At 44.6% G+C, this 44,057-nt stretch carries 42 protein-coding genes, 1 riboswitch and 1 other annotated feature (1 of these 44 only partly in view); of the genes, 25 read left to right on the forward strand and 17 right to left on the reverse strand.

Annotated elements, in window-relative coordinates:
• Nucleotides 1-53: the end of an inosine/guanosine kinase gene (locus AB4209_RS05455; RefSeq protein WP_017060261.1), read on the forward strand. 1,252 nt of this gene lie to the left of the window's left edge; only the last 53 of its 1,305 coding nucleotides appear in the window; its start codon lies beyond the left edge, outside the window; its stop codon occupies nucleotides 51-53.
• Nucleotides 54-247: 194 nt separating this feature from the next.
• Here AB4209_RS05455 and AB4209_RS05460 read toward each other — a convergent pair whose 3' ends face one another.
• Nucleotides 248-658, reverse strand: coding sequence for an H-NS family nucleoid-associated regulatory protein (locus AB4209_RS05460; protein WP_017060262.1), 411 nt, complete (start codon nucleotides 656-658; stop codon nucleotides 248-250).
• A 364-nt stretch (nucleotides 659-1,022) separates the two neighbouring features.
• Nucleotides 1,023-1,200, forward strand: a riboswitch (Lysine riboswitch).
• A gap of 112 nt (nucleotides 1,201-1,312) precedes the next feature.
• On the opposite strand from AB4209_RS05460, the gene AB4209_RS05465 reads away from it, so the two are divergent.
• The 9 genes from AB4209_RS05465 to hisIE all read left to right on the forward strand — a co-directional run bounded on the left by AB4209_RS05465 (nucleotide 1,313) and on the right by hisIE (nucleotide 10,593).
• Complete coding sequence (locus AB4209_RS05465; protein WP_017060263.1) at nucleotides 1,313-2,905, forward strand: Na+/H+ antiporter NhaC family protein; 1,593 nt, start codon at nucleotides 1,313-1,315, stop codon at nucleotides 2,903-2,905.
• A gap of 190 nt (nucleotides 2,906-3,095) precedes the next feature.
• Nucleotides 3,096-3,231: a sequence feature (His leader region), on the forward strand.
• Between the two features lie 53 nt (nucleotides 3,232-3,284).
• Complete coding sequence (hisG, locus tag AB4209_RS05470; RefSeq protein ID WP_029223133.1) at nucleotides 3,285-4,181, forward strand: ATP phosphoribosyltransferase; 897 nt, start codon at nucleotides 3,285-3,287, stop codon at nucleotides 4,179-4,181.
• On the forward strand, nucleotides 4,181-5,500 hold the full coding sequence (hisD, locus tag AB4209_RS05475) for a histidinol dehydrogenase (RefSeq protein WP_102429165.1): 1,320 nt from the start codon (nucleotides 4,181-4,183) through the stop codon (nucleotides 5,498-5,500). Before hisG ends, hisD begins: the two co-directional genes overlap by 1 nt.
• Nucleotides 5,501-5,509: 9 nt before the next feature.
• Entirely contained in the window at nucleotides 5,510-6,550 is a 1,041-nt protein-coding gene (gene hisC, locus AB4209_RS05480; protein WP_017060266.1) for a histidinol-phosphate transaminase, read from the forward strand.
• 131 nt (nucleotides 6,551-6,681) lie between these two features.
• Nucleotides 6,682-7,770: a bifunctional histidinol-phosphatase/imidazoleglycerol-phosphate dehydratase HisB gene (gene hisB / locus AB4209_RS05485; RefSeq protein WP_017067390.1), complete on the forward strand. Its 1,089-nt coding sequence runs from the start codon at nucleotides 6,682-6,684 to the stop codon at nucleotides 7,768-7,770.
• A gap of 25 nt (nucleotides 7,771-7,795) precedes the next feature.
• Nucleotides 7,796-8,410, forward strand: coding sequence for an imidazole glycerol phosphate synthase subunit HisH (gene hisH, locus AB4209_RS05490; RefSeq protein WP_372055089.1), 615 nt, complete (start codon nucleotides 7,796-7,798; stop codon nucleotides 8,408-8,410).
• 43 nt (nucleotides 8,411-8,453) lie between these two features.
• Nucleotides 8,454-9,191 carry a 1-(5-phosphoribosyl)-5-[(5-phosphoribosylamino)methylideneamino]imidazole-4-carboxamide isomerase gene (hisA, locus tag AB4209_RS05495; protein ID WP_012604374.1) on the forward strand — a complete coding sequence of 246 codons (738 nt, stop codon included), beginning with the start codon at nucleotides 8,454-8,456 and terminating at the stop codon, nucleotides 9,189-9,191.
• Nucleotides 9,173-9,946, forward strand: coding sequence for an imidazole glycerol phosphate synthase subunit HisF (gene hisF / locus AB4209_RS05500; RefSeq protein ID WP_017060270.1), 774 nt, complete (start codon nucleotides 9,173-9,175; stop codon nucleotides 9,944-9,946). The genes hisA and hisF overlap by 19 nt, the downstream gene beginning before the upstream one ends.
• Nucleotides 9,943-10,593 (forward strand): bifunctional phosphoribosyl-AMP cyclohydrolase/phosphoribosyl-ATP diphosphatase HisIE, encoded by a 651-nt coding sequence (gene hisIE / locus AB4209_RS05505; protein WP_017060271.1) that lies wholly within the window; start codon nucleotides 9,943-9,945, stop codon nucleotides 10,591-10,593. Before hisF ends, hisIE begins: the two co-directional genes overlap by 4 nt.
• Before the next feature lie 241 nt (nucleotides 10,594-10,834).
• On the opposite strand, the gene AB4209_RS05510 is transcribed toward hisIE, so the two are convergent.
• The 4 genes from AB4209_RS05510 to AB4209_RS05525 all read right to left on the reverse strand — a co-directional run bounded on the left by AB4209_RS05510 (nucleotide 10,835) and on the right by AB4209_RS05525 (nucleotide 14,131).
• The gene (locus AB4209_RS05510) at nucleotides 10,835-11,347 is read right to left on the reverse strand and encodes a YchJ family protein (RefSeq protein WP_017060272.1); all 513 of its coding nucleotides are present in this window, start codon (nucleotides 11,345-11,347) and stop codon (nucleotides 10,835-10,837) included.
• A 136-nt stretch (nucleotides 11,348-11,483) separates the two neighbouring features.
• On the reverse strand, nucleotides 11,484-12,701 hold the full coding sequence (locus AB4209_RS05515) for an EAL and HDOD domain-containing protein (RefSeq protein ID WP_372055091.1): 1,218 nt from the start codon (nucleotides 12,699-12,701) through the stop codon (nucleotides 11,484-11,486).
• Nucleotides 12,702-12,824: 123 nt separating this feature from the next.
• Nucleotides 12,825-13,559 (reverse strand): UDP-2,3-diacylglucosamine diphosphatase, encoded by a 735-nt coding sequence (lpxH, locus tag AB4209_RS05520; protein ID WP_017060274.1) that lies wholly within the window; start codon nucleotides 13,557-13,559, stop codon nucleotides 12,825-12,827.
• A gap of 77 nt (nucleotides 13,560-13,636) precedes the next feature.
• On the reverse strand, nucleotides 13,637-14,131 hold the full coding sequence (locus tag AB4209_RS05525; protein ID WP_017060275.1) for a peptidylprolyl isomerase: 495 nt from the start codon (nucleotides 14,129-14,131) through the stop codon (nucleotides 13,637-13,639).
• 189 nt (nucleotides 14,132-14,320) lie between these two features.
• Here AB4209_RS05525 and cysS point away from each other — a divergent pair, with 189 nt between their 5' ends.
• Nucleotides 14,321-15,706 (forward strand): cysteine--tRNA ligase, encoded by a 1,386-nt coding sequence (gene cysS / locus AB4209_RS05530; RefSeq protein WP_017060276.1) that lies wholly within the window; start codon nucleotides 14,321-14,323, stop codon nucleotides 15,704-15,706.
• 98 nt (nucleotides 15,707-15,804) lie between these two features.
• Nucleotides 15,805-16,383, forward strand: a complete 579-nt coding sequence (locus tag AB4209_RS05535; protein ID WP_017060277.1) for a thymidine kinase — start codon at nucleotides 15,805-15,807, stop codon at nucleotides 16,381-16,383.
• 149 nt (nucleotides 16,384-16,532) lie between these two features.
• On the opposite strand, the gene AB4209_RS05540 is transcribed toward AB4209_RS05535, so the two are convergent.
• The 3 genes from AB4209_RS05540 to AB4209_RS05550 all read right to left on the reverse strand — a co-directional run bounded on the left by AB4209_RS05540 (nucleotide 16,533) and on the right by AB4209_RS05550 (nucleotide 18,390).
• Nucleotides 16,533-17,198 carry a YdcF family protein gene (locus AB4209_RS05540; protein WP_032545711.1) on the reverse strand — a complete coding sequence of 222 codons (666 nt, stop codon included), beginning with the start codon at nucleotides 17,196-17,198 and terminating at the stop codon, nucleotides 16,533-16,535.
• Nucleotides 17,191-18,045, reverse strand: coding sequence for an NAD(P)H-binding protein (locus AB4209_RS05545; protein WP_017060279.1), 855 nt, complete (start codon nucleotides 18,043-18,045; stop codon nucleotides 17,191-17,193). Before AB4209_RS05545 ends, AB4209_RS05540 begins: the two co-directional genes overlap by 8 nt.
• Before the next feature lie 114 nt (nucleotides 18,046-18,159).
• On the reverse strand, nucleotides 18,160-18,390 hold the full coding sequence (locus AB4209_RS05550) for a TIGR02647 family protein (RefSeq protein WP_017060280.1): 231 nt from the start codon (nucleotides 18,388-18,390) through the stop codon (nucleotides 18,160-18,162).
• Nucleotides 18,391-18,647: 257 nt separating this feature from the next.
• Between AB4209_RS05550 and AB4209_RS05555 the strand changes: the two genes are divergently transcribed.
• Entirely contained in the window at nucleotides 18,648-19,955 is a 1,308-nt protein-coding gene (locus AB4209_RS05555; protein ID WP_017065323.1) for an ATPase, read from the forward strand.
• 362 nt (nucleotides 19,956-20,317) lie between these two features.
• A complete protein-coding gene (focA, locus tag AB4209_RS05560) occupies nucleotides 20,318-21,160 on the forward strand; it encodes a formate transporter FocA (protein WP_017060282.1) in 843 nt (280 codons plus the stop codon).
• A 321-nt stretch (nucleotides 21,161-21,481) separates the two neighbouring features.
• Here focA and AB4209_RS05565 read toward each other — a convergent pair whose 3' ends face one another.
• A complete protein-coding gene (locus tag AB4209_RS05565) occupies nucleotides 21,482-22,276 on the reverse strand; it encodes an ABC transporter permease (RefSeq protein WP_372055093.1) in 795 nt (264 codons plus the stop codon).
• Nucleotides 22,277-22,713: 437 nt separating this feature from the next.
• On the opposite strand from AB4209_RS05565, the gene torE reads away from it, so the two are divergent.
• The 3 genes from torE to torA are packed head-to-tail and all read left to right on the forward strand — an operon-like array spanning nucleotide 22,714 to nucleotide 26,616.
• Entirely contained in the window at nucleotides 22,714-22,896 is a 183-nt protein-coding gene (gene torE, locus AB4209_RS05570) for a trimethylamine N-oxide reductase system protein TorE (RefSeq protein WP_017060298.1), read from the forward strand.
• A 51-nt stretch (nucleotides 22,897-22,947) separates the two neighbouring features.
• Nucleotides 22,948-24,129, forward strand: coding sequence for a pentaheme c-type cytochrome TorC (torC, locus tag AB4209_RS05575; protein ID WP_017060299.1), 1,182 nt, complete (start codon nucleotides 22,948-22,950; stop codon nucleotides 24,127-24,129).
• Nucleotides 24,130-24,153: 24 nt separating this feature from the next.
• Nucleotides 24,154-26,616: a trimethylamine-N-oxide reductase TorA gene (gene torA, locus AB4209_RS05580; protein WP_372055095.1), complete on the forward strand. Its 2,463-nt coding sequence runs from the start codon at nucleotides 24,154-24,156 to the stop codon at nucleotides 26,614-26,616.
• A 293-nt stretch (nucleotides 26,617-26,909) separates the two neighbouring features.
• On the opposite strand, the gene AB4209_RS05585 is transcribed toward torA, so the two are convergent.
• A complete protein-coding gene (locus tag AB4209_RS05585) occupies nucleotides 26,910-28,124 on the reverse strand; it encodes a putative manganese transporter (RefSeq protein ID WP_372055097.1) in 1,215 nt (404 codons plus the stop codon).
• Nucleotides 28,125-28,325: 201 nt separating this feature from the next.
• On the opposite strand from AB4209_RS05585, the gene AB4209_RS05590 reads away from it, so the two are divergent.
• Nucleotides 28,326-29,231 carry a manganese-dependent inorganic pyrophosphatase gene (locus tag AB4209_RS05590; RefSeq protein WP_017065328.1) on the forward strand — a complete coding sequence of 302 codons (906 nt, stop codon included), beginning with the start codon at nucleotides 28,326-28,328 and terminating at the stop codon, nucleotides 29,229-29,231.
• Nucleotides 29,232-29,380: 149 nt separating this feature from the next.
• The gene (locus AB4209_RS05595; protein ID WP_004734596.1) at nucleotides 29,381-29,770 is read left to right on the forward strand and encodes a DUF2750 domain-containing protein; all 390 of its coding nucleotides are present in this window, start codon (nucleotides 29,381-29,383) and stop codon (nucleotides 29,768-29,770) included.
• Nucleotides 29,771-29,868: 98 nt separating this feature from the next.
• Here the strand turns inward: AB4209_RS05595 and AB4209_RS05600 are convergent, their stop codons facing one another.
• From AB4209_RS05600 to pspF, 7 genes are all read right to left on the reverse strand, one after another.
• Nucleotides 29,869-30,648, reverse strand: coding sequence for a DUF2927 domain-containing protein (locus AB4209_RS05600; protein ID WP_029235328.1), 780 nt, complete (start codon nucleotides 30,646-30,648; stop codon nucleotides 29,869-29,871).
• A 36-nt stretch (nucleotides 30,649-30,684) separates the two neighbouring features.
• A complete protein-coding gene (locus AB4209_RS05605) occupies nucleotides 30,685-31,467 on the reverse strand; it encodes an ATP-binding cassette domain-containing protein (protein WP_017060304.1) in 783 nt (260 codons plus the stop codon).
• Nucleotides 31,464-32,465, reverse strand: coding sequence for an oligopeptide/dipeptide ABC transporter ATP-binding protein (locus tag AB4209_RS05610; protein WP_017060305.1), 1,002 nt, complete (start codon nucleotides 32,463-32,465; stop codon nucleotides 31,464-31,466). Before AB4209_RS05610 ends, AB4209_RS05605 begins: the two co-directional genes overlap by 4 nt.
• Nucleotides 32,465-33,352 carry a putrescine export ABC transporter permease SapC gene (sapC, locus tag AB4209_RS05615; protein ID WP_017065331.1) on the reverse strand — a complete coding sequence of 296 codons (888 nt, stop codon included), beginning with the start codon at nucleotides 33,350-33,352 and terminating at the stop codon, nucleotides 32,465-32,467. The genes AB4209_RS05610 and sapC overlap by 1 nt, the downstream gene beginning before the upstream one ends.
• Nucleotides 33,339-34,301, reverse strand: coding sequence for an ABC transporter permease subunit (locus tag AB4209_RS05620; protein WP_017060307.1), 963 nt, complete (start codon nucleotides 34,299-34,301; stop codon nucleotides 33,339-33,341). Before AB4209_RS05620 ends, sapC begins: the two co-directional genes overlap by 14 nt.
• Nucleotides 34,301-35,923: an ABC transporter substrate-binding protein SapA gene (gene sapA / locus AB4209_RS05625; RefSeq protein WP_017065332.1), complete on the reverse strand. Its 1,623-nt coding sequence runs from the start codon at nucleotides 35,921-35,923 to the stop codon at nucleotides 34,301-34,303. Before sapA ends, AB4209_RS05620 begins: the two co-directional genes overlap by 1 nt.
• 102 nt (nucleotides 35,924-36,025) lie before the next feature.
• Nucleotides 36,026-37,048 carry a phage shock protein operon transcriptional activator gene (pspF, locus tag AB4209_RS05630; RefSeq protein WP_017060309.1) on the reverse strand — a complete coding sequence of 341 codons (1,023 nt, stop codon included), beginning with the start codon at nucleotides 37,046-37,048 and terminating at the stop codon, nucleotides 36,026-36,028.
• Nucleotides 37,049-37,321: 273 nt separating this feature from the next.
• On the opposite strand from pspF, the gene pspA reads away from it, so the two are divergent.
• The 6 genes from pspA to AB4209_RS05660 all read left to right on the forward strand — a co-directional run bounded on the left by pspA (nucleotide 37,322) and on the right by AB4209_RS05660 (nucleotide 44,003).
• Nucleotides 37,322-37,993 carry a phage shock protein PspA gene (pspA, locus tag AB4209_RS05635; protein WP_010440091.1) on the forward strand — a complete coding sequence of 224 codons (672 nt, stop codon included), beginning with the start codon at nucleotides 37,322-37,324 and terminating at the stop codon, nucleotides 37,991-37,993.
• Nucleotides 37,994-38,007: 14 nt separating this feature from the next.
• On the forward strand, nucleotides 38,008-38,241 hold the full coding sequence (gene pspB, locus AB4209_RS05640) for an envelope stress response membrane protein PspB (protein ID WP_004734605.1): 234 nt from the start codon (nucleotides 38,008-38,010) through the stop codon (nucleotides 38,239-38,241).
• The gene (gene pspC / locus AB4209_RS05645) at nucleotides 38,234-38,620 is read left to right on the forward strand and encodes an envelope stress response membrane protein PspC (RefSeq protein WP_017065334.1); all 387 of its coding nucleotides are present in this window, start codon (nucleotides 38,234-38,236) and stop codon (nucleotides 38,618-38,620) included. The genes pspB and pspC overlap by 8 nt, the downstream gene beginning before the upstream one ends.
• Nucleotides 38,621-38,778: 158 nt before the next feature.
• Nucleotides 38,779-39,813 (forward strand): efflux RND transporter periplasmic adaptor subunit, encoded by a 1,035-nt coding sequence (locus AB4209_RS05650; RefSeq protein WP_029236444.1) that lies wholly within the window; start codon nucleotides 38,779-38,781, stop codon nucleotides 39,811-39,813.
• 1 nt (nucleotide 39,814) lies between these two features.
• Nucleotides 39,815-40,900, forward strand: a complete 1,086-nt coding sequence (locus AB4209_RS05655) for an efflux RND transporter periplasmic adaptor subunit (RefSeq protein WP_372055100.1) — start codon at nucleotides 39,815-39,817, stop codon at nucleotides 40,898-40,900.
• Nucleotides 40,893-44,003 carry an efflux RND transporter permease subunit gene (locus AB4209_RS05660; RefSeq protein WP_372055102.1) on the forward strand — a complete coding sequence of 1,037 codons (3,111 nt, stop codon included), beginning with the start codon at nucleotides 40,893-40,895 and terminating at the stop codon, nucleotides 44,001-44,003. The genes AB4209_RS05655 and AB4209_RS05660 overlap by 8 nt, the downstream gene beginning before the upstream one ends.
• The last annotated feature ends 54 nt before the right edge of the window (nucleotides 44,004-44,057 follow it).

A 44,057-nucleotide genomic window follows, 5' to 3' on the forward strand; every position in this document is an offset into this window, starting at 1 on the left:
GTGGCCTTCCTGAAAGAGAAGATAGCCTAGAAGAAGCGTACTGGGAAAGATAAGTTACTTTCTTTAATCAGTAGTACTATCAGTATCAGTTGGTTTCTAATACTGATAGTACAAATATAAAAAAGGCTCCGAAAGGAGCCTTTTTTGTTTCTGAATATATTGAAGTCGTAAATAATACTTTGGTCGACTTAAATATTAATTCTATCGCTTAGCGTGTAATTGATTACTCACTAAGTAAACTAAATGTTTAGATAGCAAACTCTTCTAGAGATTTACCAGCATCTAGCTGTTCTTGGATAGCTGAAGGCGTACGGCCTTGACCTGTCCAAGTCTTCTCGTCGCCGTTTGCGTCTACGTATTTGTATTTCGCTGGGCGAGGAGCGCGTTTAGCTTTTGTTGTTTTAGATTTTGCTTCACCAGAAAGTGCAGCAATAAGATCGGCAACATCAATTCCGTCTTTTGCAATTTGTTCAGCAATAGCAGAAAGCTTAGCTTCTTGCTCTGCTTTAGCAGCACGCTCTTCAGCTTCAGACTCTTGACGCTCTTGTACAACAATAGTCAGCTTGTCTAGCGCTTCTTCAAGTTGCTCAAGAGTTAATTCACGTGAGAACGCACGAAGGCTGCGGATATTTAATAGAGTTTTTGTTAATTCAGACATGATATTTTCCATCAAGGTAAACTAAATAATCTTCCTAATAATAAACAGAGCCTAGGAATAAAACAAATAGTATTTCTTCTATTACATATTTAAATATAAAAGTGAGATGAATAGTTGAAAATTCAGAGCAGTATTTCTATTGAATTTATAATAATTATTAAGAATATCTTAAAAAATGATATGTGACAGGTGGAGTAGTCAACTTATGTAGACTATTCTTCTATTGATTAGTTCATTAACAAAAAGCTATTTTTCTCGGAATGATATGTTGCATTGTTGCTCTTGATGAGTACAATTGCGGCTACCTGATGCGAGGTGTTGGTTAATTTGTTGTTAAACTCTGGTTTACACGGTTAATAATGTTATCGCACGTAGAGGTGCAATTATAAAAAGTAACTTCCGTTGGGGTGATGCCAATGAACGGGAATGAAAGGTGTAATTGCCGAAGTAAATTGTATATCTAAGCAATTTGCTGGGGTTGTGCTCAATAGGTACAACACTGCCATAGTCTTAATTTTAAACTATGGAGCGCTACTGTAGGGTTGGGTGAAGTGTTCACTTCCCTTTCGCTTAGTTCAACATGAGCTTGGTCAGCCGTATCAAGTTTGTCTGCAGTAGATCTCTAGCCAAATAAAAAACTGGTTTTTGAAGATCATGAATTTAATAGATTTTGCAACATCACCTTTATCTTTGCTTCCGCCCCTTGTGGCTTTGAGCCTTGCTATTGTTACCCGCCGTGTATTGGTTTCTTTGGGTGTCGGTATCATCATGGGTGCGATTCTACTTGCTGATTACTCAGTAGGTAACGCAGCTAGCTACGTGTTTACTAAAGCATCTGGTGTTTTCATCGAAGATGGTGGCATCAACACTTGGAACATGAGCATCATTGCATTCCTAATTATTCTTGGAATGACAACGGCATTATTAACACTGTCTGGCGGTACTCGCGCATTCGCGGAGTGGGCACAGTCTCGCGTTAAGAGTAAACGTGGTTCAAAACTACTTGCTGCTTTCTTAGGTGTATTCATCTTTGTTGATGACTACTTTAACAGCCTAGCGGTTGGTGCTATCTCTCGTCCTGTAACAGACCGCTTCTATGTATCTCGCGCTAAGCTTGCTTATATCCTAGATTCAACTGCGGCTCCTATGTGTGTGATCATGCCTGCTTCTAGCTGGGGTGCTTACATCATCACGATCATTGGTGGCATCTTAGTGACACACGGTGTGACAGAGTATTCTGCACTGGGTGCTTACGTTCGTCTTATCCCAATGAACTTCTACGCTGTATTCGCACTACTAATGGTGTTCGCAGTAGCATGGTTCGGTCTAGACGTTGGTAAGATGCGTGAGCATGAGATCGAAGCATCTCAAGGCCGTGGCTTTGAAGGTGACAACGATCAAAAGCAAGCTCACGATCTAAACGAAGAGTTAGATATCGAAGAGAGCGAAAACGGTTCAGTTTCTGATCTTGTTATGCCAATCGTATCGCTAATTGTAGCGACAGTGGCTGCAATGCTTTACACAGGCGGCCAAGCGCTGGCTGCTGATGGCCAAGCATTCAACCTTCTAGGCGCATTCGAAAACACGGATGTAGGTAAGTCTCTTGTTTACGGTGGTGTTATTGGCTTACTAGTAGCACTAGCGACAGTATTCAAGCAAAAGCTATCTATGACTGATATCGCAAGAACAATGTGGATCGGTGCTAGCTCTATGTTTGGCGCGATTCTGATTCTTGTGTTTGCATGGACTATCGGTTCTGTTATCGGCGACATGAAAACGGGTTCTTACCTATCGTCTCTAGTAACAGGCAGCATTGATTACCACTGGTTACCGGTTATGTTGTTCCTTCTAGCGGGCGTTATGGCGTTCTCTACAGGTACATCTTGGGGTACGTTCGGTATCATGCTACCAATCGCGGGTGATATGGCTGCAGCATCGGATATCGCACTGATTCTTCCAATGCTAAGTGCGGTTCTAGCGGGTGCAGTATTTGGTGACCACTGTTCTCCAATCTCAGATACGACGATTCTGTCTTCTACTGGTGCTCGTTGTAACCACATCGACCACGTCTCGACTCAGCTTCCATACGCGTTGTCTGTAGCGTTCGTATCGTGCATTGGTTTCATCACTCTAGGTATGACATCTTCAATTGGCATCGCATTTGGCGCAGCGTCTCTAACGTTTGTTGCTGTATGTTTTGCATTGGCTTACTTCTCTCGCTGCAAAATGGCGACGTGCAAAAGCTAAAATTGAAAGTTAATCAGTAAACTATCAGGGAGGCGTTTGCCTCCCTTTTTTGTGCCTGTTAATTTAATTTTAAGTTTCGTGAAAAAAGTTCGAATAAATGGTTGAAAAAGGATGTCAGCTTAGTTAGTGTGGAGACAAGACAGCAAACAACCTAAGAGCTGATAAGTATGCGTAAATTAGTAATGAACATTCATCACCATCATCACCCTATCTAGTCTTTCGGGGAGATTTACGTATACCCGGGAGCAAGATTACTCCCGGAGGTTAAGTCAAAAGAATTTAGATTTAAACCCTCGGGATGACAAAGTCCCCGAGGGTTTTTTAGTTTTAGCGCTTTTAAATAATCAATAAATTCAAATATTTGCACAGGGATACAGCAATGCAGACACAACGCCTAAGAATCGCAATTCAAAAGAAAGGTCGCTTAAGTAAAGAGTGCCAAGATCTACTTAAAAAATGTGGTGTTAAATTTAACATCATGGGTGAGCGCTTAGTTGTTCATTCACTAAATATGCCAATCGACTTGTTATTAGTTCGTGATGACGACATCCCAGGTCTTATCATGGATGGTGTGGTTGACCTTGGTTTCATCGGTGAAAACGAACTAGAAGAAGTTCGCCTAGACCGTGTTGCTTTAAAAGAGCCATCAGAGTTTCGCACACTACGTCGTTTAGACTTCGGTGGTTGCCGCCTTTCTATCGCGATTAACAAAGACGAAGAATACAACGGCCCACAAGATCTAGCAGGCAAACGTATTGCGACAACTTACCCACAACTACTGAAAGCCTACATGGACGAGCAGGGTGTTGAATTTAGCGCTTGTATGCTAACGGGGTCGGTTGAAGTTGCGCCTCGCGCAGGCCTAGCAGACGCTATCGCTGATTTAGTTTCTACAGGTGCAACGCTTGAAGCGAACGGCCTAAAAGAAGCAGAAGCTATCTTCCAATCGAAAGCAACACTGATTCAACGTGTTGGCGACTTCGACGCAGACAAGACCGCACTGATTGAAAAACTACTGACTCGTATGCAGGGTGTTCAACAAGCGAAAGAGTCGAAGTACATCATGCTTCACGCGCCAACCTCTCAACTAGAGCAAATCAAAGCACTACTGCCTGGTGCTGAAGATCCAACGGTTCTTCCTCTATCTACAGACAAAGACAAAGTTGCCGTGCACCTAGTAAGTACAGAGAACTTGTTCTGGGAAACAATGGAACAGCTGAAAGAGTTGGGTGCAAGCTCGATTCTAGTATTACCAATCGAAAAAATGATGGGGTAGTGACGATGAGAACCGTTGTTTGGCAATCTTTAAGTGAATCACAGCAAGACTCGGTATTAGAGCGTCCAGCTATTACTGAAGGTGCAAACATCACAGCGACTGTTTCTGATGTTATTGCAAAAGTACGAAATGAAGGCGATGCCGCGCTTAAAAAGCTGACTGCAAAGTTTGATGGTGTAACTCCAGAATCTATCCGAGTCAGTTCGGGTGAGATTGAAGAGGCGTGTGCTCGTCTAACACCAGAGATGAAGCAAGCGTTAGAGCAAGCTTATAGCAACATTGCTAAGTTTCACGAAGCTCAAAAGCCGCAGCCAATTAAGGTTGAGACACAGCCTGGTGTTGTGTGTGAGCAAGTGACGCGCGCGATTAATACTGTTGGCCTTTATATTCCCGGTGGCAGTGCGCCACTACCGTCAACGGTTCTTATGTTAGGTGTTCCTGCTCAAATCGCAGGTTGTCGTAAGGTTGTGCTTTGTTCACCTCCGCCAATCGCTGATGAAATCTTGTATGTCGCTAAGCTTTGTAAGATCGACGAAGTTTACAACGTTGGTGGTGGTCAAGCGGTTGCAGCAATGGCTTACGGTACCGAGAGTGTGGCTAAAGTCGATAAGATCTTCGGCCCAGGTAATGCCTACGTTACGGAAGCAAAGCGCCAAGTGAGTAATGACTTCCGCGGAGCAGCTATTGATATGCCAGCTGGCCCATCTGAAGTGTTAGTGATTGCTGATGAAACGGCTGATGCAGACTTCATTGCAGCGGATTTGTTGAGCCAAGCGGAACACGGGCCTGACTCTCAAGTAGTATTGGTAACTCCATCTCCAGTGGTTGCAGACCAAGTAACAGAAGCGGTTCAAAAGCAACTGAAAGAACTGTCTCGTGCGAACATCGCTCAGCAAGCATTGGCTTCAAGCTTAATCATCATTGCTGAATCGATCACTCAAGCGATTGCGATTTCGAATTTCTACGGTCCTGAGCACTTGATCGTTCAAACCAAGAACCCACGTGAATTGCTGCCATTGCTAGATAATGCAGGCTCAATTTTCCTTGGTGACTGGTCTCCAGAATCTGCAGGTGACTACGCATCCGGCACAAACCACGTTCTTCCGACTTACGGTTATACCAAGACGTATTCAAGCCTAGGTTTGGCTGATTTCTCTAAGCGAATGACGGTGCAGGAGCTAACAGCCGATGGGTTGAAAGGCCTAGCGCCAACAGTAGTAACAATGGCGGAAGCCGAAGGTTTGGATGCACACAAACGTGCGGTGACCATCCGAGTTGAAAAATTAAATCGATTTGAACAGCTAAATAAAGCGAAATAAGGGTAGGGCATGGAAAAGTTAGCAAGAAAACAAGTTCAGGCTCTAACACCTTACTTGTCTGCAAGACGCATAGGCGGTACTGGTGATGTATGGCTAAACGCCAACGAATCTCCGTTTGATAACGAGTACAACCTGAACTTGTCTCGTCTTAACCGTTACAGCGAATGTCAGCCAAAAGAGCTGATTGATGCTTACGCTCAATACGCAGGCGTGAAATCAGAGCAAACTCTGACAACGCGTGGTGCTGACGAAGGTATTGAATTACTGATTCGTGCTTTCTGTGAGCCGAACGAAGACGCTATTCTTTACTGCCCACCCACTTACGGTATGTACGCAATCAGTGCAGAGACGATTGGTGTTGAGCGTAAGGTTGTGCCTCTGACTTCTGAATGGCAATTGGATCTTCCAGCTATCGAAGCTCAGCTCGACAACGTAAAAGTGGTGTTTGTTTGTAGCCCAAATAACCCAACCGGTAATTTGGTTGATCGCAAAGACATCATCAAGTTGCTTGAAATGACACAAGACAAAGCGATTGTGGTGATGGATGAAGCGTATATCGATTTTTGTCCAGAAGCGTCAACCGTTGATTTGCTTGAGCAATATCCAAACCTAGCGATTCTGCGCACCTTGTCGAAGGCCTTTGCTTTGGCGGGCTTACGTTGTGGCTTTACGCTAGCGAACAAAGAGCTTATCGATGTACTGTTGAAAGTGATTGCTCCTTATCCAGTGCCAATCCCTGTTGCTGACATTGCCGTTCAAGCACTTTCAGAGCAAGGACTCGCGCGAGCTAAGTTCCAAGTTCTGGATTTAAGTGCTAACCGAGCGTATTTGCAGGCGGGTCTATTAGGTATGCCTCAAGTGACGGTTTTTGATGGCTGGGGTAACTACTTACTGGTGAAATTCCCGAACGGCGATGAGTTATTTAAAGCGGCTTGGGATACGGGCATTATTTTGCGTAATTCACCTATTGAAGACTGTGTTCGTATTAGTATTGGTAACCGCGAAGAGTGCGAAAAGACACTTGGATTCATTCGTAACTTTTATCAGTAACGAAAGGCTTACCAGTAATAACATTTGCCAGTTTGAGTTGATTAATCGCAGATTGGCAAGTGAAACCAATATTTTGGGTTAGCGTTTGATTTTAGCTAGGCCACCAGATTTAAAATTAAAAGGAAGTTCAAGTGAGTAAACAACAGAAAATACTTTTTATAGACCGTGACGGCACCTTAATTGTAGAGCCGCCAGTTGACTTTCAAGTAGATCGTTTAGACAAGCTAAAATTCGAACCGCGAGTAATTCCTAGCCTACTTGCACTGCAAGACGCTGGTTACCGTCTAGTGATGGTGACTAACCAAGATGGTCTAGGTACCGATAGCTACCCACAAGAAGATTTCGATGCACCACACAATATGATGATGGAGTTCTTCGAATCTCAAGGCGTTAAGTTTGACGACGTGCTTATTTGCCCTCACTTTGACGAAGACAACTGCTCTTGCCGTAAGCCTAAACTGGGTATGGTTAAAGAGTACCTACAAGGCGGTAAAGTCGATTTCCAACACTCTGTTGTGATTGGCGACCGAATGACGGATCTTCAACTGGCAGAGAACATGGCAATCCGCGGTATTCAATATAGCCCGGATGCGGAAACTGAAGGCACGCTTAACTGGCCACAAATCGTTAAAGATCTGACGGTTAATGCGCGTATTGCTGAAGTAGTTCGTACCACTAAAGAAACAGATATCAAGGTTGCAGTAAACCTTGATGAAACCGGTGGCAACAAGATCGATACCGGCATGGGTTTCTTCGACCACATGCTTGATCAAATCGCGACACACGGTGGTTTCCAAATGAACCTGACTGTGAAAGGCGATCTGCACATCGATGATCACCACACAGTAGAAGATACCGCTCTTGCTTTAGGCCAAGCATTGAAAGATGCACTAGGCGACAAACGTGGTATTGGCCGTTTTGGTTTCAGCCTACCAATGGATGAGTGTTTGGCTCAGTGTGCGTTAGACCTTTCTGGTCGCCCATACCTGAAGTTCGATGCTAAATTCAGCCGTGAGCAAGTGGGTGATCTTTCAACCGAGATGGTGGTTCACTTCTTCCGTTCTCTAACTGACACATTGGCTTGCACGCTACACCTTTCTTCTGATGGCAATAATGATCACCACATCATTGAGAGCCTGTTCAAAGCGTTTGGCCGTACTCTTCGCCAAGCAATCAAAGTTGAAGGTAATGAGTTACCAAGCAGCAAAGGCGTCCTGTAAGGCTAACGTTAGCAAGGAAAAAACAATGAAAGATCAAAAAGTCGTCATCATTGATACTGGGTGTGCCAACGTTTCTTCGGTTAAATTTGCCATTGAACGTTTGGGTTACGCAGTTGAAATTTCAAAAGAACCTGAAGTTGTTCTTGCTGCCGATAAGCTATTCCTACCCGGTGTAGGTACAGCAAGTGAGGCAATGAAGAACCTGCAAGAGCGCGACCTTGTTTCTCTTGTGAAGAAAGTAGAGAAGCCTCTGCTTGGTATTTGTTTAGGTATGCAACTGTTAGGCAAATTATCTCAAGAGAAAGGCCAAAAGGCTGACGAGTTAGTTGAATGTCTAGGTTTGTGTGGTGGTGAAGTGCGTTTACTCGAAACGGGCGATTTGCCATTACCACACATGGGTTGGAACACAGTAACTTCGACACCTAACCATCCTTTGTTTAAAGATATTGAAGAAGGCGAGTATTTCTACTTCGTTCACAGCTTCGCAATGCCAGTGGGCGACTACACAATCGCACAATGTGATTACGGTAATCCGTTTACAGCGGCGGTTCAAAGTGGCAATTATTATGGTGTTCAGTTCCACCCAGAGCGATCTTCGAAAGCTGGCTCTAAGCTGATTCAGAACTTCTTGGAATTGTAATAAGGATTAGGCAGCGGCTAACGTTGCCATATAAGGAATGTAAATGATTATTCCCGCGTTAGATTTAATTGAAGGTCAAGTAGTTCGCTTATTCCAAGGAGACTACGGGCAAGTAACAGAATACAAAGTAGACCCAGCAGAGCAGTTTAACCTGTATCACCAAGCTGGCGCAGGTTGGCTGCATCTTGTTGACTTAACGGGTGCAAAAGACACAACGGCTCGTCAGTTAGACTTGATTGCTAAGCTACTTGCTAGCACGCCTGCGAACATCCAGATTGGTGGTGGCGTGCGTAACGAACAAGATGTCGTTGACCTACTGGAAGCTGGTGCACAGCGCGTTGTGGTTGGTTCTACAGCAGTTAAGCAACCAGAGCTGGTTAAAGGTTGGATGGAAAAGTACGGCGCTGAAAAAATCGTGCTTGCTCTGGACATCAACATCGATGAAAGCGGCACACGTAAAGTGGCAATTTCAGGTTGGCAAGAAGATTCAGGCGTGACTATTGAAGCGCTGATTGAAGACTACCTAACAGTGGGTCTTAAACACGTTCTATGTACTGACATTTCACGTGATGGCACGCTAGAAGGATCAAACGTCGAGCTTTACGTTGACCTTTGTAAACAGTACCCACAGGTTCAATTCCAATCATCGGGCGGCATTGGCAGCCTAGCGGATATCGAAGCTCTAAAAGGCAGCGGTGTTGCGGGTGTGATTGTTGGTCGTGCGTTACTTGATGGCAAGTTTACCGCAGAGGAGGCATTTGCATGTTGGCAAAGCGAATAATCCCTTGTTTGGATGTCCGTGACGGACAAGTGGTTAAGGGCGTTCAGTTCCGTAACCACGAAATTATTGGTGACATCGTTCCGCTAGCACAACGCTATGCAGAAGAGGGCGCCGATGAATTGGTATTTTATGACATCACCGCATCAAGTGATGGCCGTGTGGTCGATAAAAGCTGGGTGAAACGCGTAGCTGAAGTGATCGATATCCCTTTCTGTGTCGCTGGTGGTATTAAATCAGCAGAAGATGCAGCGCGCATCCTTGAGTTTGGTGCGGATAAAGTGTCAATCAACTCACCGGCATTGGCTAATCCACAGCTGATTACTGACCTTGCTGATAAGTTTGGCGTTCAGTGTATCGTTGTCGGTATCGATTCATACTTCGACAAAGAAACCGGTAAATATCAGGTTTACCAATTTACAGGCGATGAAGCGCGTACTAAAGCAACCAAATGGGAAACCAAAGATTGGGTGCAGGAAGTACAGAAGCGTGGCGCAGGTGAGATTGTGTTAAACATGATGAACCAAGATGGCGTTCGTAACGGCTATGATATCGATCAGTTAAACATGGTGCGTGAAGTGTGTAATGTGCCATTGATTGCCTCTGGTGGCGCTGGTGCAATGGAGCACTTTGCTGAAGCTTATAAAAAGACCAACGTGGATGGAGCACTTGCGGCTTCGGTATTCCACAAACAAGTCATCAATATTGGTGAACTTAAACAGTATTTAAAACAACAAGATGTAGAGGTGCGACTATGAGTTTTGAACCCGTAAGCTTATCAAAAACAGAAGTAGGCGCATTGTCAGAGCGTATTAACTGGGAAAAAGTAGATGGCTTAGTGCCAGCGATTGTTCAAGATTACCAGTCAAGCCAAGTGCTAATGATGGGATACATGAACCCAGCCGCACTTGAGAAAACGGGTGAAACTGGCAATGTGACGTTTTTCTCTCGCACAAAAGAGCGTCTTTGGACGAAAGGTGAAACGTCGGGCAATGTATTGCAACTGCAAAACATCGCCTTGGACTGTGACAGCGACACCTTACTGGTTAAAGTTAATCCCATTGGTCCAACGTGCCACACAGGTACAACAACGTGTTGGGATGGAGACAAGCAAGAAGAGTCTCAGATGGTGTGGCTTCATCAGCTTGAGCAGCTATTGGCTGCCCGCAAGGACGCCGATCCTGAATCTTCTTATACTGCCAGTCTATATGCCCGTGGCACCAAGCGTATTTCGCAAAAAGTGGGCGAAGAAGGCGTTGAAGTCGCGCTTGCGGCGACGTCGGGCGATAAGGCGGAGTTAGTGTGTGAATCAGCAGATTTGATTTACCACCTAATGGTTCTTCTTCAAGACCAAGGCTTATCGATGGATGATGTGGTAAACAAGCTGAAAGAGCGTCATAAGTAAGCTCTCTTTAGATTAATAGAACCGCGTAAAAGACAGACAAAAGCCCCGCAAACAAACATGTTTACGGGGCTTTTTAGTTTTTTAATTTTCAAGATTTCAAGATTTCAAGATTTCAAGATTTCAAGATTTCAAGATTTCTAAGCCCTACGTCACTTTTCTAACCTCTGACTTTGCGTCATTCCGAGGAGCCTAAGCGACATCAGGAATCTCTTCTCTTAATCTGACTTCTTAGTCGAACGAGTTACCCGCAGCACTTCTTGTATTTCTTACCACTGCCACAAATACACGGATCATTACGGCCGATTTTAAAGCTCTCAACGGTTTGATTTAAGCGTGGGTCAATTTCTGGTTGTGTAGTTTGTTCCTGCTCTGGGAAGGTACCATCAATGTAGTACCAAAGACCGTCTTCACGTATAAAGCGAGAGCGTTCTTGCATGCAGTATTGTGCGCCTTCTTCATTGAAGTAAGCTTTAAACTCAACAAAGCCTTCGTCTTGGTGCGAGCCTACCGCAGTATCGATGACTTCTAGTCCTGCCCAATCACTGTTGATAGATTCGGCAATACCTTCTCTTTGCGCTTCTGCGTTGCAGCTAGGGTGGTAAGTCGCAACAACATAGTCAACTAAACCCAACACGTGCGCTGAATAACGAGAGCGCATCAACTGTTCAGGCGTTTCAACAGCACTGTGGTGAAGGTGCGCTGATTCACAGCACTGTTGGTAAGTATTTTTGCTACCGCATGGGCATAAAGACATAGTCAGATCCTGTAAAAATGGCCTCTATTAAGAGGCCATAAGTGAATGCGTGGGAGTTTACCAAGAAACGATCGCTCACCAAAGTTTAGTTTCTGTTGAAGTTATTGAAATTATCAAAGTGTTAGCGCGAAGTTTACTATTTCAAGGCTGGAGACAATAGCTCTTGAGCCCAAGTCGTCGCTTCGTCATAAGCTTGACCAAGTTGAGCTTCACTCAGTTTGAGAAGCTGGCGAATACGAGTCGCTTCTTCCCAACGAGCTTGCTCATACGCAACCACCATCGCCAATACAGCACCTAACACACCTTTACGTTGAATCAAGGCTTGTTTGATCTCGATGTCGATTGGCACTGAATCGAGTACTTGTTTCAATGGTTGGTCAAAGAGTGAGTCCAACAGAGAGAACATACCGGTCAAAAAGGCTTGTCCAGGCTCAACCTTAACATTCATCTTCTCAACCAAGAGTTCACACTGACGTGCGCGTATTACCGCTAAGCCATAAAGTGAGTCCGGCTTATCTTCTTTCGCGGATGCGATCGCCACCAGTGAAACGAACTTACGCAGTTTCTGTTCACCAAGGTAAATAAGCGCTTGGCGGAAAGAACGAATCGTTGTTGGTGAACCGCCAGCAGAGTTTACGTAGGTAAGTAGCTTATACGACATGGTCACATCGAGCGTAATCAAACGCTCTAATTCACCAAAGTCGATAGGGTCGTGCGCAATCTCTTTTAACAGCTGAACGGTCGTCAGGAATGCCGGGTTGAGCGCACGCGTTTGGATCATCTCTGGCTTGCTAAAGAAATAACCTTGAAAGTAGGTGAAGCCTGCTTTTTTCGCTTCTTGGTATTCTTCGTACGTTTCTACTTTCTCAGCAAGGAACTTGATATCTAGCCCTTTGAGAGAGTTCATAAACATCGCTGCTTTGGCAATTGGCGTCAAACGGATATCGAACTTGATAATTGAAACGTAGGGTAAGAAGCGCTTCCAAGCTTTACTTGGCACAAAGTCGTCTAGCGCAATGGTATAACCCGCGTCAAAGATGGTTTTGATTGCTTCAAGTAATTCGTCTGTTGGTTCGCAGTCTTCAAGAACCTCAACAACGAGGCTTTCTTTGGGGAACAGAGTAGGGACTAAGTTGATTAGGCTTGCATATGGGAAGTTCACGAACCCAAGCTTATCACCCAACGTATTATAGTGGGTCGATAAGAAGTGATCGGAAAGCAAACGGCTAGTAGCGAGCTCCGGCTCTACTTCAGGGAAAGTGTTCTTAGGACCATCCCTGAATAGCAACTCGTAACCTATGGTTTTCTTGCCTGTGTCGAGTATTGGTTGACGCGCTACGTATGAATATTTCAACTTGGTACTGTGTTCGGTTTATTTCTGGTAGAGAGATAATAGCTAATTCACTAGAAATTACCATACACTTTCTAAGAAAGTCTGACCGACAATAATAATCAAAGTGAAAGTTTAAGCGTGATGTTAAAAGCTATTGCTAAACGCTCGATTCTGTAGTTCAAAACTTTGCGGCGTGAACACCAGCACTGAGCCTTGCGTATACCAATCGCCAAGTACGATACGGGTTTTAGTGCAATTGTTAGCATTAAATGTATGGATGTCTGGGCGGTGAGTATGGCCGTGGATCATCAGATCGACATTGTTTCGTTCCATCACATCTTCGACTTCTTGCTGTGTCACATCCATGATGTCGAGAGACTTGGTCTGCTTGTCATCTTTGATATCTGATTGAACCTTTGAAACAATTTTCTTCTTGATGAAAAATGGAATTCGGTTGAAGACCCATTGTAACCATGGCTGATGCACTTTTTCGCGAAAGGCGAGGTACTTTACATCTTCAGTACATAGAGTGTCTCCATGCAATACTACCGCTTTTTGCCCGTAGATATCGATCGTAGAAACTTCGTCGAGAAGTTGTACGCCCGTTTGCTTAGCAAATTTTTTGCCGACTAAGAAGTCGCGGTTCCCTTGAGTAAAGTAACAAGGCACGCCTGTTTTCACTAAGTCGATAAACGCTTGGCGGATAGAAGTCGCGAATTCACTCTTATCATCGTCACCAATCCAGAATTCGAAAAGGTCACCTAATACGTAAAGTGCATCCGCTTCTACGGCTTCTTTCTTCATAAAGGTTAAGAAGCAGTCTGTGATGTCTTCTCGTGACGGAGAAAGGTGCAGATCTGATATAAAATATGTTTTCATAGGTCTAAAAAAAGGGAGCGATTCGCTCCCTATATCCTGATTTTATCGGCTCATCAATACTAACCGAAAGCGATGAATTAAGCTTCGATTGTAGTACCAGTGATGATCACTTCTTCTAGAGGTACATCTTGGTGCATACCCATAGAACCAGTGCTAACACCTTTAATCTTGTTTACGATGTCCATGCCTTCAACAACTTCTGCGAATACACAGTAGCCCCAACCGTCTAGGCTTTCGCTACGGAAGTTTAGGAAAGAGTTGTCGTTAACGTTGATGAAGAACTGAGAGCTCGCTGAATGCGGTTCCATAGTACGAGCCATTGCTAGCGTACCAACTTTGTTCGCTAGACCGTTGTTTGCTTCGTTCTTGATCGTTGCACGAGTTGCCTTTTCTTTAAGGCCAGAAGTCATGCCGCCGCCTTGAATCATGAAACCATCGATAACACGGTGGAATAGTGTGTTGTCGTAGAAACCGTCACGGCAATACTGTAGAAAGTTTGCGCTTGTTTCTGGTGCTTTTTCTTCGTTAAGTTGAACTTTGATATCACCAAAATTTGTGTGAAGGATGATCATGATTGTTACCTTACTGTCTTTTTAATATGAAGTTCGAATTCTAGCGCATGTTGGCAGACTTTCAAATCACCAAATCATTAACTTAACTCGGATGTTTGAGGTAATTCCTGCTTTTAGGGATTACCTATTAAGGTATGACTTGTTATACTGCGAGCTTATTTTGATTAATCCATAAAATAGATAGAGATCATGCTGAAGATATATAACACGCTCACAAGACAGAAAGAGGAATTCAAACCAATTACAGCTGGCAAAGTCGGCATGTATGTCTGTGGGGTAACCATATACGATCTCTGTCATATTGGTCATGGTCGTACGTTCGTTTCTTTCGACGTAGTAACTCGTTACCTTCGTTACCTTGGTTACGATTTGAATTTCGTTCGTAACATCACAGATATCGATGACAAAATCATCAAACGCGCTAACGAAAACGGTGAGTCTTGTGACTCTCTGACTGAGCGTTTAATCGGTGAGATGCACGCTGACTTTGATGCATTGAACATGAAGCGTCCAGATGTTGAGCCTCGTGCGACAGAATACATCACTGAAATCATCGAGCTTGTTGAAAAGCTGATTGAACGTGGTTTCGCATACGTTGCAAGCAACGGCGACGTGATGTTTGAAGTAAAGAAATTCGACGAATACGGTAAGCTTTCAAAGCAAGACCTTGATCAGCTTCAAGCGGGTGCTCGCGTTGATGTTGAATCTGCAAAACGCAGCCCACTAGACTTCGTTCTTTGGAAGATGTCTAAGCCAGGTGAACCTACATGGGAATCGCCATGGGGCCCGGGTCGTCCAGGTTGGCACATCGAATGTTCAGCAATGAACTCGTCTATTCTTGGTAACCACTTCGATATCCACGGTGGTGGTTCAGATCTGCAGTTCCCTCACCACGAAAACGAAATCGCACAGTCTTGCTGCGCGCACGGCACTCAGTATGTAAATACTTGGATGCACAGTGGTATGGTGATGGTAGACAAAGAGAAGATGTCTAAGTCACTAGGTAACTTCTTCACTATCCGTGACGTGCTAGCACATTACGATGCTGAAACGGTACGTTACTTCCTAATGTCTGGTCACTACCGTAGCCAGCTAAACTACAGCGAAGATAACCTAAACCAAGCTCGCGCATCACTAGAGCGTCTATACACGTCACTTCGTGGCCTAGACCTTACAGCCGCTCCTGCCGGTGGCGAAGAGTACGTGACTCGATTCTCTACAGCGATGAACGATGATTTCAACACACCTGAAGCTTATTCAGTACTGTTTGAAATGGCTCGTGAAATCAACCGTATCAAGCCTGAAAGCATTGAAAAAGCAAGCGGACTGGGTGCATTGATGCGTGAACTAGCAGACATCATCGGTATTCTTCACCAAGAGCCAGAAGCCTTCCTACAAGGTGATGCGGCAGGTAACGACGACGAAGTGGCTGAAATCGAAGCGTTGATCAAACTGCGTAACGACTCTCGTGCTTCAAAGGATTGGGCAAATGCCGACCTTGCACGTGATAAGCTAAACGAGTTGGGTATTGTTCTGGAAGATGGCCCAGAAGGTACGACTTGGCGTCGTAAGTAAATCTTATAAAAAGGGCTGATTTTCAGCCCTTTTTTCTAGCACGAATTCTCTATTTTCACCTTTTCTATCTTCAACTTTTAATTAACAGGAATATTTCTGTGGCTCAGATGTATTTTTATTACTCGGCAATGAATGCGGGTAAATCAACAACGCTTCTTCAATCTTCATTCAACTACCAAGAACGTGGCATGACGCCAGTGATCTTTACGGCAGCTTTGGACGATCGCTATGGTATCGGTAAAGTGAGCTCACGAATTGGTCTGCAATCTGAAGCTCAGCTGTTTAAAAATGACACCAACATGTTTGATGCGATCAAAAAGCTCAATGAGGAAGAAAAGCGTCATTGTGTTTTGATCGATGAGTGCCAATTTTTATCGAAGGAGCAGGTGTACCAATTAACAGAAGTGGTTGATAAGCTGCACATCCCTGTACTTTGTTACGGCCTACGTACCGATTTCCTGGGTGAACTGTTTGAAGGTAGCCGTTACTTACTGTCTTGGGCAGATAAACTTGTTGAGCTTAAAACAATTTGTCACTGTGGCCGTAAAGCGAACATGGTAATTCGTACCGACGAGCACGGTGTGGCGATTGCTGAGGGCGACCAAGTGGCTATTGGCGGTAACGACAAATACGTTTCTGTTTGCCGTCTGCACTACAAAGAAGCGTTAGGTAAATAAGCAGCTCTATTTGCTAACGCGAAAGAACGAAAAACGGTGACCAAGTGTCACCGTTTTTGTTTATTGGGCCTGTGTTTTGCTTTCTTCCAAGCCGAGATTTTGTTTTATTTCCTGCCGAGCTTTTACTTTGTTCAAAGTCTAACTTTTGCTTATTCGAAACCGAGCTTCTTCAATGCTTGATAGGCGTGGTCAACGTCGTCGGGGATCGGCATCTCAATCTGAAAGCCTTTCTCTGGGTAGGATTTGATTCGCTCGTAATCAGCAATTAATGCGCCTAACACCATATCTAACGGCAACTCTTCGTTAAAGTAATCATCCCAAGTTTGCCATCGCGACGTCACGGTAATCTCGGAAGTTTCGTCAGGCCATTGTTTACTGAAGGTTGCGTAGGTACGTTTCTCCATGAAGGGCTTCTGAACTAAGGTTAGCCTCTTCGGCGATAACCCTTTTTCTGTCAGCAACTCATGAGTGAATCGTACATTTTCCCCAGTATTTGTTGCGTGTTTCTCTATGATAATGTCAGAGTCAGGCACGCCACAATCCCGTGCGATAGAAGCGAATGTTTCTGCTTCTGAGCGTTCAAAGCTTCTTTCGGTAAAGCGCCCCACACCGCCAGAAAAAACGATGTAAGGCGCGATCTGTTGGTGATAAAGCTCGGCTGCATATTCAGCTACGCGAGTATCGTTGCTACACAATACAAAGATACAGTCGGAAGGCGTAACCTTGTGACCCATCGACATAAAGTTCCAAAGGGTGTCGACTGAGCGATGCAGTTTTATGTTGGGATTTTTGTTAGCAATAGATTGTTCAGTCATGAAGTGCGTCCAGTGTGGATTCGAATTTAAATGAATAACCTAAGTCGAGAATCTTCTTCGAAGAGATTAACTTGTCTGGGGTATCAACAACAGCGGGCAGAGGCTCACTGCTGTTGGCGCTTTTCAGTGCCGCGGCATAAAACTCCGCCTTACTGACTGTATTTGGTGTGGTCACGTTAACTATTTCATTGTGCAGTTGACTGATAGCGAAATCGACAGCACCAATTGCATCATCAAGGTGCAGCATGTTGGCTGGAGCTTGAGTGCTGACTTGTTTTAACTTGCTTGCGAAGCGTGATGGGTGACGGCTTGGGCCGATTAAGCCACTAAAGCGAAGAATGGTGTAGTCGATACCGGAATCAATCACTGACTGTTCAGCTTGCAGCATGATTCGTGCGTTATCGGAAAATAAAGACGCGTGCTCGTTATCTGAGGTCGAAAGGGGGAGTGATGCATCCAGCTCGTTCAGCACACCCGGCTTAGTTGGGTATACCGTAGTTGAACTAACCATAATGAGCTTTTTAATGTTGGCCTTTTGGCATGCATTGGTGAGTTGCTGCCAGTAGTCGGCATACTCTTGTCCTGCTCCTTTTCTAAAGCCAGGAGGGAAGCTGCCAATCACAATTTCAGTGTTGTTTTCGAGTAACAATGAATAGAGTCGCCCGATAGTCTGTTGTGGATCGGATGAATCAAAGCTAAACACTTCACATGGAATTTGTTCGCTACCAATGGCATCTGCTCCCGCTTGGGTCGTTTTCGTGACCACTACTCGGTTACCATGTTTTTCTAAATGTTCAGATAAAGGTGCACCTACCCATCCTGCACCGACAATAAATATAGAAGCCATGTGTTCCTCACAACTGCAAATGACGAATTTACAATAAGCCTAACAAAGCTTTGCCCAAAAATGAAAAAACTCCACGGCCGAAGCAAGTGGAGTTTTTACTAGAACAATGGAGCTTTAGTTTAGTACGCGAAGAAGCTTGTCTGCGCGCTCTGCCATCTCGATACCTTCATCTGTTAGGTAACCGCCGTCTGGCTGAGTACAAAGGTTTTTTTCGAATAGGCGCTTAACAGCGTCTTGAGTTTCTTGAGCAGCCTCTTGATGGACTTTAATTCCAGTAGCTGCACTACTTACATCAAATTGAAGAAGGAGGTTTAAATCAGCAATATGTTCAGCGTTGTACTTCATAATTAACCTATATATTCATAACGTTCTCTACCTTCACCTTAGTGCGCATTCTCGGCTCAGGCAATAGCAAATAAAGAGAATTGATAAGTGATACCAAATTGATTGATTAATCATCGAGTGATGAGTTTATTTTGGTTATATTGGGTGATTTGCACCCACTTAAATCATCAGTGATGTTTATTGCTAAGTGGTTGTAATATATTGTGACTAGAAATAATTTGCATTGAGCGAATATTGTATAAAAAGGATATGCATAAGTGAGAGCGAACAAAGTAGCATTAACGATCAGTATGCTATTTGCTATCTCAGGTTGTCAAAGTACACCCTCAGAGCAGACAGACGCGAACCAAACCACAAACAACAATAATGAATCGACAATAGAGGTCCGTTCATTTCAGTCTGTCCAAAGCGTTTACTCCGAATGGGAAGTTAAGCTTGAAGACCATGCTCAATTGTCTCTCTATGCACCAGAGAATTACAATGAACTATTAGACGCATGGGATGATGCTGAAAGCATTTATGCGGACTTACTTAAAGACGAAACTCGGATAACCAAGAGTTACTCCATTTTTTCGAGCCTAACTTACGCTGAAGCCTTCGATGAAAAAATCGCTTTGATCAAATCAAACTATGACTCGATCTTAGTGTTAAAGAAGAAGGCTGATCGAGTACTCGCGGATTCGATTGTCCAAATGGATTACCTGAAGTTTCTTGGCGCAGATACCATGTTTACCTCGAGCTACAAACGTTTGTATTCAGAATACAGCGAGTTGTTCGAGTATGTGCTGGTCGATGAGCTTGAAGACGCTCAAGAAGCGCAGGTGGAATTTCTTAACAATGCTCGCTTACTAGAAGTTAAAGTGGCGCATAAGAAATACATCGAACCTTTGAAGAACGAATTAGAGTTCTTGGAAGATGAAGATTTCGATGACGTTGTTCCACTGACGTTTGCTAAAGCGGCATCTCAAATTGCTTTGGCAGAAAGCCAAGTGAAAGCCAGTCCCCGTGAAAAGTCTATCATTGAAGACGCAGTTCACGCTGCGGAGTTCGAATTAAACCACGTACGCAGTGTTGCTCATGAAGTCAAAGTGCTGGCGAGCGTAAAAGGCGACCAGTTCGAACAGTCGGTTTTGAATGCAGAGAACCAGTTATTGAGCATTTCACGAGTGGTTAATGATGAAGATCACCGTGATGTTGTATTGCGTCTTCAGTCTCAAAAAATTGTAGCGAGTGTTAAAGCGCTGAAAGGCTCAGACATGACGGCGTCATTAAAGTCAGAGATTAAAACTTTGACTGAGCAATTAGCTAAGCTGGAGTCTGAAAACCAGAAGCAAGCGCAGCAACTGTCTGAAGCAACCAAGCACAGTGAGTTGCTCGGTGAGCAGATTACCAAGAGTGATGCTCACATTAAAAGCTTAGAAGAGTTAGTGGATAGTTTGAAAAGCTTAGGTGGCAAAGTGGCCAACGAAAGTGACTCTGATGTGATGTCGCCAGCTGTTGAATCTACTCTAGAGGATTCAACCCTAGAACAATCATCAGAAGAAGTGATTGAACCTTCGGTTTAGCATCACTAATTTCTTTATTTGTGATTGAGTTAAAAGCGCCTTAGGGCGCTTTTTTACGTTCTGTTGATCTATGTCAAAATCTAGAAATAAAAGCGCTCTGTGAGCCATTTTAGTGTACGTTATTCTTTGATTTTTAACGTAACTTGTTGATATTTATAGATGTGTTATTTTCTATGCTGATAACTAATCATTCAGCAGAGTTTTCTTTTTACTACTAAAGTCGTATGAATTTGGAATAACTCGGACTATTTGCTTTCAACAAGGCTGTGAGAGCTATTTTGTGCCTAAAATAGCTCTTGAATTCAGAAATGAAAGAGAGGATTATCGCGCTCCCGACGACATGTTTCAAAATGTAAATCATCATGAATCTAAACCAATTTGACTCATTATTACCGCCACAAATGGCTGAGCGCGCTGCAGATATTGGCGTAGGTAAAGCAACCAAAGATCCAATCAAATCTTTTCTCCTAGCGATTTCCGCTGGCATACACATCGGTATTGCGTTTGTGTTCTACACCATCGTAACGACTGGTGCTGGTGATTTGCCTTGGGGTATTACTCGCCTATTAGGTGGCCTTGCATTTAGCTTGGGCTTAATTCTCGTTGTTGTTACCGGTGGTGAGCTATTTACCAGTTCGGTGCTGACTCTGGTTGCTCGTGCAAGTGGCAAGATTAGTTGGCGCACGCTCGTTAAGAACTGGGCTACAGTTTATGTAGGTAACTTGATTGGCGCATTGCTGCTGGTGGCTTGTATGTTACTGACCAAACAGTACATGTTCGACCACGGTCAAGTGGGTTTGAATGCAATGGCGATCTCCCAACATAAGATGCACCACGATTTTATCCAAGCTATCGCGCTCGGCATCATGTGTAATGTATTGGTTTGTATCGCGGTATGGATGACGTTTAGTGGACGCACACTGACTGACAAAATTGCGGTAATGATTTTGCCTGTTGCGATGTTCGTATCGGCTGGTTTTGAGCACTGTATTGCAAATATGTTCCAAGTGCCTTTAGCTATCGGCATCAAAACATTTGCTCCAGCTGAATTTTGGACAATGACGGGCGCTAATCCTGCGGACTATGTTGATCTGAACATGGCGGACTTTTTGATGAACAACTTGCTGCCCGTTACCATCGGTAACATCATTGGCGGTGGTATCTTTGTTGGTATGTGGTATTGGCTAATCTATTTACGTGACTAATTCAGTTTACGAGATTAGTTGAAGCTCAGTGACAATACTGAACTGACTTATGACATTTACCAGAAGACGGTCTGCATTGCAGGCCGTTTTTTATTTGTGGAAAACCTACTCACTCATTTCTCAAATTGTCATGTGAACGCTCAATAGTATTAATCAACGTATGTGTATATGTCTTTGAAAACACCGAAGGATCAACGGTAATGATCGTTCTTTGGATGGAAATGGACAAAAAAAGATCTATATTGATTTGGTTATCCACAATTTCTGTGGATAACCTGTCTCAAATTCAGTGAGTAACCAGGCCTCAAGGGAGTGGGGAGGTTATTTCGAAGGCTGTATTTTAGCGAGAACTCGTCCTTCTTTCGTCAAGCAATTCTTCAATGAAAGGTGAAGAGCAAGTGCCAAAGAGCAACTCATCATCACGAAAATAGCCAGCATGATCATCAGTTGATACTTAATCGCGATCATCGGTGACGCCCCACCAAGAATTTGTCCTGTCATCATTCCTGGTAGTGTCACTAAGCCTGTCGTAGCCATAGAAGCCATAATCGGAGACATCGCTTTCTGTATTGCATTACGTACAAAAGGCGAAGCTGCATAGCTTGGTGAGGCTCCTAACGCGATTGCCGCTTCATATTCTGATTTCTGCGTTTCAAAAGCACCAAACAGGTTCTGCAATGCCACTATATTACTGCTTAAGCTATTACCCAATAACATCCCTGCGATCGGGATAAGGTATTGCGCGTTAAAAACCGGTGTTGGTTTAATGATGAAAAAGCAGATGAACAAGACAATAGGTACACAAGTTACCGCAAGGCTAACGGCGACAGGAGCCAAAAGTAGGTTTCTTGGCAGTCTAGATTTTTCAACAATCGAGCTTGCACCGACGATAATCATAGTAAATAACCACAGCAAATTGACCCACAAACTATTCAAAGTGAACAAGTATTCTAGGTAAAGTCCCACCAGAAATAGCTGAATAACCATACGAATGATGCTGATAGAAGCCTCTTTGCCAAGGCCGAGTTTTAACTTGTGGTTGATGGTAATGGGTAGCAAGAGAAGTGAGCTGAAGAACAATAACTGCCACCAAGATATATCAATAACGTCTTGCATAATGTTTCCTTTTAAGTAGGTCCCCATCATATCTGAAAGTGCCAAATGATGCATTTCAGCTTCTCAGCCGTTGCTTTAAAAAATACTCAATAATTTAACAATCAAACCACAAAATATTGGTTTTTTGAGGCATTTTTGGCTACTACTTAGTAGGTAAAACGTTAAAATTGGTTACAATACGGTTGCGCAGGTGTTGGAATTTAACATTTGTGAAATATACTTAATTCTTCACATTTGTTAATACTTTTTAATAACTTTGTTTAACTAAAAACAACTTTGGATGAGCTCAAAAAAGTATTGATTAGCAAGGGTTATAACGGGAGATTTGATTGAACCCTACTTTGAGTATGGTCTAAAATTTGTCGTTAGATACTTAAGAACTTTAGCCCCATAGAATGGGTTACTCGAAATTACTAAATACAAAATAGGCAAAATGTATGAGTGATGTTAATAAAATTGAAACTAGCGAAAAACATTCGCTGGAGTGGAAGTCTTTCCTCTTCATCGCGGTGGTTCTCTTCCCAATATTAAGTGTGGCTTTTGTAGGCGGTTACGGCTTCCTAGTTTGGGCACTGCAAGTGTTTGTATTCGGACCTCCAGGTGCTCACGGCGGCATGTAATGCCCTCTAAGTAACAACATTTTTTAAAATCAATATTTAAGAGAGCTAAACATGAAATCATTTTTAGTTAAATTATGGCGCACAATGACTCGCCCAGCAGTACACATCAGTCTTGGTGTACTAACTATGGGTGGCTTTATCGCCGGTGTTATTTTCTGGGGCGGTTTTAACACAGCTCTAGAGCACACAAATACAGAAGAATTCTGTGTAAGCTGTCACACCATGCGTGACAACGTATACGTAGAACTACAAGAAACGGTTCACTGGAAAAACACTTCTGGTGTACGTGCTACTTGTCCTGACTGTCACGTTCCACATGAATGGACAGCAAAAATCGCTCGTAAGATGCAAGCTTCTAAAGAAGTATTCGCTCAAGTATTTGGTGACCTAGATACGCCTGAGAAATTCGAAGCTCGTCGTATCGAACTGGCTAAACACGAATGGGATCGCTTCTCTTCGAACAAATCTCTAGAGTGTAAAAACTGCCACAACTACGATTCAATGGATTTCGAAAACATGCGCCCAACAGCGCGTATCCAGATGAAGAACGCGGCAGAGCGTGATCAAAGCTGTGTTGACTGTCACAAAGGTATTGCTCACAACCTTCCATTAGATATGGCATCAGCGAGCGGTATTGTTGGCGAGCTAGAAAACGTAGCAAGCAGCACATCTTACGCAAATGGTTCAGACGTGATCTCTATTCGTCACCTACCAATGTACACAGATGAAACAGCTGAAGTTGAAGCGGGTCTATTAAGCCCTGCAAGTAAAGTTGCGGTTATCGACGAAAAAGGCGACATGATCAAGATTCAAATCGACGGTTGGCGTAAAGCGAAAGGCTTCGGACGTGTAATCCAAGAAGACTTCGGTATGAACATCTCAACTGCAATCTTGACGAAAGAAGTATCTCAAAGTGACGTTATCACTGTTGGTGAGAAGAAAGAAGATGAGCTTACTGGCCTTCCATGGGAAGAAGTTAACCTAGCACTTTGGATGAAGAAAGAGTCTATGGTTGATAACTTCGATCCAATCTGGAACGCAGCGGGTCAAGCGTACCAATCTAACTGTTCAACGTGTCACTCACAGCCAGATGAAGCTCACTTCAGCGCTAACGGTTGGGTAGGCATGCTAGATGGTATGATTGCATTCGTTAACTTCGATACAGATACAGAAGCACTGGTTCTTAAGTATCTACAGAAGCACTCATCAGATTTTTCTGAAGGCCATCACTAATAAGACGTCAATTGGAGTAACACAATGGCAATTACAAGAAGAAGTTTTCTGAAAGGTGTCGCTACTACAAGTGCGGCATCGGTTATCGGTCCAAGCTTATTGGCGTCGGCATCAGCGTCTGCAGCAGAAACAGACGGTGCGTGGAAAGTCTCTGGTTCTCACTGGGGTGCATTCCGAGCTCGTGTTTATGCGGGTAAAGTACAAGAAATTAAACCTCTAGAAATCGATCAACACCCAACTGAGATGTTGAAAGGTATTAAAGGTATTATCTACAGCCCATCACGTGTGCGTTACCCAATGGTTCGCCTAGATTGGTTGAAGAAGCATAAATACAGCGCAGACACGCGTGGTAACAACCGTTTTATTCGTGTGACTTGGGATGAGGCACTAGACCTTGTTTACCGCGAGCTAGAGCGCGTACAGAAAGATTACGGTCCATGGGCGCTTCACACAGGTCAAACTGGTTGGAGACAAACGGGTCAGTTCCACAGCTGTACTAACCACATGCAACGTGCAATGGCACTTCACGGTTACTCTGTGAAGAAAATCGGTGACTACTCAACAGGTGCTGGTCAAACGATCATGCCTTACGTGTTAGGTTCTACTGAAGTTTACGCACAAGGTACATCTTGGGAACTTATCTTAGAAAACAGTGACAACATTGTTCTTTGGGGTAACGATCCAGTTAAAAACCTGCAAGTAGGTTGGACATGTGAGACTCACGAGTCGTTCGCATACCTAGAACAGCTGAAAGAAAAAGTTGCTAAGAAAGAGATCAACGTTGTTTCTGTTGACCCTGTTAAAAACAAAACAGGTCGTTACCTAGAAAACGAGCAAATGTACATCAACCCACAAACTGATGTGGCGTTCATGCTTGGTGTTGCTCACGTGCTTTACAACGAAGGCCTATACGACAAGAAGTTCATCGAAACTTACTGTCTAGGTTTTGAAGATTTCATCAAGTACGTTCAAGGTGAAACGAAAGACAGAGTTGAGAAGACGCCAGAATGGGCTTCTGCTATCTGTGGCGCAAGCGCGGACTCTATTCGTGACTTCGCTAAGATGCTGGTTAACGGTCGTACACAGATTCTTGTTGGTTGGAGTATCCAACGTCAAGAGCACGGTGAACAGCCTTACTGGATGTGTGCAGTTATCGCAGCAATGGTTGGCCAAATTGGTCTTCCGGGCGGTGGTATCTCTTACGGTCACCACTACTCTGGTATCGGTGTATCTTCAACTGGCTTCGCTGCTCCGGGTTCATTCCCGCTGAACATCGACCAAGGTCAATCGCCTAAGCACACTAACACTGATTACAACGGTTACAGCCGCGTAATCCCTGTTGCTCGTTGGGTTGATAGCCTGTTAGAGCCAGGTAAGAAGATCAAAGCAAACGGCGCAACAGTGACACTGCCTGACATCAAGATGATGGTATTCAGTGGTAACAACCCGTGGCACCACCACCAAGATCGCAACAAGATGCGTAAAGCATTCAAGAGCCTACAAACTGTAGTGGCTGTTGATTTCGCTTGGACTGCAACTTGTCGTCACTCTGATATTGTTCTTCCAGCTTGTACTCAGTGGGAACGTAACGATATCGATGGTTACGGCGCGTACTCTGGCCGTGGTTTGATCGCAATGCACAAGCTAGTGGATCCTCTGTTCCAGTCTAAGACTGACTTCGAGATCATGTCTAGCCTAACTAAGCGTTGGGGTCGTTACGACGATTACACGCGTGGTATGGACGAAATGCAGTGGGTTAAATCTCTGTACGACGAATGTCGCGCATCAAACGAAGGTAGCTTCGAAATGCCTGAGTTTGATGAGTTCTGGGAGAAAGGTTTCCTAGACTTCGGCAAAGGTAAGCCATGGACTCGTCACGCTTCATTCCGTGAAGATCCAGAGATCAACGCACTAGGCACGCCTTCTGGTTTCATCGAAATCACAAGCCGTACTGTTGGCAACATGGGTTACGAGCACTGTCAAGAACACCCAATGTGGTTCGAGAAATCTGAACGTTCACACGGTGGTCCAGGCTCTGACAAGCACCCGTACTGGCTACAATCTTGTCACCCAGACAAGCGTCTTCACTCTCAGATGTGTGAATCTGAAGAGTGGCGTGCGACTTACGCGGTACAAGGCCGTGAGCCAATCTACATCAACCCAGTAGATGCTAAGAAGAAAGGCATCAAAGATGGCGATGTAGTACGTGTGTTTAACGACCGTGGTCAACTACTAGCAGGTGCTGTTCTAATGGATAGCTACGCTCCTGGTGTTGTTCGTATCGAAGAAGGTGCTTGGTACGGTCCGATCAACGAGAAAGTGGGCGCGCTAGATACATACGGCGATCCAAACACACTGACTCAAGATATCGGTACGTCTGAACTTGCTCAAGCAACGTCAGCAAACACATGTTTGGTTGATTTCGAGAAGTTCCAAGGCAAACTGCCTCCAGTAACTTCATTCGGTGGTCCAATCGAAGTTTCTTAAGTCTTGTCTTAAGAACCAAGATTAAAGCTTGAATTAAAGCCCCTGTAAGCACTCTTACAGGGGCTTTTTGTATTTTAGATGTCTGTGTTAGTGTTTCTAAATAAGCATTGTAACAGGGCTAATAGAGGGTGTTTTGAGCAGGCTGTAACGCGCTGTTTGAGAGAGGTGGTAGAAGCAGTGAAGCAGGAAGGGAATGTAAAAAGAACCTGTGGAAAGACTTAAGCAGACGGAAACAAAAAGGCCGATACAAAGTACCGACCTTACAGAAGCCTATGTAGTTAACTCTGATCAAGTTAGATCTCAAACATAAACCAATAGCCATAAGCACAGATTAAAGCGGGCACACTTGAATACAAGGTTGCGACCAGTGCTGCTTTCGGTGCCATCGCAATCGCAGGGAATAGCGCATCTCCATCATTTGAAATTGCATTACCTACCTGAGCAGAAAGTGGAAGCGCACCTGAAAGGTAAAGGCTAGTCACCAATAATTGTGGTCCACAGCCCGGTAGCAAGCCCATCAGGACCCCTGCCAGGGGGAGCATAATGCCCCAGCTTGAGAATAGCGTCGCAAAATCCACATTTGCTAGCACAGAGCCAAATTCGAAGAAGAGAAAGGCAACCACAACCCACGCTGTGACAAAGTTGGTGTCTTGAGCGGTTTTTTGCAGTGGATGAGAGCCTAAACATTTCTCATCTTCACTCACGGCTGATTTGTAATCCTCAATTTCACGGGTTAGCCCCCACAGAAACATCGAGCTGATCAGCAAAACTGTCCCCGCCCATTCCATCGACATTTCAGGCAAAGCGAGCAGCTCGTTCACATCGACTTGAAAAGAGCCAAGTAGGGCAACGGCAGCACCCGGAATAATCAGTACAGACCACAGGTAACCTTGCAGGTTTATCGCTTTTTTAGAGACCGATTCTTTGTCTTGAGATTGAGAAGCACAGCTGCTCACCACTTCATTTTTCTCTGCTTTTTTTGGGCGTAAGAAGTCGTCTGCGTGAAACAAGTTAATGATTCGGCCTGACGCAGTACCCACGATCACGCCCATCGCCATCATGGCTAAACCTGTCTTAGGCTCGCTCGCTATGAGCAGGAACGCCGCGTCACCCATGGTTGAGACGAGCACCGCAACTACCGCACCAAATCCGAGTTTTCCCGAGATAAATTGTGTGGTTACCACTATCGCACCGCCACAGCCGGGCAACGCGCCCATGAGAGCCGCGAATACCACTTGGTTTGAACGAGATTGATGGACGAGCTTATTGAAGACGTTATCTTTGTTTATGTACAGACTTAACCAGTGGTAAATAGCCAAGGTTAAAGCAACATAACAAGACACTGCCCAAAACGCGTCTGACAAAGTAGTCACCGTCAGCTCTCGTGTAGCTGGGGCTGCAACCAAAGCTGCAAGTGAGACAGGCAAAAGCAGGCGCTTAAATGACAGTGAAAACTGAGTTGTTTTCGCAGCACTACTGCTTGGCAAAAAAGAGATTAGTCGATCCATAGGTGTTACTCAAAATTAGTGGCTTAAGATAAATATATACGAATGATAATAATTATCAATTGCATTTGTTGTTTTTTTATCTATTGTTACTATTGGCTAAACCCACGAAACATGACCAATCTAAAAAAATGAGGTAAAGTATGGCTAATAAAGAGAGGCTCTAAAGGTAGAGTCATAATTGTTAGTGTAATAGGAAGAAACATGATTTTAGTTGTTGGTCACAAAAACCCTGATAGTGACAGTATTTGTAGTGCGTTAGTTGCAACTGAGCTTCTTAAGGCTCGTGGCGAGGAAGCGACACCAATTCGCCAAGGCGAGATCAACCGCGAAACTCAACACATTCTAGAAGTCGCTGGTGCTGAAAAGCCAGAGCTTCGTACTTCTGTTGCTGGTGAGAAAATCTGGCTAGTAGACTACTCAGATCTAGCACAAGCACCAGATGATGTTGCTGATGCAGAGATCGTAGGTATTGTTGATCACCACCGTCTAGGCGACGTGATGACAGTAAACCCAATGGAAGCTTGGATCTGGCCTGTTGGTTGTACAAACACTGTACTTTTCAACATGTTCAAGATTGAAGGTCACGCAATCTCTCAACAAATCGCTAAACTAATGATGTCTGCAATTCTTTCAGACACAGTTGGTTTCGCTTCTCCAACATGTACTCAAAAAGACAAAGACGCGGTTGCTGAGCTTGCTGAAATTGCTGGCGTAACTGACGTTGATGCATTCATCAAAGCGCTTCTAATCGCAAAAACAAACATCGAAGGCCTATCTGCTGCACAGCTAGTAGAAAAAGACCTTAAAGGCTACCCATTCAACGGTCGTGATGTTGTTGTTGGTCAAGTTGAACTTGCGACTCTTGAGCAAGTAGACGGCATGATCGAAGCGCTAGAAGCTGATCTTGAAGAGCGTTGTGAGAAAGACGGTCTAGCGTTCGCTGCGGTAATGCTAACAGATATCACTACTGCTCAAACTCGTCTTCTATACAAAGGTGAGTGGGCTGAGAAATTGGTTAAGCACGAGAAAGGCGGCGTATTAATGATGGAAAATACACTAAGCCGTAAGAAGCAAGGCTGGCCTTGGCTACAAGGTGAGCTTGTTTAATCAAGTCGCTTAATATTAAACGCCTGCTTATTTAGCAGGCGTTTTTCTTTGAAGTAGACTTTCTTCTTCATCGATAATGTTTGAAGTTAACAACACTCGGCATAAAATAGCTTTAAGAGCAAAGTTACTGACTAAAGTAGGAAATTAAGATGACTACACAGCTAGACGATAAAAAAATCGCTGAAATCAACAAGTATACGGGCGAGCAACGCCTGAAATACTGTGTGAAAGAAATCGTAGCAAACCGTGAAGTATGGATCTTAACCGATGAACACGGTTGTGTAATGCTGAACACAGAAGATGAAGATTGTGTTCCAGTATGGCCAAACCAAGAGTTCGCAGAATCATGGGCAACGGGTGATTGGTCTGAGTGTAAAGCTGAGTCTATTTCGTTGAACAAATGGCACAGTCGCTGGACGAACGGTCTAGAAGACGACGAACTTGCTGTTGTAGTATTCCCGAACGAGCAAGAAGAAGGCGTTATCTTGTTCCCGGATGAGTTCGACTTCGAATTGAAAAAGCAGGCAGCTAAGCGCTAGTTCTTTCGTAATACAGTAACATCGTAAGTCAGCGTTGCCTTTCTTAGGCAGCGCTATCATTCAATTATCCCATCTAAGTTACTTCCAACGTATATTCGTCAATACCCAATCAACTGATACAAAGGCGCTTGCTGTGCGGCTTTAGAAGCTTGCTGAAGCACACCTGTTTTGCTGTATCTCTTGAGTATCTTTCGAACGATAGGTTTTACTTCAGATTTTGTCATTCCAGCTTTCAATTCTGGTTCATACAGCAATTGCAGTAGCACTACGTCTAACGGCGATAATAAGTCTTCTGGCGTGTGGTCGTTGAAAATAGAAGGGTAGGCTTTATCTGAATCATTCGGCAGGCCTAGAACTTGTGTGATCTCTTCCACGATACAGGCGACCAGCTTACCTCGCGATCTTGCCTGATCAACCGGGATTACAATCCCAGCGTATACAATCTCGCCTTTAGAATTGGTTCTATAGCCCGCCGTGCAGATGGCGCTATTTAAATGTTGAGTTGATTTGAGCTTGAGCACCGATTTCGCCTCAGATACCCACTGGCTCTGCCTTGTGTATATCCATTTAACGTTCGCTTCGGACTCTTTACTGACGATTGTTATTGGATGTTGGGTGACTTCAGATAAGTGTTTGATATGAAGCTCTGTGATCTCTTGATGCAGTTCCTCATCGCCCACTCGATGATCGATCCAAATCTTGATCGGTTGTTTCCACTTGGCGAGCGGTTTGTTGCCTTGGGAGTATTCGTGTTGAAGCGCGACGTTATAAAAGGCAGTTTCGACGAAGCTTCTATCTAGCCATGTGAGCGGTGTGCTTGTCGCGTTAAAGGACAACAGCACCAACAAGAGGGGAAGCATTGAAGCTGTTCGATACATACTTTTCCCCTCTGCTAAATGTAGCGTGATTCCAGGTTAGTGGTTCGGCGCTTTGGAGAAATGGCTCTCAACCAATCTTTGGGTGATTTGGTGAGTTGGATTGGTTAGCACTTGATCTGTTTCCCCACTCTCAACCACATTGCCTTCATGCATGACAATAATCTTGTCGGTAATGTGCTTAACAATACCGAGGTGTTGAGATACATAAACGAACGATACGCCCATCTCTTCTTGTAACTCTAAGAACAGATTGATGATTTGCGAGCGCATTGCCATGTCCAAACCATTTAAAGCTTCATCAGCAACAATGATGGATGGCTGAAGTATTAAGGCACGAGCCAAACAAACCCTTTGTTTCTGGCCTGCAGCAAGCATCTGAGGGTAGAAATACGCATGTTCCGGTAGAAGGCCTACGCGCAGTAGTGTGTCTTTCACACGACGCATACGAGCTTCTGGAGGCATGTTGGTGTTTCGCTTTAATGGACCTTCAAGAATTCGACCGATCTGAATGCGCGGGTTAAGTGACGTATTCGGATCTTGGAAGATCATTCGAATCAGCTTACAACGAGTCGAGTAGTCTTTGTGCTCTAGCTTTTCGCCATTCACGCGGATCTCGCCTGCGGTTGGCTCCACCATGCCTGCGAGCATTCTGGCTAATGTTGATTTGCCAGAACCATTCTGGCCGATAAAACCAATTGTCTGGCCTGCTTCAAGAGAAAAGCTAACTGGCTTCACCGCCTGATGAATCTTTTTACGGAAAAGACCAGAGCGAGTCGTAAAGTCTTTAGACAAATCACTGACTTCTAATAATGCACTCATGATTTCTTTTTCTTCTCCATATTCAGAGGGAAGTGACAGTTGAACTTATGGTTCTTGATACGTTTCGTATGTGGGATCTCGACACACTGCCTTTGTGCGTATGGGCAGCGAGGCCCTAATCGACAACCAATAGGAAGATGTTGCAGCGGTGGAATTGACCCCGGCAAAGACTGGAGCTTCTCCTTGTGGGGAATCCAGTCGTTAAAGTCTGGCATCGCTTTTAACAAAGCAACGGTGTACGGGTGCTTTGGTGCATCCAACAGCTTCGGTGTATCAGCGGATTCTACCGATTGACCACAGTACATCACGGTAATGCGAGTCGCCCATTGGGTAATGGTGGTTAAGTCATGGCCGATCAACACGATGGTGGTGTTATTGATCTGGTTCATACGACTCAAAAGACGCAATATTTGAGACTGTGTAATTGGGTCTAAATCGTTGGTTGGCTCGTCAGCAATCAAGACTTTTGGCTTGGCAGCGATCGCCATTGCGATCATGACTTTTTGACACTCACCATCTGTCAGCTCATAAGAGTAACTGTCCATTAGGCGAGAGTGGTCTTTGATGCCGACTTTGTGTAGTAATGCGATCGCTTGCTTCTTACGCCACTTAAATCGTTGCCACCAACGACCTTCAAACGAATGGGAAGGGATCGCTTCAACGAGCTGGTTACCTACTTTTTCAGAAGGGTCAAGACACGTTGATGGCTCTTGGAAGATCATTGCGATATCGCGGGCGATCACTCGGCGTCTTTCTTTCGGCGTCAGTTGCAGTAGGTCGATATTACCTAAGCGCATTCGGTCTGCAGAAACCTTCCAGTTTTCTTTACATACTCCGACGATCGCTTTTGCAACCAAACTCTTACCTGAGCCTGATTCACCTACTAAGCCACGAATTTCCCCTTCATTGAGGGTAATACTCATTCGATCTACGGCTTTAACCATCCCTTGAGGGGTCTCAATCTCGATGGTTAGATGTCGAATATCAAGTAACGGCATTATTCGATTCCTGCATTTAGCGCTTGGCGAACACCTTCACCGACGAGGTTAATCACGATAACTGTAAACATAATAGCTAAGCCGGGTAGGGTAACTGTCCATGGCGCAAGGTAAATCAACTCGACCGAATCACCCAAGATGGAGCCCCATTCGGTACTCGGTGCTTGAGCGCCAAGCCCTAGGAAACCTAAAGCCGTGATATCAAGAATTGCGACTGACAGTGCCAGCGTAACTTCAAGAGCGATCACGGTAAGGATGTTCGGAAGGATTGAGTTCCATAGCAGGTAAAAATCGTTCGCACCATCAAGGCGAGAAGCCAGAATATAGTCTTTTTCTACTTCAGCATGCACGGCAATGTACACCGAGCGTATAAAGCGCGGGATCAGTGCCAAGCACAAGGCGAGCAAGATATTAAACTCCCCAAAGCCAAGGAATGCCACGAAGATAATCGCCAGCAGAAGAGATGGAATCGACATAACAGTATCAAGCAGGTGGTTTAGCGTGCTTGATAGTAAACCGCGCGTCATACCAGCAAGTACGCCAATCAGACAACCAATGACGGCTGCGATAAAGGTAATCACCACCGCGGCGCCGAAGGTTAACTGAGAGCCAATTATTAGGCGAGAGAGAATATCTCTGCCTAAGTCATCCGTACCCAAAAAGTATTCTACCGTTCCCGCAGGATCCCAAGAGGGCGGCGTTAATAGGTGACCGGTTTGTTCTTGTGCATCATGCGGGGCTAGCCACGGTGAAGTGACGGTGACCAGAATGATAAGCACCAAACACCACAAGCCAAACATAGCTAGATTATTGCTGCGGAAGCTGCGCCAGAAACGTTCGAACTGGGTTGGAATCTGTTCTTCTTGGTAGACGTTATTTGTTAGCATACCATTCCTTCCTTACCAGTGGATTGATCATCGCGCCCAGTAGATCGGACAGAATATTAGCGGTCAAAACTAAGGTAGCCACCACAATTACACCAGCTTGAATTGAAACGTAATCTTGATTCGATAAGGCATCCAATAACCAGCGGCCAATGCCCGGCCAGTTAAAGATAGACTCGGTAACAATAGCAAGCGTTAACATACTCGATAGCTGAACACCGACCTTAGGAATAATCGGAGGTATCGCGTTTCTTAGCACGTGCTGCGTGATGATCTCTCTAGTTGAAAGACCTTTAATTCGCGCAGCGCGGATGTAGTTTTGCGTCATTACTTCAGCCACTGACGCTCTCATCAATCGGATGACCTGAGTCGTTGGCGCCAGTGCTAAAACAAGACAAGGCAACGCCATGTGCTCGATAACACTTTGTAGTGCGTGCGCACGGTAGCGACCCTCGGCAAAAAAGGCGTCAATCATCGCGAATCCAGTCACGTGTTCAATCTCGTAAAGTAGGTCGTATCGGCCACCAACTGGGAACATTTCAAAGTGCAGTGAAAACACCATGATCATCAGCAACGCGACCCAAAATATAGGCGCAGAGTAACCGGCCATTGAGGTGAACGATATGGTGGTATCAACAAATTTACCTTGTCTCATACCAGCAATGGTGCCGAAAGGGATACCGATGATGAGTGCCAACACAAAGGCAAAGAAGCACAGCTCTAGCGTTGCAGGGAACACCAGGACCAACTCATCGATGATAGGCACACCGTGTTTGCTTAGGCCAAAGTTTAGCGTCGATAATTCAGTGATATAGCTAATCCAACCGGGCCAAAAATCTTGAATTGCCCAAGGTGAGGTTTGGTCTAATCGAAGCAGGGAAAAACCTACCAAGGTCAGAATTCCTAGCGTAATAACGAATAAGTTTACACGTCTTAATGTATACCAAAACATTACTGCACCTCTCTTCTGACTTGATCAAAAGGTTGGGCATTGAAAGGACTTGCTTTAAAGCCTGTTAGCGAACGATCGTGCACGCGAAATTGCACGCCATGAGCTAAAGGAATCACAGGAACTTCTTCATTGAGAATGTTTTGGGCTTGTCGGTACAAGTTCACACGGTGCCTTTGTTGATTGATCTCTAATGCTAAGTCGAGAAGGAAATCAAAGTCTGAATTACACCACATCGAGACGTTTAACCCTGCACGCTCAGAGCTGCATGAGAGCAGCGGACGTAAGAAGTTGTCCGGGTCACCGGTATTGCCTATCCAGCCTGTAAGCAACAAGTCTGTTGAGGAAATAGAGGACAACTGTGTGCGGTCAAATCGGTCGTCGGTATAGAGTTTCAATTCAATACCAATATCGGCTAAGTTTGCTTGGATAAGTTCTGCCGTTTTTCTTGGACTTGGATTGTATGCGCGTGGCTCTAGTGGTACCCACATTGAAAGCTCTAACCCAGGTTCAACGCCAGCTTCTTTGAGAAGCGCAACCGCATAGTTTCGGTCGTAGCGAACTTGAACGCTGTCTTTTTGGTGAGCCCAAGAAGTCGGAGGAAGCAAGGTGTAGGCTTTGGTTCCTGTACCGTAATACACAGAATCAAGAATGTTCTGACGATTGATGGCTAAGTTGAGCGCTTTACGAACTCGAGAGTCACGCAGTGCAGGGTGCTCAGTATTCAGCGCGATGAAAGAGACATTAACCGCCGGAGTAGCAGAAATCTTCAACTCTTCATGAGCCTGAATAATAGGGATTTGGCTAGAAATTGGTGAGTTGAGCACGTCACACTCACTACGCAGAAGCTTGGCAAGTGTGCCTGTTCCACGTTGCGAAGTATCGAACACAACTTGGTCCATTTGTACTTCACCTTTCCAGTAGTGCTTGTTCTTTTTCAAGCGCACTAGGTCGTTGATTTGGTATTCATCTAAGTAGAAAGGGCCAGTGCCGACTGGATTGGAATCGATTCGATTTTTCTCATCCGCTGCAATGAGCTGATTGGCATACTCCTTAGAGTGAATGACTGCATAGCTGGTGGCGATATTGTTGAGAAACGAATTGTCTGGGCGACTTAATTGGAATTTCACCGTTAGGTCATCAACTGCGGTGATATCGACAATCAGGTTTTTGAAGTCGATTCCGGCAAACCATGGGTATAGGCCGCCACCCACATAATGAAATGGGTTTGAACTATCAATGACACGTTCAAAGCTAAACACCACATCTTGTGCATTCATGCTACGAGTAGGGGTGAACCAGTCTGTCGTTTGGAACGCAACATTTGGGCGCAGTTTGAACGTGTACTCTGTACCTGATTTATCAACAGACCAACTTGTCGCCAAGTTCTGTTTTGGTCGGTACGTCATAGGATCAAGAGTGAGCAGTGTATCGAAAATTTGAGGACTCAGCGATTCTGCGGTAATGCCACTATCAACCAGCTGTGGGTTGAAGGTACTAGGATTACCTTGGCCGCAATAAATGAAGCCTTTTTCACGGATTTGCTCGTGATTCACACTCTCACCACATCCAGCGAGAAAGCTCAGCGTACAGATGCTCAGTGATAGTCTTATTAGTGCTTTCATAAAAAGAAATACTTTTCGAAACGAGGCGTTAGAGGAGCCTCAAGATCCGGACAATTTAACATTTTATTTATTCGGCTCCAAATAATAATCAAGCGTGGACAGCTATTTATCGTTAGCTTGTCCGACAATCGCGTACTTCCTCACCATTCCACGTAATTGGTTGTAGGTTAACCCAAGTAATTCTGCGGCTTGTTTCTGGTTATATTTGCTCTGTTTGAGGGCTTGGTTGAGTAGCTTGATGTCTTGTTGTTCTTGCCATGCTTTGTAATCAAGCGGCAAAGAAAACAAGCTCTCTGATGAAGTATGGCTGTTAGACGGCTCATTGCCAGTTTCCGGAGAGGAATCTTGCTCTGTTTTCCATGCGGGTTTAAATGGGTTAAACACCAAATATTCAATAGGATATGGATCTTTTCCGTGCTGATAGATAGCTCGCTCTATGACGTTTTTGAGTTCTCGTACATTCCCTGGCCAAGAATAATCCAAAAGCGATTCAACGGCAGAGGGGGCAAAGCCAACAAACAACTCCAATTCCAATTCACGACACATCTTAATGGCGTAATATTCTGCCAGTAGCATGATGTCTTCTTTTCGCTCACGCAAAGGAGGGATAGTAATGACGTCAAACGCCAGTCTATCTAATAGGTCTGCTCGGAATTCGCCCTTTAATGCCATGTCTGGTAAGTCGGCATTGGTTGCACACACCAGTCTGACATTGGCACTTAGCGCCTTTTGCCCACCGACACGTTCATATTGCCCGTATTCAATAACGCGCAGTAGTTTCTCTTGAACCGCAAGGGGAGTGGTCGCCAGCTCATCCAGAAACAGCGTTCCGCCTTCTGCTCTTTCAAAACGACCTTGATGACGCCCTTTCGAACCCGTAAAGGATCCCGATTCATGACCAAACAGTTCTGAATCAATCAAACCTTCACTTAAGGTTGAGCAGTTCAATGAGATCAAAGGTTGATCCCAACGTCTTGAAAGGTAATGCAGTCTTTGTGCGATCAACTCTTTACCTGTGCCACGTTCGCCAATGATCAGAATGGGTCTTTCTATTGGTGCGAGTTGGGAAACTTTATCTAACACAGAGAGAAAGCTAGGTGATTCACCAATGAGGTTCTGCTGCATAGCGGGTCCTTGTATGAATTAATCGCTGGAGAGGTCATGTAAGAGCCATAGTGGTGAAAAATACCAATACTTGGCTAAATTCATCATAGCATGGTTCGAGTTAATCACCATTTTATTGTAAGTAACTGATAATAAATGGCTTAAAAGTTGGCACGCTACTTGGATTATTTATGGTAGGTTTAACAACAAACGTAAATTTTTGAGCAAGTGGATTGATAAAGTCGCACAACGATTTGAAACGCATTTGCCATCATTGTAATTAAGGAGTTCCTCATGGGTATTTTTTCTCGCTTTGCAGACATTGTAAATTCAAACATCAGTGCACTATTAGATAAGGCTGAAGATCCAGAAAAGATGATTCGTCTTATTATCCAAGAAATGGAAGACACCTTAGTTGAAGTTCGTACCAACTCAGCAAAAGCAATTGCTGACAAGAAAGAGCTAGCGCGTAAAGTAGAAGCTATCGAAACACAGATTCTAGATTGGCAAAATAAAGCGACACTTGCCCTGACCAAACAACGCGAAGATTTGGCGAGAGCGGCGCTAATCGAAAAGCAAAAACTGGAAGACATCATCAAGAGCCTTCACACCGAACAAACCTTGGTTCATGAAACCATCGAAAAATTGACGAGTGAAATTGGTAAACTTGAAACAAAGATCGCAGAAACTCGTGCAAAGCAACAAGCATTAATGATTCGTAACAATGCGGCAAGCAACCGTCGTGATGTTCAAAAACACCTGCACTCAAGCAAAACCAACGAAGCAATGGCGAAGTTTGAGCAATTCTCGCGTAAAGTGGATGAATTAGAAGCTGAAGCGGACGTTTACGCTAAGACTGGCAACGCAAAATCTTTAGACCAAGAGTTTGCCGAGCTACAAGCTCAAGATGAAATCGAAAAAGAGCTAGCGAAACTGAAGCAACAAGTTGAAAACCGTGATAAATAATCTAGGAGTTGTCTATGTCAACATTTCTAATTGCAGGTCCACTGATTGTCTTTTTAATCTTCGTGGCACCGCTATGGTTATTCTTACATTACCGCAGCAAGAAGAAATCCAGCAATGGTCTTTCTGAAACGGATCTTCAACGTCTGCATAAGCTTTCTGCGCAAGCCGAATCCATGCAAGACCGAGTGAAAACGCTAGAAAAAATACTGGATGCGGAGTCGCCTAACTGGAGACGAAACTATGAGTAGAGAACTGTATCGCGACACGATTAACGGCAAATTGTCTGGTGTGTGTGCAGGGTTAGCGAACTATTTTGGCCTTGAAGTGTGGTTGGTTCGCATCTTAGTTATCTCAGCAGCACTGCTTGGTGGTAGTTTTCTGGTGTTATTAGCGTATTTAGCTTTGACATTTATGCTTGAAAAACAACCACCTCAGTATGTCGACCAAATGAAGGCGAAACAAGAGCATACGCTGAAGCAAAAGCCTTGGGAAAAAGGGCAAACTGCAGAGTCGCTATTGAACACTTTAGAGGGTGATTTCCAGAAGTTAGAGACCAGTGTCCGCAACATGGAAGCTTATGTCACCTCAGATACGTTTAAAGTGAATCGTGAATTTAAGAACATGTAGTGGTAAAACCTAAAAAGGATTAGATAACGGTTTAGGAAAATTTATTCCAAGCCGTTATTTTTTTTAATAATTTTCTCTAAATAAATCTTACGCTGACTGGTAAGTTACATGTGATTAATCTATGTTATAAAAATATTTATAGATATGGATGATCACCAATGTATAGAGCCTCCCTTGTCCTATTGACTGCCTTAGCTGGGTTGTCTGGGTGTGGTAAGGAGCTTCCTCCCGTGCCTGAACCTGAGTCCAGACCCGCCAAACTCTTCACTGTCTCCGTCGGTAATAATGCCTTTGAGCGTAATTTCCCTGCTACCACAGAAGCTGGTGACAGAGCGGTACTCGCATTCCGTGTTCCTGGGTTATTGCAGAGCATCGATGTGACCGCTGGGCAGCACGTGTCTAAAGGCGACGAGCTTGCTAAGTTAAATCCCGATGAATATCAACTACTCGAGAAGCAAGCAAAAGCGAATTTTCAGCTAGCCGATGTTCAATATCAACGTGCGATCAAACTTCGTAAAGATCGTGTGGTATCAGAGCAAGATTTCGACCAAGCGAAAGCGAACCACAATTCAGCTCGCGCGGTGCTTAATCAAGCTAACGCGAATCTTCGCTACACCACTTTGGTTGCGCCGTATGACGGAACCATTTCCATCATTCCTGCTGAAAACCATGAATACATTGCGGCTAAACAAGGCGTGATGAATATTCAAACCAATCAAATTCTTAAAGTCGTCTTCTTATTACCCGACCAACTTATTACGCGCTTTTCATCAGGGTTCGAGATGGATGCAACCATGGTTTTTGATGCGTTTCCTGAAAACTCTTACGTTTTAACCTTCCAAGAAGTGGATACCGAAGCTGACCCGAAAACAGGTTCGTACAAAGTCACCATGGTAATGGAAAGACCAACCGATGTGGGTATTTTGCCCGGTATGTCTGGCTCGGTAAATCTCGTTTCATCGTTAGCGGCGGCCACCAAAATACCAACGTCAGCAATGATGACCGATGGGGATGATGTCTCTGTATGGCGTGTGAATAGCGACGGCATTGTTGAAAATGTTGCCATTGTCATCGATGAAAAACGCCATATCGTCTCTGGATTGAACGATGGCGATCGCATTGTGACTTCTGGCGTCAATGGTCTTGAGTCGGGCATTAAAGTTCGAGAGTGGATCAAGGAAAGGGGGCTATAACATGAAAACACTTAAAGTGGCTGCTGGCCTGTCGTGTTTAGCCTTACTGACGGCTTGTGAAGATAAGCAAGCTGTAGAAGTGAATAACACGCCCTTGGTTAAAGCTATCGAGATTTCAGTCATCGATTTTAGCGACAAACTCTATTTCCCTGCGGTAGCAAACGCTGCTGAGAAGGCTCACCTCAGTTTCCGAGTTGCGGGTGAAATCTTCAAGCTAGATGTGAAGGAAGGTGAACGAGTTGCCAAAGGGGACATCATTGCCGAGCTTGACCCTACCGATTATCAATTGGATGTGGACAATGCTCAAGCTCGTTACACGGTAATCAATAGTCAATACCGACGTTCAAGTCCGCTAGTGAAGAAAGGCTTATTGGCGAAGTCACAGTTTGATGAAATTGCTGCTCAACGCCAGATCGCTTATGCCGAGCTGGAACTCGCAAAACTGCGCTTGTCGTTCATTAAGCTTCGTGCTCCTGTTGATGGGATCATTTCTCGTGTCAGTGTCGATCAATATGAAAATATTCAGGTAGGCCAGCAGGTCGTGAACATTCACAGTGTCGAGGATGTTGAGGTTGTTATCCAACTGCCTGACCAGATTTACGTGAATCAGCCTAGCGAACAGCTGTTATCGAATGTTGAGGCTGTGGTAAGAGTACCCAGTGGCAATGAATACACGGCGGCTATTAAGGAGTTTACCACTGAACCTGACCCAAGCACGGGCACGTTCACGGTGACGCTTGCTCTACCTATGCCGGAAGATGATTTGATTCTGGATGGTATGGCCGTTGAGGTGACGTCAAATGGGCGAGATATCGGCTTGGAGTTAAAAGCTGGGGTACTTATCCCAATCGAAGCTGTGTTTAATGCGGATGGCGATGATTTAACGCGCCAGAACTCTTATGTATGGGTACTTAATGACGACAGTACCGTCTCAAAACAGCAAGTCGTAATAGGAAAAGCCAATCAGAAAACATTGCAGATCATGAAAGGATTAGAAATGGGGCAGCATGTCGTTGTTGCAGGCGTATCGCGATTGCGAGATGGGATGACAGTGGAAGTATTGTCTCAGGAGACGAACAATGAGTGAAGTAAATAACAAGCCCCAAAATGACGATCAACAGGGTGATGATCAGATCACAGGTGTTGCTTCTTACTTTATACGTAACAAAGTCATTAGCTGGATGCTATCTCTGATCTTTCTTATTGGTGGTGTCTCTGCCTTTTTCGGCTTGGGTCGTTTAGAAGATCCTGCCTTTACCATCAAAGATGCGATGGTTGTGACCTCTTACCCAGGGGCCACACCTCAACAAGTTGAAGAAGAAGTTACTTACCCACTAGAAAAAGCGATTCAACAACTTACCTATGTGGACGAAGTGAACTCTATCTCTAGCCGCGGCCTATCACAGGTAACGGTGACGATGAAGAACAACTACGGCCCAGATGATCTTCCGCAAATATGGGATGAACTTCGCCGAAAAGTGAATGATCTCAAGGTTGAACTGCCACCCGGCGTCAATGATCCTCAAGTCATCGATGATTTCGGTGACGTTTACGGTATTTTGCTGGCGGTGACGGGGGATGGCTATAGCTACAAAGAGCTGCTGGATTACATTGATTACCTAAGGCGAGAGCTAGAGTTGGTTGATGGGGTCAGTAAAGTCTCCGTTTCCGGCCAACAACAAGAGCAAGTGTTCATTGAGATATCGATGAAACGGATAAGCTCTCTGGGTCTGTCTCCAAGCACGGTATTTAATCTTTTATCGACTCAAAATATTGTATCAAGTGCGGGTGCGGTAAGAATTGGCGACGAATACATTCGAATTCATCCAACGGGTGAGTTCCAGAATGTTGAGCAGCTTGGCGATTTAATTCTGACAGAAGGTGGTGCTCAAGGTCTCATCTATTTAAAAGATGTGGCGAATGTAACTCGTGGTTATGTTGAAGTGCCAAGTAACATCATTGGCTATAACGGCAAGCTCGCACTTAACCTTGGTGTCTCTTTTGCGCAAGGCGTGAACGTAGTAGCGGTTGGTGAAGCGTTTGATCGAAGATTGGCCGAGCTAAAGTATCAACAACCCGTCGGCATCGACATCTCCGAGGTTTATAACCAACCTAAAGAGGTAGACAAGTCGGTAAGCGGATTTGTGGTGAGTTTAGGGCAGGCGGTTGCGATCGTAATCGTGGTGTTACTGTTCTTCATGGGACTAAGATCGGGCCTATTGATTGGTTTGATACTGCTATTGACCGTATTCGGTACATTCATTTTCATGCAGTACTTCAAGATCGACCTACAACGTATTTCACTGGGCGCGTTGGTTATAGCCTTGGGGATGCTGGTGGATAATGCCATTGTGGTGGTGGAAGGGATATTGATCGGCACGCAGAAGGGGCGAACCCGGATGCAGGCCGCCACCGATATCGTAACCCAAACCAAATGGCCGCTGCTTGGTGCGACGGTTATTGCGGTGACTGCGTTTGCTCCAATTGGTTTATCTGAAGACTCAACAGGCGAATACTGTGGCACCTTGTTCACGGTGCTACTGATCTCCTTGATGCTGAGTTGGTTTACTGCCATCTCGCTCACGCCGTTCTTTGCCGACATGTTCTTTAAAGGTCAGAAGGTCGATCCAGATAACGAAGGTAAGGACCCATACAACGGGATGGTTTTTGTTATCTACAAAAACTTCCTTGAGTTCTGTATGAAGCGTGCTTGGTTAACCATGTTTGTTCTGATTATTGGTTTAGGCGCGAGTGTGTACGGTTTTGGTTTCGTTAAGCAAGCCTTCTTCCCGTCTTCAACCACACCTATGTTCCAAGTGGATGTGTGGATGCCAGAAGGTACCGATATTCGAGCGACCAATACCAAGCTTAAAGTGCTTGAGAGTTGGCTAGCTGAGCAGGACGAAGTTGAACATATCACGACAACCGCGGGTAAAGGCCTGCAACGTTTCATGCTGACTTATGCGCCAGAGAAAAGTTATAGCGCTTACGGCGAGATAACGGTTCGTGTGAAAAGTTATGAAGTACTTGAAGGGCTAATGAAACGCTTCCGTGAACATGTAAATGGTCAGTTCCCAGAGATTGACTACAAGCTTAAACAGATCGAATTAGGTCCTGGTGGCGGTGCGAAAATTGAAGCGCGAATTGTGGGTTCTGATCCAACGGTTTTACGTTCAATCGCTGCACAAGTGATGGACATCATGCGTGCTGATGAAGGCGCATTTAACGTTCGTCACGATTGGCGTGAAAGAACTAAGGTATTAGAGCCTCAGTTCAATGAAAGCCAAGCGCGTCGTTATGGTATTACTAAATCTGACGTTGATGATTTCCTAGCAATGTCTTTCTCTGGTAAGTCGATTGGTGTGTATCGTGATGGTACAACGTTAATGCCGATTGTGGCTCGTTTGCCTGAAGACGAGCGTGTCGATATTCGTAACATCGAAGGCATGAAGATCTGGAGCCCAGCATTAAGTGAGTACATCCCACTTCAACAAGTAACGTTAGGTTACGAGCTAGAATGGGAAGATCCACTGATCATCCGTAAGAACCGTAAGCGTATGCTAACGGTAATGGCGGATCCTGATCTATTGGGTGAAGAGACGGCCTCAACTCTACAGAAACGCTTACAACCACAGATTGAAGCGATTGAGATGCCTCCGGGTTACTCATTGGAATGGGGGGGGGAATATGAGTCGTCAGCAGATGCACAGGCGTCACTATTCACAACCATGCCTCTGGGTTACTTGTTCATGTTCTTAATCACTGTGTTCTTGTTTAACTCGGTGAAAGAGCCTCTGATCGTTTGGTTAACGGTTCCATTGGCGTTGATAGGGGTGACGACAGGCTTGCTAGCCTTGAATACACCATTCGGCTTTATGGCGCTGTTGGGCTTCTTGAGTCTATCTGGGATGCTTCTGAAGAACGGTATCGTACTACTTGATCAAATTGAGATTGAGATGAAATCTGGTAAAGATCCGTATGTAGCGGTTGTTGATGCGGCTCTGAGTCGTGTTCGCCCGGTATGTATGGCGGCGATTACCACCATTCTAGGTATGATCCCTCTACTACCGGATATCTTCTTCAAACCAATGGCAGTAACCATCATGTTTGGTTTAGGCTTTGCGACTGTACTCACGCTAATCGTAGTGCCTGTGCTGTATCGTTTGTTCCATAAAATTGCAGTGGCTTAACGTCAACTGACCTTTGAAATAATGCCCCTAATTGGGTAATGCCGATCAGTTAAA

Source organism: Vibrio sp. 10N.286.48.C11 (assembly GCF_041469805.1).
Lineage (GTDB): Bacteria > Pseudomonadota > Gammaproteobacteria > Enterobacterales > Vibrionaceae > Vibrio > Vibrio crassostreae_C.

Coding starts and splice junctions, on each gene's coding strand:
- AB4209_RS05460 (WP_017060262.1), bottom strand. CDS start 658: ATGTCTGAATTAACAAAAACTCTATTAAATATCCGCAGCCTTCGTGCG.
- AB4209_RS05465 (WP_017060263.1), top strand. CDS start 1,313: ATGAATTTAATAGATTTTGCAACATCACCTTTATCTTTGCTTCCGCCC.
- hisG (WP_029223133.1), top strand. CDS start 3,285: ATGCAGACACAACGCCTAAGAATCGCAATTCAAAAGAAAGGTCGCTTA.
- hisC (WP_017060266.1), top strand. CDS start 5,510: ATGGAAAAGTTAGCAAGAAAACAAGTTCAGGCTCTAACACCTTACTTG.
- hisH (WP_372055089.1), top strand. CDS start 7,796: ATGAAAGATCAAAAAGTCGTCATCATTGATACTGGGTGTGCCAACGTT.
- hisA (WP_012604374.1), top strand. CDS start 8,454: ATGATTATTCCCGCGTTAGATTTAATTGAAGGTCAAGTAGTTCGCTTA.
- hisF (WP_017060270.1), top strand. CDS start 9,173: ATGTTGGCAAAGCGAATAATCCCTTGTTTGGATGTCCGTGACGGACAA.
- hisIE (WP_017060271.1), top strand. CDS start 9,943: ATGAGTTTTGAACCCGTAAGCTTATCAAAAACAGAAGTAGGCGCATTG.
- AB4209_RS05510 (WP_017060272.1), bottom strand. CDS start 11,347: ATGTCTTTATGCCCATGCGGTAGCAAAAATACTTACCAACAGTGCTGT.
- lpxH (WP_017060274.1), bottom strand. CDS start 13,559: ATGAAAACATATTTTATATCAGATCTGCACCTTTCTCCGTCACGAGAA.
- AB4209_RS05525 (WP_017060275.1), bottom strand. CDS start 14,131: ATGATCATCCTTCACACAAATTTTGGTGATATCAAAGTTCAACTTAAC.
- cysS (WP_017060276.1), top strand. CDS start 14,321: ATGCTGAAGATATATAACACGCTCACAAGACAGAAAGAGGAATTCAAA.
- AB4209_RS05540 (WP_032545711.1), bottom strand. CDS start 17,198: ATGACTGAACAATCTATTGCTAACAAAAATCCCAACATAAAACTGCAT.
- AB4209_RS05545 (WP_017060279.1), bottom strand. CDS start 18,045: ATGGCTTCTATATTTATTGTCGGTGCAGGATGGGTAGGTGCACCTTTA.
- AB4209_RS05550 (WP_017060280.1), bottom strand. CDS start 18,390: ATGAAGTACAACGCTGAACATATTGCTGATTTAAACCTCCTTCTTCAA.
- focA (WP_017060282.1), top strand. CDS start 20,318: ATGAATCTAAACCAATTTGACTCATTATTACCGCCACAAATGGCTGAG.
- AB4209_RS05565 (WP_372055093.1), bottom strand. CDS start 22,276: ATGCAAGACGTTATTGATATATCTTGGTGGCAGTTATTGTTCTTCAGC.
- torE (WP_017060298.1), top strand. CDS start 22,714: ATGAGTGATGTTAATAAAATTGAAACTAGCGAAAAACATTCGCTGGAG.
- torC (WP_017060299.1), top strand. CDS start 22,948: ATGAAATCATTTTTAGTTAAATTATGGCGCACAATGACTCGCCCAGCA.
- torA (WP_372055095.1), top strand. CDS start 24,154: ATGGCAATTACAAGAAGAAGTTTTCTGAAAGGTGTCGCTACTACAAGT.
- AB4209_RS05585 (WP_372055097.1), bottom strand. CDS start 28,124: ATGGATCGACTAATCTCTTTTTTGCCAAGCAGTAGTGCTGCGAAAACA.
- AB4209_RS05590 (WP_017065328.1), top strand. CDS start 28,326: ATGATTTTAGTTGTTGGTCACAAAAACCCTGATAGTGACAGTATTTGT.
- AB4209_RS05595 (WP_004734596.1), top strand. CDS start 29,381: ATGACTACACAGCTAGACGATAAAAAAATCGCTGAAATCAACAAGTAT.
- AB4209_RS05600 (WP_029235328.1), bottom strand. CDS start 30,648: ATGTATCGAACAGCTTCAATGCTTCCCCTCTTGTTGGTGCTGTTGTCC.
- AB4209_RS05605 (WP_017060304.1), bottom strand. CDS start 31,467: ATGAGTGCATTATTAGAAGTCAGTGATTTGTCTAAAGACTTTACGACT.
- AB4209_RS05610 (WP_017060305.1), bottom strand. CDS start 32,465: ATGCCGTTACTTGATATTCGACATCTAACCATCGAGATTGAGACCCCT.
- sapC (WP_017065331.1), bottom strand. CDS start 33,352: ATGCTAACAAATAACGTCTACCAAGAAGAACAGATTCCAACCCAGTTC.
- AB4209_RS05620 (WP_017060307.1), bottom strand. CDS start 34,301: ATGTTTTGGTATACATTAAGACGTGTAAACTTATTCGTTATTACGCTA.
- sapA (WP_017065332.1), bottom strand. CDS start 35,923: ATGAAAGCACTAATAAGACTATCACTGAGCATCTGTACGCTGAGCTTT.
- pspF (WP_017060309.1), bottom strand. CDS start 37,048: ATGCAGCAGAACCTCATTGGTGAATCACCTAGCTTTCTCTCTGTGTTA.
- pspA (WP_010440091.1), top strand. CDS start 37,322: ATGGGTATTTTTTCTCGCTTTGCAGACATTGTAAATTCAAACATCAGT.
- pspB (WP_004734605.1), top strand. CDS start 38,008: ATGTCAACATTTCTAATTGCAGGTCCACTGATTGTCTTTTTAATCTTC.
- pspC (WP_017065334.1), top strand. CDS start 38,234: ATGAGTAGAGAACTGTATCGCGACACGATTAACGGCAAATTGTCTGGT.
- AB4209_RS05650 (WP_029236444.1), top strand. CDS start 38,779: ATGTATAGAGCCTCCCTTGTCCTATTGACTGCCTTAGCTGGGTTGTCT.
- AB4209_RS05655 (WP_372055100.1), top strand. CDS start 39,815: ATGAAAACACTTAAAGTGGCTGCTGGCCTGTCGTGTTTAGCCTTACTG.
- AB4209_RS05660 (WP_372055102.1), top strand. CDS start 40,893: ATGAGTGAAGTAAATAACAAGCCCCAAAATGACGATCAACAGGGTGAT.